The organism is Streptosporangium fragile, assembly GCF_039534445.1.
Taxonomy (GTDB): domain Bacteria; phylum Actinomycetota; class Actinomycetes; order Streptosporangiales; family Streptosporangiaceae; genus Streptosporangium; species Streptosporangium fragile.
This window is the reverse complement of sequence record NZ_BAAAVI010000010.1, coordinates 81,393-137,788: the sequence shown is the minus strand read 5'-3', so window position 1 is coordinate 137,788 and position 56,396 is coordinate 81,393. Positions and strand designations below refer to the sequence as shown.

Below are 56,396 nucleotides of genomic sequence, written 5' to 3'. Positions count from 1 at the left end.
GAACCTGCACATGCTCTTCTACCGCAACCTCCTCGACGCGGCCTTCAAGCTCACCCCCGACCAGACCATGCGCGCCGTGACCGACGTGGTCACCACCTTCCAGATGCCCGGCACCGGCATCGAGGGCTTCACCCGTAAGGCGATGATCATCGCCAACGCCGGGATCTACGACCTGCGCCTGCACATCGACGACGTCCTGCAGCCGGTCCTGCGCCAGTGGGACGTGTTCAACCTGACGGGGCTCGGCCCCGAGGGCGAGAAGGCCCGCGAGGAGCTCGCCGAGTTCATGGCCCGCCTGGAGACCACCGCCTCCCGCTTCGTCGAGCGCCGCGAAGCTCGCCGCGCCCGCGAGGCCGCCCGCTCCTGACCCACCCCCGGTCCCGGCCCGCCCGGCCCCGGCCCGCCCGGCCCCGGCCCACTCGGCCCCGGCCCACTCGGCCCACTCGGCCCCGACCTGCCCGGTCCCGGCCCGCCCGGAGGGGACGCCTCCGTACGAGGCCCCTCCCCGGTGGCGTCACGGCCGGACGTCATGGTGCGGGACCGCGTCGCGGCCGGAGTCCGTCGCGGAGCGCCCGGTGCCGCCGGAGTCCGGGTGCCACCCGGCGCCGGTGTGGACGGCCCGCAGCAGGGGCCAGGCGAGGACGGCGAGCACCGCGGCCAGGGCGGCCACGGCGGCCATCGCGCCGGACAGACCTGTCGCGTCGGCCCAGCGCCCGACGTAGACGGGGCCGGCGAGGAAACCCAGGTAGGCCACGGTCGACACGACGGACGTGGCCCGCCCGCGGGCGGTGTCGTCGACGTGGGCGGTGACGACGCCGACCAGCGTGGGGAAGAGCACCGCGGTCCCGGCGGCGGCCAGGGCCAGCCCGAGCAGCACCGCCGGGACGGCCGTCGCGACGGAGACCAGCGCGGTCCCGGCGGCGGCCGTGACGGAGCCCGCGACGAGCACGGCCGCGGCGTGCCGGGAACCGATCACCCCGGCGGCGAAGCGGGTGAGGGCGACGACGGCGGCGAAGACCGCCGGTCCGGCCGCGGCGAGCGCCGGCCCGGCGTCGGCCACGTCGGCCAGGTAGACGGCCCCCCAGCTCTGGTGGGCGTTCTCCACCGCGAAGGCGAGGGCGCCCAGACCTCCGATCACCAGCAGCGGGAGGAGCCGCACCCCGGGCCCGGTACGGGGGGAGCCGGGCCGATCCGCGCCCTGCCCGGCTCCCCCCGCACCGCGCCCGGCCCCCGCATCGGCCGCCACGGTCCCCGCCTCCTGATCAGCCTCCGTCGCGGCCCGGCCGTCGGCGAAGACTGCCAGAGCGACGCCCGCCGAGCCCGCCGCGACCAGGAGGAACGGCACGAGGAGCGGCAGCCCGAGGCCGGCCAGCAGCCCGGTGCCGAGACTGCCGACCACGACCGTGGCGGAGAAGACGCCGTGCGCCCGGGTGATCACCGGCCTGCCGGTCCCCCGCTCCGCCGAGCCCGCCGCCGCGTTGATCGCCACATCCGCCGCGCCGGAGGACGCGCCGAGCAGCGCCAGGCCCGCCGACAGGCTCCAGATGTCACGCCCGGCCGCGGCCACCAGCACGCCCGTGGCGCCCAACGTCCCCAGCAGCAGCGCGGCCACCCGGAGCCCCCAGCGGTCCACCGCCCTGCCGGTGGCGAGCATCGCGGGCAGCGCCCCGGCGCCCACGAACAGCAGCGCCGTACCCAGTTCCCCGTCGGTGAGCCCCGCCTGGACCCGGAGCGCGGGCACCGAAGCTCCCCAGACACCCCAGAAAGCACCAAAGGCAGCAAAGCTCGCGTAGGCCGTGCGCGGGCGGGCGGCCCCGGGTTCGATCGACATGCGTGTAACGATACACAGAATAGCTGTGTATCGTTACACAGCTATTCTCGGCCCATGAGCGGAAGGACGGCCCGGCGCCGGGTGACCATGGCCGAGGTCGCTCGCGCGGCCGGGGTGTCCGTGATGACCGTCTCGTACGCCTACGGTCAGCCCGGCCGGGTCTCCGACGAGGCGCGGGCCCGGGTCCGCGAGGCCGCCGAGCGCCTGGGCTACCCGGGCCCGCACCCGGGGGCGCGGTCGCTGCGCCGGGGCCGCACCGGCAACCTGGGCGTCGTCCTCGGCGAGCACCTGACGTACGCGTTCGACGACCCGCAGGCCAGCCGCTTCCTGGCCGGCGTCGCGCAGGTCTGCGCCGACCACGGCATGGCGCTGACGCTCGTCCCCGTCACCGGTGGCCCCTCCGACGTCGACCGGGTCACCGCGGCCGCCGTCGACGCCTTCGTGGTCTGGACGACCGCGGACGACGACCCGGTCATCGACGCCATCGCCGCGACCGGCCTCCCCGCGACCGTGCACGGCGGCCCGCGCCGCGACGACCTCGCCTTCGTGGCCGTCGACGACCGCGCGGCGGCCCGCGCCGCGGGCATCGAGGTCTTCGCCGGGGCCCGGCACCCGGCGGTGCTGAGCTTCCCCCTCGACCGGGCGCGGATCTCATCCGTTTCTTTCGGCGCTCCCTCGAACGCCGGCGTCACCGCGCACTCCGGCACCTCGAACGTCGGCGTCGCGCCCTCCGACACCGTGACCACCGAGGCCGGTCCCGCGCGGGCGACCGCCGGGATCGACCCCGAGGCCTCGACATTCCGGGTCACCCGGCAGCGGCTGCGGGGCTTCCGCGACGCCTGGGCGGAGGCCGGTGGCGACTGGTCACAGGTCCGGGTGGCCGTCTGCTCGACCAACAGCGCCCGCGAGGCCGAGGCGCTCGCGGCCGAGCTGCTCACCGGCCCGCACGCCTGCGACGCCGTCGCCGCGATGAGCGACGAGCTGGCCCTGGGCACCCTGCGCGCCGCCGCCCGCCTGGGCCTGTCCGTCCCCGGCGACCTCACCCTCAGCGGGTGGGACGACACCGACGCCGCCGCCCCCGCCGGGCTCACCACGATCGCCCAGTCCCTCCGCGACCAGGGCGCCCGCTGCGCGCGCACCGCCCTGGGCCACCCCGCCCCCGGCGACCGGGACACCGAGGTCGCCTGGCGCCTCGTCCGGCGCGTTTCCACCCGCCGCCCCTGAGATCACGCCCGCCGGCAGGCGCGGTCTCCGCCGGATCAGGACGAACCCCGCGGGAGCCCGGCTCGGCTCGGCCGGAGTGGACACTCGACCGCCGTGTCCCCCCGCGGCCGTCGTGTCAGGCGGGAGGCTGCCGGGCGGGCAGGCGCGGTCAGCCCCTGACGAGATCGGCGAGCGGGGCCGAGGGGTCGGCGAGCCGATCGGGGTCGACGGGGACTCCGGCGCGGATCAGCTCCTGGACCGGCGCGATGCCCTCGTCCCACCGGTTGACGTGCATCCCCGCCACGACACGGCCGCCGGCGAGCCAGAAGGCGTGGAAGTCGTGCGCCGGGAGCTCCCCGCGGACGACGACGGAGTCGTACCCGCCCTGCGGGAACCAGCCGGAGAACTCCATCCCGACGTCGTACTGGTCGCTGAAGAAGTAGGGCGGCCGGTCGTAGACGACCTCCTGGCCGAGCATGGACCGGGCCGCGGCCGGGCCGCCGTTGAGCGCGTTGGCCCAGTGCTCGACCCGGATGCGGGTGCCGTACAGCGGGTTGAACGCGTTGGCCGCGTCACCGGCGGCGTAGACGTCGGGGTCGTCGGTGCGCAGGGACGCGTCGACGAGGATCCCGTTCTCCACGGCCAGGCCCGCCCGCTCGGCCAGCTCGGTGTCGGGGCGCACGCCGACGCCGACGATCACCACGTCGGCCGTCACCTCGCCGCCGTCGTCGGTGGCCACCGCCTGGACGCGCCCGGTGCCGAGGAAGCCGGTCACCCCCCGGCCGAGCCGCACGTCGACGCCCCGCCGCCGGTGCACCTCGGCGAAGAAGGCGCCCATCTCCGGACCGAGCACGGCCTGGAGCGGCACCGCCTGCGGCTCGACGACGGTCACCTCGCAGCCGTACTCGCGGGCGGCGGCCGCGGTCTCCAGGCCGATCCAGCCGGCGCCCACGACGACCACCCTTCCTCCGCCGCGCAGGGCCTCGCGCAACCGCTCCGCGTCGCCGAGGGTGCGCAGGTAGTGCACGCCGTCCAGGTCCGCGCCGGGCACGTCGAGGCGGCGCGGGGACGCGCCGGGGGCCAGGAGCAGCTTGGCGTACCCGATTCGGCGGCCGTCGTCGAGCTCCACCTCGTGCGCGGCCCGGTCGAGGCCCGTCACCCGGTGCCCGCGCAGGAGTTCGACCGAGTTCTCCGCGTACCAGCCCTCGTCGTGGACGTAGACCTTGGCCCTGTCGTCCTTGCCGAGCAGGTAGCCCTTGGAGAGCGGGGGGCGCTCGTAGGGACGTTCGGCCTCGGCGCCGACGAGCACGATCCCGCCCGCGAAGCCTTCCTCCCGCAGTGACTGCGCGGCCTTCGCCCCGGCCAGGCCCGCTCCGACGATGACGAACGTCTGCTCGGTGGTCATAGAACCCTTCCTATCCGATTCCGCCGCCGGTTCCAACGAGGCCGGGAGAGCCGGTCCGAGCTTTCGCGACCGGCCGGGACCGGCGGCTCCGGCCCCCCGTCCACCGAAGATCACGAATCAGTAAATTTCATCACTTGTTGACTTCTTGGCCGTGCCCGCCATACCGTTGCGGACATGCACTAGTTGCAGGTACGCAAGGAGTTCTCCGGTGGACCACGAGGGCAGCGCGGAACGCGACCGGCTGGCCGGTGACATCGGCGATTTCCGCCGGGCCCTGATGCCCGGCCTCCTCCTCCAGCTGCTGCGGGGGTTCGAGGGCGAGGAGCCCTCGGTGATCCAGATCGCCGCCCTCTACGTCCTCGACGGCCCGGCCGCCCCGACCCTGCGCGAGCTCGCCGAGCGCATCGAGCGGTCGGTCTCGGCGACCAGCCGCCTGATCGACCGGCTCGTCCGGCGGGGCCTGGTCGACCGCCTGGCCGACCCCGGCGACCGGCGGGTGCGGCGGGTCGCCCTCACCCCCGCCGGCACCGGCTTCCTGCGCTCGTTCGAGCGCGCCAGGGCCGACGCCCAGCTCGGCGTCATGGCCCATCTGACCGCCGAGGAGCGCGAGCTCGTGATCCGGGCCATGGCACTCCTCGGCGAAGCCTCAAGGAGACGGATCCATGCCCACGCCCATCATCCTGACGTTCGATGAGATCGGGTCGGAGACGCTGCCCCTCGTCGGCGGCAAGGCCGCGAACCTGGGGGTGCTCACCGCCGCCGGGTTCCCCGTCCCTCCCGGCGTGTGCGTCACCACCGAGGCCTACCGCCGGGTCACCGAACGGGCCGGCGGGCTCGACGCCGTGCTCGACGCGCTGGCCGGGACACCCGCCGGGGACATCCGGACGCTGAACGAGCTGGCCGGCGCGGCCCGGAAGATCGTGCTCACCGCCCCCGTCCCGGACGACGTCGCCGAGGCCGTACGGCACGGCGCGCACGGCCCCGTCGCGGTCCGCTCCTCGGCGACGGCCGAGGACCTGCCGCACGCCAGCTTCGCCGGCCAGCAGGACACCTACCTCAACGTGGTCGGCGCCGACGCCGTGCTGGAGGCGGTACGGCACTGCTGGGCCTCGCTCTGGACCGACCGGGCCGTCGCCTACCGGGCGGCGAACGGCATCGATCACCGCGCGGTGCGCCTGGCGGTGGTCATCCAGGAGATGATCCGGGCGGAGGTCGCGGGGGTGCTGTTCACCGCGAACCCGGTCACCGGCCGGCGCCGCGAGGCGGTCATCGACGCCGCCCCCGGCCTCGGTGAGGCCGTGGTCTCCGGTGCGGTCAACCCCGACCATTTCGTGGTCGACACCGCCACCGGCCGGATCACCGAGCGCCGCCTGGGCGACAAGCGCCTGGTGGTACGGCCTCTGGCGGGCGGCGGGGTCGAGCACGTGGCGACCACGCGGGAAGGCACGGGCGACGCGGGAGGCCCGGTACGGGGCCCGGCCGGGAACACGGCGAACAGGACGGACGAGAGCGCGGCAGGAGGTGCGGCGGAGAGCGCGGCGGGAGGTGCGGCGGGGGGCGCCTGCCTCACCGACGCGCAGATCAGGGCGCTCGCCCAGCTCGGCGACCGGGTGGAGCGCCACTACGGGGCGCCCCAGGACACCGAGTGGGCGATCGACGCCGACGGGACCCTCTGGCTCACCCAGGCGCGCCCGATCACCACGCTCTACCCGATCCCCGGCCACGCCGGTGGTGCCGGCGCCGACGCGGGCGACACGCGGATCTACTTCTGCTTCAGCGTGGCCCAGGGCCTCTACCGGCCGATCACCCCCATGGGCGTGTCGGCCTTCCGGTTGCTGTCGTCGTCGGCGTCCCGGCTGCTGGGGGTGCCGGTGCCCGACCGGTACACCGGGGCCCCGATCGTCGCCGAGGCGGCCGGGCGGCTGTTCCTCGACGTCACCGGGATCATGCGCAGCCGGGTGGGGCGCGCGGCCTTCCCCAGGGTGCTCGACGTGATGGAGGCCAGGTCGGCGAAGGTGCTGCGCGGCCTGTTCGACGATCCCCGGTTCGGCGTCACCCGGCGCTCGCTCCGCCCGGCGCTGCGCCGGGCCGCCGGGGTCGCGCGCCGTTTCCGGATCCCGCAGCGCACGGTACGGGCCCTGCTCAGCCCCGCGACGGCGCGCCGGGAGGCGGAGCGGGTGGGCACCGACCTGCCGGCGCGGCTGGCCGCCCCGGAAGGGGCCACCCCGGTCGAGCGGCTCGACCACGCCGAGCGGGTGCTGAGCGGCCGGGTCATCCCGCTGGTGCCGACGGTCGCGCCGGGGGCGGGCGCGGGGTTCGCCATGCTGGGCCTGGCCGCCAAGGCGCTGGGCGGCCGGGCCCGGCCCGGCGAGCTGCCGACCGTCCTGCGCGGGCTGCCGCACAACGTGACCACCGAGATGGATCTGGCGCTGTGGCGGCTGGCCACCCGCATCCGCGAGGACCGCGAGGCCGTCGCGCTGCTGCTGACCACCCCGGCCGCCGAGCTGGCCGGGCGCTTCCACGCCGGAGCGCTGCCCGGCGTCGTGCAGCGGGGCCTGGCGGGCTTCCTCGACGTCTACGGCGTCAGGGCCGTGGCCGAGATCGACCTGGGGCTGCCACGCTGGTCGGAGGACCCGACCCACATCATCGGCGTGCTCGCCAACTACCTCCGGCTGGAGGACCCGGCCCTGGCCCCGGACGTCCTGTTCGCCCGGGGCGCCGCCGAGGCCACAATGATGATCAGAACCCTGAGCGCGCGTGCCGGCGGGCTCCGCGGCCGGTTCGTCCGCTTCGCCCTCGGCCGGACCCGGGAGCTGGCGGGGCTGCGGGAACTGCCGAAGTTCTACCTGGTGACCGCCCTCGGCGCCGTACGGGCCGAGTTGCGGATCGTCGGTGCCGAGCTGGCCGCCCGCGGCCTGCTGCCCGCGGCCGACGACGTCTTCTTCCTGACCTTCCGCGAGGTCAGGGCCGCCCTGACCGCCCCGGTCCGGGAAGGCCTGCCGCCCGCCCTGGCCGACCTCGTGGCGCGGCGGCGCGAGGAGGCCGAACGCGAACTGCGGCGCGGGCACGTTCCCCGGGTGATGCTGTCGGACGGCACCGAGCCGGAGGCCGTCGCGGCGAAGGTGCCGGTGGACGGCGCGCTGACCGGGACCCCGGCCTCGGCGGGCACCGTCACCGGCGCCGCCAGGGTCGTCCTCGACCCGGTCGGCGCGTACCTGGAGCCCGGCGAGATCCTCGTCTGCCCCTCCACCGACCCCGGCTGGACCCCGCTGTTCCTCACCGCGGGCGGGCTGGTGATGGAGATGGGCGGCGCCAACTCCCACGGCGCCGTGGTGGCCCGGGAGTACGGCATCCCGGCCGTCGTGGGCGTCACCGGGGCGACCGCGCGCATCGTCACCGGCCAGGAGATCACCGTGGACGGCACCTCCGGCACCGTCGCCGTCCCCTGAGCGGGTCCGGCGGGGTCGGCGCGGGCGGGGGCAACGCGGGCGGCGCTCAGGCTCGACGGACCGCCGGGGTCGGGAGCGGAGCTCAGCGCGGGTGATGCTCGGGCTCGGCGGGCCGCCTGGGCGGGGGCAGCTCTCCGGAGCCGCGCGGGATCAGGCGGGTCGGGACGACGACGGTCTGCGCCCTGGAACGCTCCCCGTCGAGGCGGGCCATCACCAGCTTGGCCGCGGCCTGGCCGATGGCGGCCGGGTCCTGGGCCACCACGGTCAGGGCCGGCCGCAGCACCTCGGCGAGGGGCAGGTCGTCGAAGCCGACCACGGCGACGTCCGTACGGCCCAGCCGGGCCAGGCCGAGGATGACGCCGGTGGCGGCGAAGTTGTTGGCGGCGAAGATCGCCGTGGCCGGGTCGCGCGCCCCGAGCAGCCGGGCGACGGCCGCCGCCGCGGCCTCGTGGTCGTGGCCGGTCTCCACCAGGGACCGGTCGAAGGCGATCCCGGCCTCGGCCAGCGCGTCGCGGTAGCCGAGCAGGCGCTCCTTGCGCGTGTAGAGCGCGGGCAGGTCGCCGACGAAGGCGATCCGCCGGTGGCCGTGGCCGATCAGGTGGGCGACGCCCGCGCGGGCCCCCTCCCGGTTGGAGCTGACGACGCAGTCGGCCCGCAGGCCCGCGGCCGGGCGGTCGAGGAAGATCAGGGGCAGTCCGGCGGCCCGTTCGTCCCGCAGGTGGCGGTGGTCGCTGTCGGCCGAGGGCACCACGATGAGCGCGGCGACCCTGCGGGCCAGGAAGGTCGAGATCAGGGAACGCTCGCGGTCGGCGGCCTCCTCCGAGGAGCCGACGATCAGGGTGAGCCCGCGGGCGCGCACCGCGCTCTCGAACCCGCCCGCGACCGTGCCGAAGAACGGGTTGCCCATGTCGGGGATGACCAGCCCGACCGTGGAGTCGCGGGCACCCACCCGCATGTTCCGCGCCATGAGGTTGGGCTGGAATCCCAGCTTGCGCATGGCCTGCAGGACACGCTCGCGGGTCTCCGCCGCCACCGGGCCGTCGTCGTTGACCACCCGCGAGACCGTCTTGGCGGTGACCCCGACCTCCCTGGCCACATCGGTCATGGTGGCGCGGCGAACCTTGGACATGGACCACCGTTCTTCTCATCGGATCCCGGGCGACGCGGCGTCACCACCAGGCTAAGGCCTGGTCAAGCCTTGGCCCACCGGGCGCCGCGTCGGCCAAGATGCGCCGATGATTCGGTCAGGAGAGACCGATGGCGTGGGCGGCTTCCTGGTCGGCGACGACCGCGCCCCGCTCGGTGTCCAGGCGCATCGCCCCGGTCATGATCGCGACGACCTCGGCCATGCTGAAGTCCCCCGGCTTGATCTGCGCGACCCGGCGGCCCAGCCGCTGGACGTGGATCCGGTCGGCGATCTCGAAGACGTGGGGCATGTTGTGGCTGATCAGGATCACCGGCAGCCCCTTGTCCCGCACCCGGCGGATCATGTCGAGGACCTGCCCGGACTCCTTGACGCCCAGCGCCGCGGTGGGCTCGTCCATGACCACCACGTGCCGGGCCCAGGCGACCGCCCTGGCCACGGCCACGCCCTGGCGCTGACCTCCGGAGAGGGACTCCACGGGCTGGGTCAGGGAACGCAGGCCGATCTTGAGGTCGGCCATGTGCCGGGACGACTCCTCGCGCATCCGCTTCTTGTCGAGCATCCGGAAGAACATGCCCAGCGGGCCGGGGCGGCGGACCTCGCGGCCCAGGAACATGTTGCTGGCGATGTCCATCGACGCGGCGACCGCGAGGTCCTGGTAGACGGTCTCGATGCCGTGCCTGCGCGCGTCGAGGGGGCCGCGGAAGCGGACCGGCTTCCCGTCGAGCAGGATCTCCCCCTCGTCCGGCTGGAGCGCGCCGGTCAGCGCCTTGATGAGGCTGGTCTTGCCCGCCCCGTTGTCACCGATCACGGCGAGCACCTCACCGGCCATCAGGTCGAAGTCGGCGCCGTCGAGGGCGGTCACGTGACCGTAGCGCTTGACCAGGCCGCGCGCCTGCAGGACCGGCGTGCCGGAGCCGAGGGTCTCGGCCTCCGGGACCCGGGCCGCGGGGACCTCGGCGACCGGGGTTCCGGGACGCGGGCCGCCGGCGCCCGGGGTGCCGAGACGCGGATTACCGGCGCCCGGAGCGCCGAGACCCGGAGCGCCGACGCCCCGGTCGGCGCCGCGCGGGTTACCGAAGCCCGGGTCGGCGTCGCGCGGGTCGCCGCTGCGCGGAACGTCGTTCATAGAATCCTCCTGCGGGAGAGCTGGTCGACGGTGACGGCCAGGATGACCAGCACGCCGGTGATCAGGGTCTGGTAGATGGACGCCACGCCCATCAGCTGCAGACCGTTGCGGAAGACGCCCACGATCAGGGCGCCGATGAGAGTGCCGATCACGGTGCCCCGGCCGCCGAACAGGCTGGTGCCGCCGAGGACGACCGCCGTGATGCTGTCGAGGTTGTCGGTCTGCCCCGCCTGCGGGTCGCCGACACCCGTACGGGAGACCAGCAGCAGCGCCGCGATGCCGTAGACCAGGCCGGCCAGCGTGTAGACGCCGATGGTGAGCCGGCTGGTGCGGATGCCGGTGAGGCGGGCGACCTCGGGACTGTTGCCCAGCGCGTAGACGTGCTTGCCCCAGGCGGTCTGGCTGAGGAGGTACGCGAACAGCAGGAACAGCGCGATGGTCACCACGGAGCCGTAGGTGACATTGGTGTCACCGATCCGGAAGGTCTCGCCGAGGAAGGTCATCTGGCCCGGCAGGCCGGTCACGGTCTGGTCCTGCGAGTAGATGTGCGTCAGGGCGAAGACGATGTTGAGCATGCCGAGCGTGACGATGAACGGCGGCAGCGGGACGGTCGTCACCAGCACCCCGTTGAGCGCGCCGAACCCGGCGCACACCAGCAGGCCCAGGAGCACGGCGACCAGCGGTGGCACGATGCCGTCGGCGGCCAGTTTGGCCATCAGGATGCCGCCGAAGGCCATGATCGCGCCGTTCGACAGGTCGATCCCGGCGGTGAGGATGATCAGCGTCTGGCCGATGGCCAGGGTGCCGACCACCATCACCTGCTGGATGATCAGCGAGAAGTTGCCGCCGGTCAGGAACTGGTCGCTGTTGAAGGAGAAGAAGGCGCAGGCCAGCAGGAGCGCCACCAGCGGGCCGACGGTCGGCGTGGTGAGCACCCTGCGCAGGGTCGACGGCTCAGCGGCGGGCGGCTTGGCGGGTGCGGGCGCTGTGGTCACGGTCATGACGATCAGCCCCAGCAGTTCTGCAGGCCGAAGGCGGTGTCCTTGGCCTGGACGCCGGTGACGGACTTGTCGGTGATCAGGGTGACCCCGGTGTCGGTGTAGCCGGAGGCCTTGGTCCCGCCCTTGGCGTAGGTGACGACGGCCTTGACGCCGTCCTCGGCCATCTTCAGCGGGTACTGCTGGGAGGTCGCGGCGATCTGCCCGCTCTGCACGGCCTTGACCCCGGTGCACCCGCCGTCGACCGAGACCACGAGCACGTCCTTGTCGCGGCCCTTGGCCTTCAGCGCGGTGTGGGCGCCGAGCGCGGCGGGTTCGTTGATCGTGTAGACCACGTTGATGTCGGGTGCCTTCTGCAGGCAGTTCTCCATGGCGGTCTGGCCCTTGGACTGGTCACCCTGGGTGTCCTGGGAGCAGACGATGGCCGGGTCTCCCTCGGCGATGCCGAAGCCCTTCAGGAACCCGTCGTGGCGGAGCTTGCCGACCGCGACGCCGGGCGCGAGGTCCAGGGTCGCGATCTTCGCGGGCTTGCCGGCCATCGCGGCCTTGGCGTACTGGCCGATGAGCTCACCGGCCTTGAAGTTGTCGGTCGCGAACAGCGCGTCCGTCGCGCTCTGCGGCTCGGTGGGACTGTCCAGGGCGATGACCATCACGCCCGCCGAACGGGCCTTCTCCAGGGCGGGCACGATCGCCTTGGAGTCGCTCGGCGTGATGAGGATCCCCTTGACCCCGGCCGCGACCATGTTCTCGACCGCGGTGATCTGGCCCGCGTTGTCCCCGTCGAACTTGCCGGCGGCGGTCATCAGCTCCGCGCCCTCGGCCTTGGCCGCGCTCGTGGCGCCCTCCTTCATCTTGACGAAGAAGGGATTGGTCTCGGTCTTGGTGATGAGACCGACCTTGACCTCCGACGTGCCACCGCCTCCGGTGCCGCCGCTCGACCCGGTGCCTCCCCCGCCGCAGGCCGTCAGGGTGACCGCGGCCACGGCGACACAGGTCGCCAATGCGCCGCCGGTGCGAATGCTACGAGACATGAGGTACTCCCTGTTCAGGTGGGGGGCCGATGATGTCAACGTTGACATATGTCAACGTTGACATCCGCTGCCATGGATGATGGACTCCGCGGGAGGAAACGTCAATGGCCTATATCTGTAACCAGCCGGAAACGTGGCCGGATCGTTTCCCGTGATGCCTTCGGAAAGGCGGGACAATGCCCTCTCCTCAGGTCGCCGTGCTCGGCGAGTGCGTCGCCGACGCCTTCGTGACCCCCGGCGCCCCGGCCGGCGAGCTCGCCCTGCGCGTCCTGCCCGGCGGCGGCCCCGCCAACACGGCGGTGGCGCTGGCCCGCCTCGGCACGCCCACCCGCTTCCTCGGACGTCTCTCGGACGACTCCTTCGGCGCCCTGTTCCGCGGCCACCTCGCCGCCTCGGGAGTCGACCTGACCGGCTGCGTCGCCGCCACCGAGCCGAGCACCCTGGCGGTGGCCACCCTGGACGAGTCGGGACAGGCCCGCTACTCCTTCCACGCCGAGGGTGCCGCCGACTGGGCGTGGAGCCCGGCCGAGCTGACCGCCGAGCGGGTCGGTGAGGTCTCCTGCCTGCACACCGGCTCCCTGGCCCTGGTCCGCCCGCCGGGAGCGGAGAACGTCGAGGACCTGCTCGCGGCGGTCGCGGGCCGCGTCACCGTCTCGGTCGACCCGAACGTGCGGGCCGGGCTCGTCCCCTTGGGCCTCTACCGGGAGCGGATGCCCCGGTGGTGCGCGCTGGCCGACATCGTCAAGCTGAGCGATGACGACCTGGAGCAGATCCACCCCGGCGAGCCCGCCGGGCAGGTCTGCGACGCCTGGCACGCGGCCGGCGCCCGCCTGATCGTGGTGACCCGCGGCCCGCTGGGCGCGCTCGTCTCCGTCGGCGGGGAGCGGACGACGGTGCCCGCGCCGCCCGTGGACGTCGTCGACACCGTGGGCGCCGGCGACTCCTTCACCGCGGGGCTGCTGCACCGGCTGGGAACCCGCGGCCTGCTCGGCGGGCGGTTGGACGCCCTCGACCTGGCCGAGGCCGCCGAGGCGGCCGCCTTCGCCGCCCGGGTCGCCGCGTTCACCTGTTCGGTGGCCGGGGCCAACCCGCCGTGGGCCCACGACCTGACCGGCGACACGGCCGGAGGGGTGTCTCGACCGAGCGCTTGACCAGAGAGCATGATGGCCTGATGTCGTACGCTGACGCCTTCACCCGCAGCATCACCGACCCCGAGGGCTTCTGGGCCCGGGCCGCCGAGGCGGTCACCTGGACCCGCGAGCCCCGCCAGGTGCTCGACGCGGGGGCACCGCCCTTCTACCGCTGGTTCCCCGGCGGGGAGCTGAACACCTGCTACAACGCGCTCGACCGGCACGTGGAGGCGGGGCACGGCGACCGGCCGGCGCTCGTCTACGACAGCCCCGTGACGGGCACCGGCAGGAGCTACACCTACGCCGAGCTGCGCGACGAGGTCGCCGCCTTCGCCGGGGTGCTGCGCTCGCTCGGCGTGGAGCAGGGCGACCGGGTGGTGATCTACCTGCCGATGGTCCCGGAGGCGGTGATCGCCATGCTGGCGTGCGCGCGGCTGGGGGCCGTGCACTCGGTGGTGTTCGGCGGGTTCGCGCCCAAGGAGCTGGCGGCCAGGATCGACGACGCGCAGCCCAAGCTCGTCGTCTCGGCCTCCTGCGGGATCGAGCCGTCCCGCGTGGTGCCGTACAAGCCGATGCTCGACGCCGCGCTGGAACTGGCCGGGCACCGGCCTGCGCACTGCGTGATCCTCCAGCGCGAGCAGGCCCGCGCCGAGCTCGTGCCCGGCCGGGACGTCGACTGGGCGAGCGCGCGGGCCGAGCCCGCCGAATGCGTGCCGGTGAAGGCGACCGACCCGCTCTACATCCTCTACACCAGCGGAACCACCGGCCGGCCCAAGGGCATCGTCCGCGACAACGGCGGGCACGCGGTGGCGCTGCTGTGGAGCATGGCGAACGTCTACGACATCGCGCCGGGCGAGGTGTTCTGGGCGGCCTCCGACGTCGGCTGGGTGGTCGGCCACTCCTACATCGTGTACGGCCCGCTGCTGCGCGGCGCCACCACCGTGCTGTACGAGGGCAAGCCGGTCGGTACCCCCGACGCGGGCGCGTTCTGGCGGGTGATCGCCGAGCACCGGGTGAACGCGCTGTTCACCGCGCCGACCGCGTTCCGGGCGATCAAGAAGGTGGATCCGGAGGCGGCCCTGCTCCACGACCACGACGTCTCGTCGCTGCGGACGCTGTTCCTCGCCGGCGAGCGTCTGGACCCCGACACCTACCACTGGGCCACCCAGAAGCTGGGCGTCCCGGTCGTCGACAACTGGTGGCAGACCGAGACCGGCTGGCCCATCGCCGCCAACCTGCGCGGCCTCGCGCCCATGCCGGTCAAGCCGGGCTCCCCCACCGTGCCCGTGCCCGGCTACGACGTGCGCGTGCTGCGCCCCACGGGCGAGGAGTGCGCCCCCGGCGAGGAGGGGGCGATCTGCGTACGGCTGCCGCTGCCGCCCGGCACGCTCCCCACGCTCTGGCGGGACGACGAGCGGTACGTGCGGTCCTACCTGTCGGCCTTCCCCGGCTACTACCTGACCGGTGACGGCGGTTACCTCGACGAGGACGGCTACCTCTTCGTGATGGGCCGCACCGACGACGTGATCAACGTGGCCGGGCACCGGCTGTCCACCGGCTCCATGGAGGCGGTGCTGGCCGCGCACCCGGCGGTGGCCGAGTGCGCGGTGATCGGGGTGACCGACGCGCTGAAGGGCCAGGTCCCGCGCGGTTTCGTGGTGCTGAAGAGCGGGGTGACCGCCGACCCCGACACGGTGCGGGCCGAGCTGGTCCAGGCCGTCCGCGACCAGGTGGGCGCCGTGGCGGCGTTCAAGCAGGTGGACGTGGTCCCGGCGCTGCCGAAGACCAGGTCCGGCAAGATCCTGCGCAAGACCATGCGCGGCCTCGCCGAGGGTCTCGACGAGGCCGTCCCGTCGACCATCGAGGACGCGACGGTGCTCGACGTCCTGCGCCCCATCATCGGCCGCCGCGCCCCCTCGGACGGCCGGTGAGCCGACCGGGTGCCGCCCGCTCCCGGTCGGTCGCGGCGCGGCCCGCGCGCCCACCACCCGGGAGCAGGCGGATGATCGCCTCCGAGCGGCTCGCGATCAGCGGGCCGAGCAGGGCGAGCCCGACGCCGCTGGCCAGCGTGATCGCGGCGCCGGAGGCGGCGTGACGGTCCTCGGACGCCGCCAGGGGGCGTCGACGAGTGCGAAAAAGGCCGGCAGGAGGGCGGCGACCGTGCCGGTGACCCTCCGCGTCAAACCCGCCCCTAACTGCCGACGTAATTTTTCACTGCTTTATCAGACTTTTCGGACAGCCTCTGGGGGGCCTGGTACGCCCACTGCCAGACGGCCTCGATCGGCCCACGCCGGAAGCGCCGCAGCCACAGCGTCGACAGCGCCATGAGGAGCGCGCAGATGCCCGCCCAGGCCGCGAGGACCCACCACGGGCGCAGACCGTCGAGCCTGGCGGCCAGCCCGAGCCCCCAGCCGTAGCAGAGCGCCGACGCGACCAGGTTCTGGAGGACGTAGCAGCTCAGCGCGGTACGGCCGACATTGGTCAGGCCCCGCCTGAGCGGGCCGGGGGCACCGGTCATCCGCTGGGTGACGGCCGCGACGAGGCCGAGCAGTCCCAGCGCCACCAGCGGCGGCAGCAGGTAGCGGTCGACCAGGAACCATCCGGGCCCGGCGAAGGAGGTGAGCAGGTTCAGCGGCAGGCCCACGGCGAGCCCGGCGACCATGAGCCTGCGGCGGAGCGCGGCGCCCCGCCCGGAGTCCTCGAAGACCCCGGCGCGCATCAGCCGCGAGCCCAGCAGGAACAGCACGATGCCCAGCGGGACGATGAGGACGGCCTCCAGCCGGTAGAGACCGGCGAGCTGGATCCGGGCGGCGACCTGCTCCGGGTAGGAGCCCTGACTGAAGAGGGTGGACGGCTCCGCGGGCCCGCCCGCGCCCGTCCCGCCGGCGAGCATGCCGGCGGTGAGCAGGGCGATCGCGGCGGCGAAGACCGACCCGACGGTGACCATCCAGATCCTGACGGCCCGGTCGCTGCGGCCGATCAGGTACGCCACGACGATCGAGGTGACGGCGTACCCCATGAGCACGTCGAACTCGAAGATCAACACGTAGTGGATCAGGCCCTCGACGAAGAGCAGCCCGGCCCGCCACAGGTACCAGCCGGGCCACGGCGCGCCCCGGCGCCCGGCCGAGCGGTACTGCAGCTCCAGCCCGACCCCGAACAGCAGGGTGAGCAGCGCGAGGAACTTGCCGTTGGTGAGGGAGCGGAGGAAGGTCTCCAGTGCCTCCGGCCGGCCCAGGGCGGACATGACGTCCGCGGGACCGCCCGGACTGGTGAAGATCCAGATGTTCGTGCCCAGGGTGCCGACGATGGCGACCCCCCGGAGCACGTCGAGCACGTTGATACGACGGCTTGTCACAGGTCAACGATCTCGCCCGGCGGACCGGGCGGCATCGTCACACGGGTCCATCCCGGGCGTACATCGATCGATGTACGGGCCGGAACTTCGGTAGCGGGCGGGGGCGGTTCCCCGTCATCCCAAAGATCCGGCGGCCCCGCCTTCCGGAGTGACCCCGGCCGCCTCCGGGGGCCGGCCGGGGTGCGGGGCGGGTGGGCTCAGTCGCCGGAGACGATCCGGGCGTGCAGCCGGGCGGCGGTCCCCGGATCCCACCCGAACGCCTCGCGGCCCGCCAGCCACGCCGCCGCACCGGCCCCGTCACCCGCCAGGGCCGTCGAGGCGCCCAGCCCCTCGCGTACGGCGGCGCAGACCGGTCCCCCGCTGGTCAGCACGCTCCCGGCCAGCACCACCGGGGTGGTCTCGCCCGCCGGGCGCACCTCGGCCACCGTCCGGCAGAGCAGGCGGGCGGCGGTGGAGACGATCTCCAGGGCGGCCGGGTCGCCCTCCTCCGCGGCCCGGCCGACGAGCGGGGCGAGCCGGGCCAGTTCCAGCGGGGGACGCGACTGCGCCCGGACCACCAGGCGGATCGCCAGCGCCCGCGTCTCCCCGGCCGCGCCCGGACTCCCGCCGCCGAGCTCGGACACGGGCGGGACGGGTGGGAGCGGGTCGCCCTCCAGCAGGGCCTCCGCGACCAGGCGGGTGAGCGTCCCGGTGACCCGGCCGCGGCCGAGGGCGTGGGCGGCGGCGCGGGCCGCCTCCCTGCCCAGCCAGAAACCCGACCCCTCATCGCCCAGGAGCCAGCCGAGCCCGTCGGCGATCATCGTGGGCTCGCCGTCCTCGATCCTGGCGGCGATGGCCCCGGTGCCGGCGATGAGCACGGTGCCGCGAGGCTCGGCCGTGCCGGCGGCGAAGGCGATGCCCAGGTCACTCGTGAGCCGGGGCACGGCGCGCAGCCCGGCGGAGGCCCACATCGGGTCGAACACCGACCGGTCCAGGGCCCCGCGCCCGGCCATCCCGACGACCGCCCCGGCCACCAGGGCGGGGTCCACGCCGCGGAGGGCGAGCTCCAGTGCCCTGCCGACGTTGGCCACGGCCACCTCGTTGCCGTGGGCCGCGGGGTTGCCGCCCCCGGCCTTCCCGTATCCGGCCCGCCGCCCCGAGGGGTCGAGCAGGAGCGCGCGTGAGGACGTGCCTCCGACGTCCAGTCCCAGAACGTACACGGCGCTCAGAGGTGCTCGCCGAAGAACGCCGCGACGGCCTCGACCGCCCGGGTGACGTGCGGCTCGGTGTCGTAGAGGTCGATGTGGAGCCGGGCGTCCAGCCAGACGAGCCGCTTGGGCTCGTCCATCCGCCGGTAGGCCTTCTCCGCGTCCTCGGGCGAGCAGAAGCGGTCGACGATGCCGTGCACGATCAGGCCGGGCTTGGGCGACAGGAAGTCGGCGCCCGTCATGTTGTCCATGGTGACCAGCTCGCGGAGCGAGGCGCGGGTCACCTCGTTGCGCCAGTGCGCCGAGGCGCCCCGGGAGGTGCCGTAGTAGGCGAACGGTTCGTCGCCCGGCATGGCCGCCTCCCCCTCCTCGGCCACCGCGGGCAGGTATTCGACCGGGCCGCCCAGGTCCTGGCGCTCCAGTGCCCCGGTGAAGGAGGCGAGCATGCCCTGGTACCCGGCGGGGGACATCCCCGCGCGCATGTCGTAGGGGTTGTTGTAGGCTCCCGCGACGCCCGCGAACGCCTTGACCCGGGGGTCGAACGCGGCGAACTTGAGCGCGTAGCCCCCGCCGAGGCAGATCCCGACCGCGCCGACCCGGTCGCCGTCCACCTCGGGACGCGAGCGCAGCAGCGAGACGGCGGCCCGCAGGTCGTGCAGCTTGCCCTGCGGATCCTCGTGGTTGCGCGGCTCACCGCCCGACTCGCCCCAGTTGCGGTGGTCGAACGCCAGCGTCACGTATCCCGACTCGGCCAGGCGGGCGGCGTACCGGCCGGTGACCTGGTCCCGGGTGCCGGTGAACGGCCCGGTGAGGACGAGCGCGGGGTGCGGTCCCGGCCGTGCCGGGACCCGCAGGTCGCCGACGAGCGTGATCCCGTCGACGGTGAACTTCACCTTTTCGGACATGACCCCAAGTCTGTACGGGCGGCGCGGCGGAAGGCCAGACGCGATCCCTCCCGCCCCCGTGGGACACGGCCGGTGCCCGGGGCCGGGGCACCCGGTTCCCCGGCGGCGGGAACACGACCGCCACCCGGCCCCCCACCCGGCCCCCGCCCGGACGGCGGGGGCCGGGCGCCGCCTAGGAGTCGAACCCGAGGCCCATCTTGTCCAGGGTGCGCAACCAGAGGTTGCGGCGGCCCTCGTGAAGATCGGCCTGGGCGATCGACCAGCGCGTCATCTGGATCCCGGCCGAACGGACCGGCTCGGGCGGGAAGGGCAGCGGCTTCTCCTTGACCATCCGGAGCTCGGTCCGCTCGGTCCGCTCCCCGGCGAGCAGATCGAGCATGACGTTGGCCCCGAACCGGGTCGCGCCGACGCCCATGCCGGTGTAGCCGGCGGCGTAGGCGACGCGTCCGCCGTGGGAGTGGCCGAAGAAGGCGCTGAACCGGCTGCAGGTGTCGATGACCCCGCCCCACCGGTGGGTGAAGCGCAGCCCGGAGAGCTGGGGAAACGTCGCCGCGAAGTGTTCCGCCAGCTTGACGAAGGTCTCGTCGCGCTGCTCGTACTCGGGCTTGATCCTGCCGCCGTTGTAGTAGACCGCGTCGTAGCCGCCCCAGAGGATGCGGTTGTCGCCGGTCAGCCGGTAGTAGTGGAACTGGTTGGCCGAGTCGCCGACGCCCTGGCGGTTGCGCCAGCCCACGGAGGCCAGCTGCTCGGCGGAGAGCGGCTCGGTCATCAGCGCGTAGTCGTAGACCGGCACCAGGAAGTGCTTCAGCCGCCGCAGCAGCGGCTGGAAGACCCCGGTGCCGAGTGCGACCCGGCGCGCTCTGACGGTGCCGTGCGGGGTGAGCAGGTCGAGGCTCGCCCCGGTGTCCTTCATCGTGCGGACCGGCGTGCGCTCGTAGACGCGCACGCCCAGGGAGAGGCAGGCCTGCCGGAGCCCCCAGGCGAGTCGGGCGGGGTCGAGCATGGCACAGCCGTCGCGATCCCAGTGGCCTCCGATGTAGGTGGGCGAGTTCACCTCCGCCCGGACCTGGTCGCGGTCGAGGACGTCGATGCGGACGCCCAGCTCGCGGGCGATCTCCAGGCTCTCGTTCATCTCCGCCAGCTGCCACGGCTCGGTGGCCACGTTCAGCTCGCCGGTGCGTTCGTATCCGCAGTCGATGTCGTACCTGGCGACGGTCTCGCCGATCTCGTCGAGGTTCTCGACGCCGAGGCGTTCGAGGGTGGCGATCTCGTCCGGCCAGCGCTCCAACCCGTTGGCGATGCCGTGGGTGAGCGTGGCCATCGCGAAGCCGCCGTTGCGGCCGGACGCGGCCCAGCCGATCCGCCGCCCCTCCAGCAGGACGACGTCGAGGGACGGGTCGCGTTCCTTGGCCATCAGGGCCGTCCAGAGCCCCGTGAAGCCGCCGCCGACGACCGCGAGATCGGCGGTGGTGGTGCCGAAGAGCCGCGCGAGCGGCTCGGGTTTCGCCGGACTGTCGAGCCAGTACGGCTTGCGCTCCGCGTCAGCAAGAGCCTTCAGCGGATCCACAAATCTCACTTCCCTACGGTGAGTCAGGTGTTCTGTTTTTTGGTGTGTATCGCGTGCTCGTGGAGATCACGCGCGGGTTCCCCCCGCCTGGATCCGATCTCGCCTCCCTGTTCTCTGCCGAGGATCCGGGTACACCGAAGCCCCGTGCCGCCCGATGACGGCACGGGGCTTGACGGCAGCTTAGGTGCGGCGGCGCGAACGCGAGCTGACGGTGTTGACCACCGCGATCACGACGCCTACCGCGAATATAAGCGTTCCGAGGATGTTGACCTGCGGCGGCACCCCGATTCGGGTCGCACCCCAGATCCACAGCGGGAACGTCTGGGTGGCCCCGCTGGTGAACTGGGTGATCACGAAGTCGTCGACGGACAGCGCGAAGGCCAGCAGCGCGCCGGAGACGACACCGGGCAGGATCATCGGGAAGGTGACCCGCCAGAACGTCACCCAGGTGGACGCGCCGAGGTCGCGTGCGGCCTCCTCGACCGAGGGGTCCAGGCCGACCACCCGGGCCCGCACGGTGATCGCCACGAAGGACAGCGAGAACAGCACGTGCGCGATGACCACGGTCGCGAAGCCGGTCTTCACGCCGACGCTGATGAACAGCGAGAGCAGCGAGGCGCCCATCACCAGCTCGGGCGAGGCGATCGCGGCGAACAGCACCAGGTTGGTGGCGCCCTGCCCGCGGAACCGGTAGCGGCCCAGGGCCAGGCCCATGAGCGTGCCGATCACCGTCACGATCAGCGTGGAGAGCACGGCGATCCAGAGGGAGTTGGTCACCGCCTCCATCAGCTGGGGGTACTCGTCCAGCCGGCCCCACCACTTGAGGGTGAAGCCCTGCCAGGTCACGTTCGACTTGCTCTGGGTGTCGTTGAAGCCGAACACGATCATGACGGCGATCGGCAGGAACAGCCAGGCGATGATCAGCCAGGTGTAGGCCCGGAGCAGCCGGTCGCCGAGCCGCCGCCGGCCCGCGACCTTCACCGCTTTCTTCACCGTCTTCTTCGGCGCGGCGACGGATGGAGCGCTCATCGGGCCGCCGCCTCCAGCACGTTCTCGGTGCCGAGCGCCTTGGCGTAGGCGAAGATGCCGATCAGCATCGCGGCCATCAACGTGAACGACAGCGCGGCGGCGGTCGGGTAGTCGTTGTTGACCAGGTACTCGGTCTGGATGATGTTGCCGATCATCGTGTTCTCCGGGCCGCCGAGGATGCCGGCGTTGACGTAGTCGGCGGTCATCGGGACGAAGGTCATCAGCACCCCGGCGAACACGCCCGGCAGCGAGAGCGGCAGCACGACCTTGGTGAACGCCTCACGCCTGGACGCGTACAGGTCCTGGGCGGCCTCGATCACGCGGGGGTCGACCCGCTCCAGCGCCACGTAGATCGGCAGGATCATGAACGGCAGGTAGTTGTAGACCAGGCCGCCGATCACCGCCACCGTCGTCTGCAGCACGTGGAAGTCCTCGGGCAGCAGGCCGGCCGACTTCAGCGGCGCGAGCAGCATGCCGTTGTCGGCCAGCAGGAACTTCCACGACACGGTGCGCAGCACGAACGACACGAAGAACGGGAGCAGCACCAGCAGCAGGTAGGTGGACTTGCGGTCGCCGCCCTTGAACGCGATCCAGTAGGCCATCGGATAGGCCAGCGCGACGGAGATGATCGTGGCGACCAGGCCGTACCCGGCCGAGCGCAGGAACTGCGTCTGGTACTGCACCAGCGCGTCGCCGTACATCGAGAAGTTGAACGTCTGGACGAACCCGTTGACCACGTCGCCCTCCTGGGTGGAGACCGAGGCCATGAAGACCATCGGCACCACCAGGAAGATCGCCAGCCACAGGCCGCCGGGCAGGATGAGCAGGTAGGGGGCGAGACGTTTCACCGGCCGCTCGCCCCTTCCCGCCCGATTCGCTCGGTCATCGGCTAACCCTGGGTGATCGGTTGGAAGATGTCCTCGAAGACCTTCTCCTCCGCCGGGGTCAGCGCCTTGTACGACCGCAGCTTGGCCATGTCGGACTCGGAGGGGTAGATCATCGGGCTGTTGGCGATCTGCTCCAGGGCCGCCTTGTCGTCACCGCTGGCCTTGGCGGCGTCGGCGAGGACCAGGTCCTTGGTGGCGGGCACCGGGGTGATGTAGTTGATGTACTCCACCAGCATGGTGGCGATCTTCGGCTGGTAGACGTAGTCCATCAGCGTCAGGGCGTCGACCGGGTTCTGCGCGGTCTTGGGGATGCACATGTTGTCGGTCCAGATCGTGCCGCCCTCCTCGGGCACCACGAACTTCAGGTCCTTGCCCTCGGCGACCTGCTGGAAGATGTCGCCGGACCAGGCCATGGTGATCCACACGTCGCCCCGGGCGAGCGCGTCGACGTAGTCGTTCTCGTAGTACTTGCGCACGAGCCCGGCGTCACGCTGCTCCTGGAGCTTCGCCCCGGCCTTCTTCCAGTCGGCCTCGGTGGACTTGTCGGGGTCGATGCCCAGGGAGAACATGCCGAAGTTGGCGATCTCCTGGGCGTCGGCCATCATGCCGACCTTGCCCTTGTACTTGGGGTTCCAGAGGTCCTGGATGCTCTTGACCTCGTCGACGTACTTGGGGTTGTAGGCGATGCCGGTCAGGCCGACCGTCCACGGGAGCGTGTAGGTGTTGTTCGGGTCCCAGGTGGGGTTCTTGACCTTCGGCGCGGCGTTGGCGGCGAAGTTCGGCAGCTTGGAGTGGTCCAGCGGGACGAGGTAGCCCAGCGCGATGGCCTTGCCGAGGTGGAGGCCGTTGGTCATGACCATCAGGTCGTAGCCGATGTCGTTGTTGGCGGCGAGCAGCGGCTGGACCTTGCCGAAGAACGAACCGTTGTCCTGGATGGCCTCCTGGTAGGTCACCTGGATGCCGGTGTCGGCGGTGAACATCTCCAGCGACGGGTACTTCTTGCCGTCCTTGTCGATGTACAGCGGCCAGTTGGCGAAGCGCAGCGTGCCGTTCTTCTTCTTGCTGGCCCAGTACTCGGCCACGGCGTCCTTCTTCGGCGCCTCGGCCTTCTGCCCCTGCACGCCGCAGGCGGACAGGGCGAGGCCTGCGGCCGACAGCCCCGCCAGACGCAGGGCGTCACGACGGGTGACGGAGCGGCTCTGCGTCATGCCACGCAGAAAGGCGGGGTTCGTGCGGTAGTGCATAGCAGGATTCAACTTCCGATCGCGTACGAGTGCTGCGGCTGCCACGACAACCACACGGCGTCGCCACGCTCCGCCGTGCTGGTGCTGTCGAGCGCGTTCTGCTGGAAGACGGTCACCTCGGCGCCGTTGGCCAGGCGGACCGCGTAGCTGTTGTAGAGGCCCAGGTAGACCACCTCGGAGACGGTGCCGCGCACGACGCTGACATCTCCGGTAGGCTCCTCCGTGGAGATCCTGATCTTCTCGGGGCGCACCGTGATCGCGATCGGGTCGCCGGCCCGGTAGTCACCCTCGACGAGCACGTGGTCGCCCTCGCCCAGCTTGAGCATCGCGAAGCCCGAGGTGATGCCGTCGACGGTGCCGCTGATCAGGTTGGACGTACCGATGAAACCGGCCACGAAGGCGGTGGCCGGGCGCTCGTAGATCTCGCGGGGCGAGGCGAGTTGCTCGACCAGGCCGTCGTGCATGACGGCGATGCGGTCGCTCATGGTGAGCGCCTCGCTCTGGTCGTGGGTGACGTAGACGAAGGTGATGCCGACCTCACGCTGGATGCGCTTGAGCTCGATCTGCATGGCCTGGCGGAGCTTGAGGTCGAGGGCGCCGAGCGGCTCGTCGAGCAGGAGCGCCCGGGGCCGGTTGACCAGGGCGCGGGCCAGGGCCACGCGCTGCTGCTGGCCGCCGGACATCTCGCGGGGCCGGCGCTTCTCGCGCCCGACGAGGTCGACGATCTCCAGCATCTCGCCGACGCGGTGCTTGATCTCGGAGTCGGGGACCTTCTTGCGCCGCAGGCCGAAGGCGACGTTCTCCCAGACGCTCATGTGGGGGAAGAGCGCGTAGGACTGGAACACCATGTTCACGTCGCGCTTGTTCGGGGGGACGTGGGTGACGTCCCGGCCGTGCAGGGAGACCCTGCCCCGCGACGGATCCTCGAACCCGGCGATCATTCGCATGGTCGTGGTCTTGCCGCACCCGGAGGGGCCGAGGAGGGAGAAGAACTCCCCCTCGGCGATCGTCAGGGTTACTCCCTTGACCGCCTGGACGACCTCGCCGTGGGAGAGGTACTCCTTGACGACCCCGTCAAGTTCGATCGCGGGCACGGTGGGCGAGCCGGAGACGGCGGGTGCCGTCCCCATACTCACCTTGATCTTGGTCATCCCAGGCTTATCCCTCTGTTCGCGGCTATTCGCCGATGTAGTGCATGACGTGCTTGACGCGGAGGTAGTCGTGCAGTCCGAAGACGGACAGGTCCTTGCCGTAACCGGAGTGCTTGAAGCCGCCGTGCGGCATCTCCGAGACGAACGGGATGTGGGTGTTCACCCACACCACGCCGAAGTCGAGGCGGTTGGACACCCGCATCGCCCGGCCGTGGTCAGAGGTCCACACCGATCCGGACAAACCGTACTTGACGCCGTTGGCCTTGGCCACCGCGTCGGCCTCGTCGGAGAAGGTCTGGACGGTGATGACCGGGCCGAAGATCTCGTTCTGCACCATCTCGTCGTCCTGCTGGAGGCCGTCGACGACGGTGGGGGCGAAGAAGTAGCCCTTGTCGCCGACCCGCCGGCCGCCGGTCAGGACCTTGGCGTGACCCGGGACGCGCTCGAAGAAGCTCTGGACGCGGGCCAGCTGGCCGGCGTTGTTGAGCGGGCCGTACAGGGCGTCCTCGGTGTCGAGGTCGCCGGTGACGGTACCGGCCGCGGCCTCGGTGAGCGCGGCCACGAACTCGTCGTGGACGTCCTCGTGGACCAGCACGCGGCAGGCGGCGGTGCAGTCCTGGCCGGCGTTGTACAGGCCCGCGGTGGCGATGGACGCGGCGGCGGCCTTGAGGTCCTTGACGTCGTCGAAAACGATGACGGGGGCCTTGCCGCCGAGCTCCAGGTGGACCCGCTTGAGGTCGTCGGCGGCGCTCCTGGCCACGGCCATGCCCGCGCCGACCGAACCGGTGATGGCGACCATCTGCGCGGTCGGGTGGCCGACGACCAGGGCGCCGGTGTCACGGTCGCCGACGACGACGTTGAAGACGCCCTTCGGCAGGACCGCACCGATGATCTCGGCCAGCTTGACCGTGGAGACCGGGGTGGTGTCCGAGGGCTTGAGCACCACGGTGTTGCCCGCGGCGAGCGCCGGAGCGATCTTCCAGACCGCCATCATCATCGGGTAGTTCCACGGGGTGACCTGACCGACGACGCCAATCGGCTCGTGCCGGATGACGGAGGTGTGGTCGGCCAGGAACTCACCCGACGTGGGCCCCTCCAGCGTGCGCGCGGCGCCCGCGAAGAAGCGGAAGTGGTCGGCGGCGACCGGCGTCTCGTCCTCGGCCATGCGGGCGCGCGGCTTGCCGGTGTTGCGGCACTCGGCCTCGTTCAGCTCGTCGGCCCTGGCCTCGATCGCGTCGGCGACCTTCAAGAGCAGGTTGGCGCGCTCGCCCGGCGTGGTCTGGCTCCACGACTCGAAGGCGGCGGCCGCGGCGGCGTAGGCCGCGTCGACGTCCTCCTGGCCGGAGATGGGAGCCTTGAGGTAGGCCTCTCCGGTGCAGGGGTCGATGACGTCCGAGAACCGATCACTCTTGGCGTCAACGAGCTCGCCGTTGACGTAGTTTCGCAGATGAGTGAGTTCAGGGTTCTCAACCGGGATGGTCACCGTCGACCTCCTATGGATCGGGGTTGAGTTGCTGGCGACTCTTACAGAGTAAACGCCCCGCGACAAGGGATTTCGTTGTTAAGATACCAAATTGCTACGAAATCGCTTGACAGAAGGCCGATTGCTGACAGCATGTCGCATCGGAGCCGCAACATGGCGGCAACAGCCCCGAAACCTGACGCCAGGGAGCGCGGATGACGACGCCGCCCAAGGTACGCCGTGAGAACGACGCGAGGCCAGGCCCCGTCGTGCTCGACGAGATCTCCAAGCAGATCATCGAGCAGCTGCAGACGGACGGGCGCAAACCGTACGCCGCCATCGGCAAGGCGGTGGGCCTGTCGGAGGCGGCCGTCCGCCAGCGGGTGCAGCGCCTGCTGGACGCGGGAGTCATGCAGATCGTCGCGGTGACCGACCCGCTGACCCTGGGCTTCCCCCGTCAGGCCATGATCGGCATCAAGTGCGAGGGCGACCTGGAGACGGTGGCCGACGAGCTGTCGGCCATCGCGGAGATCGACTATGTGGTGCTGACCGCCGGATCCCTCGACATCATGGTCGAGGTCGTCTGCGAGAGCGACCTCCACCTGCTGGAGATCCTCGGCAAGATCCGGGCCATCCCCACCGTGCGCGCCACCGAGACGTTCGTCTACCTGAAGCTGCACAAGCAGACCTACTCCTGGGGCACCCGCTGACCTGCCCCGGCCCCGCCGACGGCGCGCGCCCGCACGGACCCGCCGGCCGGCGCGGGCCCGCGCCGGCCGAGGCGGGTCTCACCGGCCAAGGTGGGTCTCCAGGACACCCGCGAGGTCGGCGAGCAGGTCGTCGACCTCGCCGACCGCGTAACCCGGCTTCAGCAGCACGGTGGTGAACCTCACCCGGCGCACGTCGGCCGCGGTGAGGGGGTCGTCGGTGGTACCGCGCAGGGTGGCCACGACACGGTCGAGGAACGCGTCGACCTCGTCCTCGTTGTAGCCCATGCCCAGCCTGCCCGGCCGGAAGGCGGCCCGCTCGACCCGGACGGCGTGCTCCTCCAGTTCGGCCGTACCGGCCACCCCGCCCACCTCGCCGTACGGAGGCGGCGCGGGCGGCACGTCTCCGTACGGAACCCCACCGTACGGCACCGCCCCGGACGGCACCTGACCGTATGACACCTCGTCGGGCGGGATCGTCTCATGCGCCGCCCCACCGTGCGGCGGCGCTTCGTGCGGCACGTCGGCGTACGGCGGCCCGGCGTACGGCACATCCGCGTACGGCGGCCCGGCGTACGGCGGATCCGGTTCCGCCCGGTCGGCGTACGGCGCCGTGGGATGCGGCGGCTCGGGGAGAACCTCGGACGGGGGCGGCGGGGAGTCCGCGGGAACTCCGGGGCGCAGGGGAGACACCGGCGGATGCGCCTCGGCGGAGCGGGCCTCGATCGCCACGATGAAGGCCTCCAGCGCGAAGTCGACGGCGATCTCGTGGTAGCCGCCGAGCTTCGTGCGGAAGCGGGCCTCGCGGATCTCGTCCGCGGTGATCGGCTCCCCGTCCGGGGAGCCCCGGCCGAGGGTCCCCTCGATCCGGCGGATCAGGCTGTCCACCTGATCCGGGTCGTATCCCGTACGCACCCCGAGAACCCGTGGAAAGCGGTCCAAACCCGCGTCCTTTCGCTTCTCAACCGATGATCTCCCTTTTTAAAGGACATATCTTCCAAAAGCGAGGGTCACGGTAGGGTTACCCCCCTATGCGACTTCGTGCCGTGTCGTTCAGATACTCCCGCCGGGGACCCTGGATTCTGCGAGACGTCGACCTCATCCTCGCGCCCGGCTCGGTCGTCGAGGTCACCGGGCGCAACGGCGCGGGCAAGTCGACGCTGCTGCGCCTGCTGGCGGGCATCGTCCCGCCGTCCCGCGGCACGGTCGCCGACCGCCCGTCCACCGTGAGCTACGCCCCCGACGTCTTCCCCATCGACCAGCCGTTCACCGTCACCGCCTACCTGACCCACATGGCCAGGGTCCGCGGCGCCGCCCCGGGCGCCGCCGGGGAACTGGCCGCGCGGCTGGGCGCGACCCACCTGCTCGACCAGCCGCTGGGCGACCTGTCCAAGGGCAGCGCGCAGAAGATCGGGCTCATCCAGGCGCTGCTCACCCCGCCGGGGCTGCTGATCCTGGACGAGCCCTTCGCCGGGCTCGACGAGCAGACCCGCACCACGCTCCCCCTCATCATCGACGAGATCGCCGCGGCCGGCGGCACGGTCGTGGTCAGCGACCACCAGAACCAGCTCCGGGACCTCCCCGGCGCCGACCACTGGCTCGTCGCCGACGGCACGGTCACCCCCGGAGCCCGCGAGGCGTCGCCCCGGCCGGCCCCCTCACCCGGCGGGACGCCGCGGCAGGCGATCATCGAGGTGATCGTGGACGCCGACGACGCCGACGAGGTGGAACAGAAACTCCGCGCCGACGGCTACCTCACCAGGCGGTCCTCGTGACCCATCTCGCACGGTTCAAGCTCGCCGCCTACGCCCGGTCGCACCGGCTGTTCCAGCCGGTGATCGCGCTCTTCGCGATGCTGTTGATCTTCTACTCGACGCTCGTCCCGCCCGGCAAGGAGCTGTCCTCCTACGCCGACTCGGCCGGGCTGCTGATCCTCGTCTTCGCCTGGGCCGCCCGCGGGACGCTCGACACCGAGCCGCCGACGCAGCGGCTGATCTCGATGACGGCCGCCGGGCGGCCGGGCCGGGAGATCGGCGCCGGGCTGCTCGCCGCGCTGACCGTCAACCTCGGCCTGGCGGCGATCGCCGTCGCCATGCCGCTGCTGCACGGCTTCGCCGCCACCCCCGCCCCCGGCGACCTGGTACGCGGCATCGCGCTGCACGCGCTCGGCCTGAGCGTCGGGACCGCGCTCGGCGCGCTCACCAGCAGGCCGATCCTGGGCTCGCCCGCCGCCGCGATGCTGGCCCTGTTCGGCGGCTACGTGGCCATGCTCCTGGTCAGCCTCACCCCCGCGGGCCCCTTCGCAGTGCCGATCATGCCCTGGATGCGCGCGGCCAACGCGGGCGCGCTCGACGCGTCCCTGCCCGCCCTGGCCGCGGCGGCGCTGTTCTGGTCCGCCGCGGGCATCACCCTGTACGCACGACTCCGCCGCACCCGCCCGTAACCTGTTCGACCGGTCCCCGGGTGATTGGCTACGATCGTCAGAACGCGTCGACGGAGACGAGTAGGCCGGGGACCACGCGGGTCAGAGAGCCGCCGGTAGCTGCGAAGGCGGTCTCGCGCCCCCGGGCCGAAGACCCTCCCGAGTGCGGGGAGGAACGGCCAGGTCGGGTTCGACCGGTCCAATGCCCCGCCGGCCGGCCCCCGTCACCGGGCCAGAACGAGGCCGCCGCCTCCACGGACCCCGTCCGCAGCGGCGGCGAAAGTGCGGTGGCACCGCGAGTTCCCTTCTCGCCCGCACTCCCAAGGGATCAGTTCATGCTCCTGAAGGAATGTGATGATCCACAGAATCCTCGCCGCCGACCTGCCACGGCACGTCGGTCAACAGGCCCGCCTCGCCGGTTGGCTGCACCGCCGCCGCGAGCTGAAGTCCGTCTCCTTCCTCGTCGTCCGTGACCGCTCCGGACTCGCCCAGTCGGTGCTCCGCGAGCCGGTCGCGATCCCCGAGGAGACCGTCGTCGAGCTCACCGGCACGGTGGTCGCGAACCCGCAGGCGCCGGGCGGCGCCGAGCTGGTCTCCCCCACCGTCCGGGTGCTCGCCGAGGCGGTGGAACCGCCGCCGTTCGACCTGTACCGGCCCGCCGTCCCGGCCACGCTGCCGACCGTCCTCGACCACGCTCCGGTGGCGTTGCGCCACCCGCGGTTGCGGGCGCCGTTCGAGATCGCCGCCGCCGGGGTCGCCGGGTTCCGCGCGGCGCTGGACGGGCTTGGCTTCACCGAGGCGCACACCCCGAAGATCGTGGGCACCGCGACCGAGTCCGGCGCGAACGTCTTCGGCATCGACTACTTCGGCCGTCCCGCCTTCCTCGCGCAGTCACCGCAGTTCTTCAAGCAGGCCCTGGTCGGGGTCTTCGAACGGGTCTACGAGGTCGGGCCGGTCTTCCGGGCCGAACCGCACGACACCGCGCGGCACCTGGCCCAGTACACGAGCCTGGACGCCGAGATGGGCTTCGTCGACGACCACCGCGATGTGATGGCCGTGCTCACCCGCGCGCTGGCCGGGATGCACGCCACCGCGGCCGAGCGGGCCGGGGACGCGCTGGCCCTGCTGGAGATCGAGCTGCCCCGGGTACCCGAGGAGATCCCGGCGATCCACTTCGCCGACGCGCAGGAACTGCTGGCCCGGCTGACCGGGGAGGACCCCCGCGGCGAACCCGACCTCTCCCCCGCCCACGAGCGGTGGCTGGGCGAGTGGGCGCTGCGCGAGCACGGCTCGGAGTTCCTGTTCGTCACCGGCTATCCGATGGTCAAACGTCCCTTCTACACCCACCCCGACCCCGGGCGGCCGGAGTTCTCCCGGAGCTTCGACCTGCTCTTCCGGGGGCTGGAGCTGGTCACCGGGGGGCAGCGGCTGCACCGGCACGCCGACTACCTCGCGGCGCTCGCCGCGCGGGGCGAGAACCCGGAGGCGTACGCCGGATACCTGGCCGCCTTCGCCCACGGCATGCCGCCGCACGGCGGTTTCGCCATCGGCCTGGAGCGCTGGACCTCGCGGCTGACGGGCGCCGCCAACATCCGGCAGACCACCCTGTTCCCCAGGGACCTGCACCGCCTCACCCCGTAGCCCGGCTCGCAGCCCTTCCTGCCGGGCCCGTGGCACGGGCCCGGCGGGACGGCTCGCACCGCTCCCGGGAAGCCCGACGCCGCCCGGCCGCCCGGGAAGCCCGACGCCGCCCGGCCGCCCGGGCCCTGGCCCACGCGCCGGTCTCCCGGCGCCCCGACCCGGCTACTCCGCGGCGGCGAGCTGGCCGCAGGCGCCGTCGATCTCACGGCCCCGCGTGTCGCGGACCGTCACCGGCACACCGTGGAACTCCAGGCGCCGGACGAAGGCCCGCTCGTCCTCCGGGCGGGAGGCCGTCCACTTCGAGCCCGGGGTCGGGTTGAGCGGGATCAGGTTGACGTGCACGAGCTTGTTCCTGACCAGCTTGCCGAGCAGGTCGGCCCGCCACTCCTGGTCGTTGATGTCCTTGATCAGCGCGTACTCGATGGAGACACGGCGCTTGGTCCGGGCCGCGTAGTCCCACGCCGCGTCGAGGACCTCGGCGACCTTCCACCGGGTGTTGATCGGCACCAGGGTGTCGCGGAGCTCGTCGTCCGGGGCGTGCAGCGACAGCGCCAGCGTCACCGGCAGACCCTCCCCGGCGAGCTTGCCGATCGCGGGGACCAGGCCGACCGTGGAGACGGTGATCCCGCGCGCGGAGATGCCCAGGCCGTTCGGGGACGGCTCGACCAGCCGGCGCACCGCGCCGACCACGGCCTTGTAGTTGGCCAGCGGCTCGCCCATGCCCATGAAGACCACGTTGCTCACCCGCCCGGGGCCGCCCGGCACCTCGCCCGCCGCCAGCGCCCGCGCCCCCGCGACGACCTGCTCGACGATCTCGGCGGTGCTCATGTTGCGCGTCAGGCCGGCCTGGCCGGTGGCGCAGAACGGGCAGTTCATCCCGCAGCCCGCCTGGGACGACACGCACATGGTGGTGCGGTCGGTATAACGCATGAGGACCGACTCGACCAGCGCGCCGTCGAACAGCCGCCACAGTGTCTTGCGGGTGGTCCCGCCGTCCGTCGTCAGCTCCCGGACCGAGGTCAGCAGCGTGGGGAAGAGCGTCGTGGCGAACTTCTCCCGGGCCGCGGCTGGCAGGTCCGTCATGAGCGCCGGGTCGCCGTTGAGCTTCTCGAAGTAGTGCCGGGAAAGCTGGTCGGCGCGGAACGGCTTCTCGCCGAGCTCCGCGACCGCCGCCCGGCGCTCGGCCATGGTCAGGTCGGCCAGGTGGCGGGCGGGCTTGGCCCGGCGCGGCGCCACGAAAGTGAGCTGGCCGGGTGCGGGAGCCCCGGACGGGCTGGCAGTCGACAAGTCCAACGCCTTCTCTCGACGGTTACTCGAAGCGGTGCTCGACCCTGATTTAGAGTCCGGAAGTATGGCGACAATCCGCCCCACCGGAGAGCGGGGAGACGGCGTCGAGGTGGTGCTCACCGACGTCAACCCCTACGGGAGCCGCACCCTGGTGGTCGAACGCGACGAAACCTCCTCGGTAGCTTACCTGTGCGGGCCCGGAGGCACGGTGCACGGAGCCGCCTGGCTGGCCAACCACGGTCCGGCCCCGGACGTGATCGACCCGGAGCGCCTGAACTCCCAGCTGCCCCCGGTGGCCCTCAGGGAGCACACCCGGCACCCCGGCGGCAGGGCACATCTGGGCACCCTGCGACCGCTCTGGTTCGAGGAGGGCGACGGCGTCGCCCTGTACGAGAACGACGAGCTGCTCGCCGTCATTCCTGGCTGGGCCGACCTGGGACGCGGCATGCCCGGCTACTCCCGCGACGCGCTGGGCGAGACCCCGTTCGCCTGGTCCCTGCGGGAGGCCCACGACGGGCTGGCCCCCCGGCTGGCCAAGGCGCAGGCGTACTGGGAATGGCGCGGCACGGACGGCTCGTGGGCGTCGTTCCAGCAGTTCGTGATGGGCCACCTGGACCGCAAGGTCGGCCCTGCGGGCAGGTTCTGGGACGCCGGGGGCGACCGGCTGCCCACGGTCGGCATCACCGAGCGCCCACCGTCGCACGGCAGGGATCACACGATCCTGTCCACGGTCGGGATGAGCTGTCAGCGGATGCCCACCGTGGAGCAGTACATCGACCGGCCCGACGCCTACGCGCGGGTGGAGCTCGCCGTCGCCACCTCGGGCGACGCCCGCGAGGCCGCCCGGTTGTTCCTGTGGTTGGGGCAGTACCCCTGGCACTCGGTCACCTGGCTGGGCCACGGCCACACCGCCAAGTGGTACCACCGGCCGGAGACCTTCCCGCTCGGCTCCGGCTACGGCGGCGTGGTGATGCTGGCCGGGCTGCCGGGCCTGCCCGACCTGTCGGGCTTCTCCCTCGGTGGCGACTCCGTGCAGTGGCTCTGGCTCGTCCCGATCACCCCGGAGGAACTGCGCCTGGTCTCGGCCGAGGGCTACCGGGCGCTGCTACCGCGGCTCTCCGCCGACCGGCTCACCCGGGCCGGATGAGGCGCGACCGCGGTCCGCGCCGACGAGGCCTGCACGGACAGGACCGGTGTTGGCTATGCCTCAGCAATCATGACAAAACGACTCAAACCAGGAGAGTGAGCAGGATCCAGACCGGGATCACCGCTGCCACCAGGGAGTCCAGACGGTCCATCATCCCGCCGTGGCCGGGCAGCACACTGCTCATGTCCTTGACGCCGAGATCGCGCTTGATCACCGACTCGACCAGGTCACCGAGCGTCGCGAAGACCACCACGACCGCGCCGATCACCACGCCCTTCCAGACCGCCGCCTCCAGCAGCCACGCCACCAGCCAGCCGCCCACCGCCATGCAGGCCAGCGCCGACCCGGCGAAGCCCTCCCACGTCTTCTTCGGGCTGATCAGCGGGGACATCTTGTGCTTGCCGAAGAGGATCCCGGCGAAGTATCCGCCGATGTCACTCGCGGCCGTGGTGGCGATGAAGACGACAACCTGGTCCGCGCCCTCCCCCGGATGGGAGAGCAGCAGCGCCACGAACCCGACGAGCATCGACGGGTAAACGGTGACCAGGATGGTCGCGGCGACGTCGCGGACATACCCTTCGGTGCCCTGAAACATCCGCCACATCAGCAGCACGAGCACGGTCATCGCGAAAACGCCGACCAGCCAAGCGGTGCCGCCCCAGTAGGCGCCGGTGACCATGGCGGCCATACCCACCAGAACCGGAACGAAAGGGACCTTGATCTCCCGTTCGGCGAACGATCGGACGAGTTCCGCCACCCCGAGCCCCACCGCGGCGATGACGACCGCGAGGAAGAGCTCCTTTACGAAGTAGAGGGAGGCGATGATGACCACGGCCAGGCCGACGCCCACCGCCACCGCGACGGGGAGATTCCGGCCGGTACGGCTACTGCCCGCCACGGGTTCCACAGGGGGTCCTACTTTCATGCATACGCAAAATCCTTGCCCCGCACAGACGGCCCGCACGGGACAAGGATCATGGCTCAAACCTCAAGCAGCTCGGATTCCTTGTGCTTGAGCAGCTCGTCGATCTTGGCGACGTGCCTCTGGGTGAGATCGTCGAGCTCTTTCTCCGCCCGGCGCACCTCGTCCTCCCCGGCCTCGCCGTCCTTGACCATCTTGTCAAGGGTCTCCTTGGCGTGGCGGCGAATGTTACGGATGGAGACCCTGGACTGCTCAGCCTTGTTCCGCGCGACCTTGATGTACTCCTTGCGGCGCTCCTCCGACAACTCGGGGAAGGCCACGCGGATAACCTGGCCGTCGTTTCCGGGGTTCACGCCGAGATCCGAGTTGCGGATCGCCTTCTCGATCGCGGCCATCGAGCTCTTGTCGAACGGCTGGATGACGACCATGCGCGCCTCGGGAACATGGAACGAGGCAAGCTGCTGAATAGGGGTGGGCGTCCCGTAGTACTCGGCGGTGATCTTGTTGAACATCGATGGGGTGACGCGGCCCGTGCGGATGCCGGCGAAGTCCTCCTTCGCCACCGACACGGCCTTCTCCATCTTTTCCTCGGCTTCGAGGAGGGTTTCGTCGATCACAGCGGCTCCCTGTCTCCTGGTCGCTCACCGCTCCTCGCTCACGTCGCGGCACGCTCCTACCTCGCGTACCACTCCGCTCGCTACGTCGGGCTCGCTCCCTGTCTTTTCGGTCGCTCACCACTCCTCACTCGCTTCGCGGGACGCTCCTACCTCGCGTACCACTCCGCTCGCTACGTCGGGCTCGCTCCCTGTCTTTTCGGTCGCTCACCACTCCTCACTCGCTTCGCGGGACGCTCCTACCTCGCGTACCACTCCGCTCGCTACGTCGGGCTCGCTCCCTGTCTTCTCGGTCACTCACCATCCTCACGCACTGCGCGGTACGCCACCGCCCGGAGGCCCATCCCGGACCGCCACGATCGCGTACCGTTCAGCACGCCATGTCAGGTTCGCACCCTAGTCTTCCGGTCGCTCACCGCTCCTCGCTCACGGCGCGGCACGCTCCTGGCGTCGCGTACCACTCCGCTCGCTACGTCGGGCTCGCTCCCTGTCATCCTGCCGGACTGACCAGCGTGCCGATCTTCTCACCACGCACGGCCCGCAGAATGTTGCCCTCGCCCATGAGGTCGAAGACCACGATGGGCAGGTTGTTGTCCATGCACAGGCTGATGGCGGTGGCGTCCATGACTCCGAGGCCGCGGGTCAGGACCTCACCGTATTCGAGGTGGTCGAACCGGACGGCGTCGGGGTTCTTGCGGGGGTCGGCGTCATAGACGCCGTCCACCTGGGTGCCCTTGAGCAGTGCCTGGGCGCCGATCTCCAGGGCGCGCTGTGCGGCACAGGTGTCGGTGGAGAAGAACGGCGAGCCGAGACCCGCCCCGAAGATGACCACGCGCCCCTTCTCCAGGTGGCGGATGGCGCGACGGGGCAGGAACGGCTCGGCGACCTGCTGCATGGTGATGGCCGTCTGGACGCGGGTGTCGATGCCGCGCTTCTCCAGGAAGTCCTGGAGGGCAAGGCAGTTGATGACCGTGCCGAGCATGCCCATGTAGTCCGCCCGGGCACGGTCCAAGCCACTCGCGGCGAGAGCCGCGCCGCGGAACATGTTGCCCCCGCCGACGACGACAGAGACCTGCACGCCCCCGCGGACGGCCTCGGCGATCGAGTCGGCCAGGTGGCCGACCACCGCCGGGTCGATGCCCATCGGGTCACCACCGGCGAACGCCTCGCCGGACAGCTTCAACATCACCCGCTTCCAGCGGAGCGGGTCCGTAGACGACGAAACCGCCGACGTAGCGGGTCCTGAGTTCTCCTGCACGGCGGCGGCCTCCTCGTTTGGTGCTCTGCTCGAAGAGCTGGGATCAAGAATTAAGCCTGGCCGACCTTGAAGCGGACGAAGGCCTGGACCTTGACGCCGTTCTCGTCAGCGAACTTGGCGACGGACTTCTTGTTGTCCTTGACGAAAGCCTGCTCAAGCAGGGTGAAGTCGCGGTACCAGCCGTTGATGCGGCCGTCGACGATCTTGCCGATGGCGGCCTCGGGCTTGCCCTCCTCGCGGGTCATCTCCTCGAAGAGCGCGCGCTCCTTCTCGACGACGTCAGCGGGGACCTCGGCCGGGCTGAGGTACTTGGGAGCCATCGCGGCGGCGTGCTGCGCGATGTCCTTGGCGACCTCGGCGTTGGCGGTGTCGAGCTGCACGAGCACGCCGACCGCCGGGGGCAGCTGGGGGTCGGTCTTGTGCATGTAGGCGCCGATGAAGCCGCCTTCGAGCACGGCGAAGCGACGGATCTCGATCTTCTCACCGAGCGCGGCGTTGGCCTCGTCGAGGTGCGTCTTGACGCTCTTGCCGTCGAGCTCGGACTCCAGCAGCGAAGGCACGTCGGCGGGACGGATGGCCAGGATGTGCGCGACGACCTGGGCCGCGAGCTCCTGGAAGCGCTCACCCTTGGCGACGAAGTCGGTCTCGCAGTTGAGCTCCAGCAGCGCGGCGGCGGAGTCGCCGTCCTGCTTCAGGGCGACCAGACCGTTGGAGGCGGTGCGGGCCTCACGCTTGCCGACGTCCTTGGCGCCCTTGAGGCGGAGGATCTCGACGGCGCGGTCGAAGTCGCCCTCAGCCTCCTCCAGCGCCTTCTTGCAGTCCATCATGCCGGCGGCGGTCAGCTCACGAAGCCGCTTGACGTCGGCCATGTTCACGGAAGCCATTGTCTTTTTCCTCGTGGGAATCGTCGTGGATCGGGTGGGTGTACCCCGTAGGGGCGCACCCACCCGTGAAAGGTCGTGCGAGTCGTACGGCCAGGCCGTACGAGAAGGACCTAGGCCTGCTTCTCGGCGTCGGCCTCGGCAGCGGGGGCCTCGGCGGCGGGGGCCTCGGCGGTCTCGGCCTCGGCAGCGGGGGCCTCGGCGGCCGGGGCGGCCTCGGCGGTCTCGGCCTCGGCGGCCGGGGCGGCCTCGGCGCCGCGGAGAAGCTCCTGCTCCCACTCGGCCAGCGGCTCGGCGCCGCCGGCGACGGCCGGCTTGTCGTCGCCGCGGTTGGCACCCGCGCGGGCCATGAGGCCGGCGGCGACGGCGTCGGCGACGACGCGGGTCAGCAGGCCGACGGCGCGGATGGCGTCGTCGTTACCCGGGATCGGGTAGTCGACCTCGTCCGGGTCGCAGTTGGTGTCGAGGATGGCGACGACCGGGATGTTGAGCTTGCGGGCCTCGCTGATCCCGATGTGCTCCTTCTTGGTGTCGACGACCCACACCGCGCTGGGGATCCGGGACATGTCACGGATGCCGCCGAGGGTGCGCTCCAGCTTCTCCTTCTCGCGGCGGCGCATGAGGAGCTCCTTCTTCGTGAGGCCGGAGCCGGCCACGTTGTCGAAGTCGAGCTCCTCCAGCTCCTTCAGGCGCTGGAGCCGCTTGTGCACGGTGGAGAAGTTGGTGAGCATGCCACCCAGCCAGCGCTGGTTGACGTACGGCATGCCGACGCGGGCCGCCTGCTCGGCGATGGCCTCCTGCGCCTGCTTCTTGGTGCCGATGAACATGATCGTGCCACCGTGCGCGACGGTCTCCTTGACGAAGTCGTAAGCACGGTCGATGTACGACAGCGACTTCTGGAGGTCGATGATGTAGATGCCGTTGCGCTCGGTGAAGATGAAGCGCTTCATCTTCGGGTTCCAGCGACGGGTCTGGTGGCCGAAGTGAACGCCGCTCTCGAGCAGCTGTCGCATGGTGACGACGGGGGTGGACATGTGATTGTCCTCCAGGTCGGGGCGCCCATCACTGGGCGCGGCTCTCGGTTCTGCGCGGCAGCCCGCGGCTGCCGCCCTGATGCCCCGGACCTGGTCCAGCCGGGCTCTCACCCGGACCGAGAGGCCGAGGTCCTTGACGGGGCATGCGAAGTCGGCCCGTGTCTCACAGGCCATCGAAAAGTGTACCCGTAACCACGCCTCCACTTGACCTTCGCGCGTCAAACCACCATCAACTAACTATCACGTGGCAGACCGTGCGGCCGGCGCTCGACGCGGGGGAAGAGGTTGATCTGCGCCTCGGAGATCCGCGCCCCGCTCGGGGCCTCCGCCCGGCTCCTGACGGTGGTCAGGTACGGGGCGAGAAGCTCGTCGATGCGCTCGCTCAGCCGCTTGAGCTCCTCGGCGTCGACCAGCAGGACCGCCCGCTGGAACACCGCGGCCTCCCGCCACTCGCGAGACTCGCGGTCATGGTTGGCGAGCGCCCGGCCCATCTCGTCGACGGCCTGGTCGCGCATCACCTTGATCAGCAGGTCCTTGGCCGCCCGGACCTCGGGCGTGTCCTCGGGCTCGGGGGCGACGGCGATGCTCCCGGGGCCGACCCGCCACAGGCGCTCCCTGCCGTCGCCGCGCGGGGGCGCGTCCTCGACGAAGCCGTACTTGGCGAGCATCCGCAGGTGGTAGCTGGCCGCGCTCGGGGTGACGCCGACGACTTCGGCGACCTCGGTCGCCGTGGCGGACCCCTCACTGTTGAGCCGGTTCAGGATCGCCAGCCGCGCTGGGTGCGCCAGCGCCCGCATCGCCCTGGGATCGCTGAGCGACTTCGTGTCGGTCATGGCCAAACCGTACCCAACCCAGGTCTGAAGTATTGCCTTCACATCTATGAAGGATTAGCTTCATAGATGTGAAGCGTTCCCTTCAGAAGTTTCGGTGAGCCCCGTGTTGCAGCCAGTCCCCTTGCGTAAGCAGCGCGATTACCGGTTGCTGTTCTCCGCCCGCGTCGTCTCCGACACCGGCACGGAGGTCTCCCGGCTGGCGGTGCCGATGACGGCCGCCGCGCTGCTCGGCGCCTCCGCCGCCCAGATGGGCCTGCTCACCGCCGCGGCGTCGCTGCCGTACCTGCTGATCGGACTCCAGGCGGGCGCCGTCGCCGACCGGCTGCGCCGGCGCCGGCCGGTCATGATCGCCTGCGAGGTGGCCGCCGCCACCGCCGTGGGCACGATCCCCCTTGCCTGGATCGCCGGGCTGCTGACCGTGCCGTGGCTGATCGCGGTGGAGTTCGTGGTGAGCGCCTGCGCGATGCTGTTCCGGACGCTGAGCTTCCCGCACATCACCGCGGTCGTCCACGAGAGCCAGCGAACCGAGGCGCTCGCCGGGCTCCAGTCGGCCTACGCGCTGTCCAGCGTCGGTGGTCCGGGCCTGGCGGGACTGCTCGTCCAGACGGTCACGGCCCCGCTCGCGATGGCCGTCGACGCGCTGTCGTTCCTGGTGTCGGCGTTCCTGCTCAGGGCGATCGACGCGCCCGAGGACCACACGCCCGCCCCCGCGCGCGGCATGTGGGCCGAGGTCCGCGAGGGCCTGTCCACCGTGCTGGGGCACCCGACGCTCCGCGCGGTCAGCGGCGCCGCCATCACGGTCAACTTCTTCGCCGCCGTCTACATGGCGCTCTTCATCCTCTACGCGCTCGGCACGCTCGGCCTGCCGGGTGGCCTGGTCGGAGCGCTCACCGCTCTCTTCGGCGCGGGCGGCCTGATCGGGGCGGTCCTCACCCCTCGCCTGGTCAGGCGGTTCGGCGAGGACCGGATACTCGTTCACGCGGCGCTGGCCTTCCCGCTCAACTACCTGGCCGTCGCGCTCGCCGCCGGGCCGCTCTGGGCCGAGTTCCTGCTTCTGGCGGGCAGCACCCTGGTCACCGGGGTGGCCATCGTGACCTTCGCCACCTGCTTCGGCGCGATCGTCCTCCGCGAGGCCCCGGAGAACCTGCGCGGCCGGGTCAGCGCCACCACGTCGTTCGCCATGCAGGGCGTCATGACGCTGGGAGGCCTGGCCGGCGGTCTCCTCGGCGAACTGCTCGGCCTGCGCCCGGTGTTCTGGATCTGCGCCGCGGGGATGATCGTCATTCCCCCGCTGCTGCTCTCCCCGCTGCGCCGCACCGCCGGACCGGCGGCCCCGTGACCCGGTGAACGGCCCGGCCGGGATCCCGGGGATCGGGACCTGAAGATTCCACGGAGATCAGGAGACCCGGCGAACGGCGGCCCGCGGACGATCGGGCCCCGAACCGGGAGCGTACGCCGCGGGCGGGTCCGTTCTCCCCTGTCAGTTCCCCGCCCGGGGCCGCCCTCGGCGGCTCACACCGCCGAGACACCGCAGGACGGCCCCGGGGACCGGGTCTCCTCCGAGGCCGTGCGGGGTCGCGCGGATCGCCTCACCACCAGGCGGGCGGGTGTTCCCCCGGCCGGGGCGGCGGGCTCGACCAGCGCGGCGGGACACCGCCGACCGAACCGGGCGGCCGGACATAGGTGAGCCTGCCGAAAGCACTGTCCATCTCGCCGAGCAGGTCGGCGGCCTCGGGTTCCGGCGTGCCGGCGCCGTCGACCCGGCCCAGGCCGTCCAGCCACAGCGCGGTACGGGCCAGGGAGAGCCGCACCCGCCACGACCCCCCCTCCGCGGATCGCCGCAGCAGCGCGGCCATGGCTCCGAAGGCCGCCAGGTAGCCGGTGGCGTGGTCGAGAACCTGCGCGGGCAGCGGGCACGGCCGGGAACCGTCGCCCCCCTCGTGAGCGATGCCGCACGCCATCTGCACCAGGCTGTCGAACCCCCGCCGGCCCGCCCACGGTCCCCGTGTCCCGTACGCCGAGATGTCCACGCACACGATTCCCGGCCTGACCGCGGCCAGCTCGCGGTGTCCGAAACCCAGCGCGTCGAGGGCGCCGGGCCGGTACGACTGCACGAACACGTCCGCCTCCGCGACCAGGTCGCGCAACGCGTCCCTGCCCTCCGGGGTCCGCAGGTCGAGGTGGCAGGACCGCTTGCCGAACGCCGTGCCGACCACCAGCCCCGGCACCTCGGGCAGGTGCGCGGCGCCCACCCTGAGCACCTGCGCCCCGTACGCGGCCAGGGCCCGCGTCGCCACCGGCCCCGCGACCACCCTGGTCAGGTCCAGCACCCGCACCCCGTCCAGTGGCCGCTCCCTGTCCGGCGCATGAGCCCTTTCCAGCGCGTACACACCGCTGTCCGGTACCGAGGCCCCGCCCGAGCACTCGTCGCCGGAACCGCCGATCCGGGCCAGATCGACGAGGGGTGCGGCGGCGACCGCCGAGGCGTGCGGGTGACGGAACCACTCGGCACGGCTCCGCATGGCCGCGGCGCATCCCCCGGCCGCCGTCACAGCCTCCTCGATCCCGACCGCGGTGAGGCCCGCGCACGCCCGGACGACGTCCTCCCTGCCCGATCCGGCGGGCAGGCCCAGCACCGCGAGCGCCGCGTCGCGATGGTGGTCGAAGTTGCAGTGCAGGCGCACCCAGCCGTCCGCGGTCCGGTAGTCACCGGAGAGCGGCGCCCACGGATCCTCGGCGGCTCCACCGATCCTGAAGTAGCGCTCGTCGCGGAAGGCGACTGCCGCCGCCCGCACGTCGACCTCACCCTCCGGCGCCCCCACCGGGGCCTCCCGTGATTCCCCACCACCTTCCGGCACCCCCATCGGGGCCTCCCGCGCACCCTCCGGCACCCTCACCGGGGCCTCCCGCGCACCCTCCGCGGCACTCTCCGGAAGAACAACACCCCTGGCAAAAGCGGCGGCCGCCGCGGTGGCGGCCCCGACGGCGACGGCGGCGGCGGTGCCGACCCGGAAAACGGAGGGCAGCACCGGGTCGTCCCCCGTCACCCGGACCCGGGGCAGCTCGACCCCGACCTCAGCCCTCAGCTCGCGGATGCGGTCTTCGATCACGCGTCTCTCACCCATGCGTCTCCCCAGATCTTCACCAGCCTCCCACGGGGCTTCACGGCAGGTGCGCCCGAGCCTGCGACATCGCCGGGAACACCGGCCCGTCCGGACAGGGATCCTCCGCCGCCGTGCCTGGACGCCCATTCACCGCGCCCCGACCCGGCTCTGTCCACAGAACCACGTTCGGCGCGGGCCGGGCCTGCCAGGGGCGCCATGCTCACAGGTGTGAACTCCCTCCACACCTTTGCGGCGCGAGCCCTGCTCCCCGCTCTGCTCCTGGCCACCCCACCGGGCGGCGCTCCCGACCCGCCCGGCCGCACCGCCGCTCCCCAGGAGACGAGCGGCGTAACGGGTGCGGGCGGTACTCCGTCATCATCGCCTTCCCCACGGTGGGAGTGGCCCATCACCGGGCGGCCACGGGTGCTCCGGGGTTTCGCACCCCCGGCGCAACCGTGGCTGGCCGGTCACCGAGGCATCGATCTCGACGCGCGGCCCGGCACCGGGGTCCGGGCCGCCGGGGCGGGGACGGTCGGTTACGCCGGGCCCCTGGCGGGACGAGGTGTGGTGACCGTGCTCCACCCCGGCGGCCTCCGGACGACCTACCTGCCCGTGCGGCCCACCGTACGGCGCGGTCAGGCCGTGGTCGCCGGAGAGGTGATCGGTGTTCTCCAGGACGCTCCCGGCCACTGCCCTGTCCCGTGCCTGCACTGGGGCCTGCTCCGCGACCGCATGTATCTCGATCCCCTGCTCCTCCTCGGCCACGGCCAGGTCAGGCTGCTCCCCCTGTGGCCCCTCCGCCCCCCTCAACCGGGCGGATGACGGCATCGATCGGAAGGGCGCGGTCCTTCCCCCGAACCGCGCCTCTCCGGCCTGGCGACCCGGACGTCGCCTCGATCCGCTCCGGCGTGCGGGTCCCGGCGAGGAGACGTCCGACGGCGGGGAGACACCCGGAGGCGAGGGGGCTCAGTCACCGGGAGGGCGGTGTGCGCGCAGGCGCCAGCCCCGGGAGACGCGTTCGACGTAGCCTGCGGCGGCCAGGACGCCCAGGCAGGAGAGCACGGTGTCCAGGTCGACGCCCGCGGCCACCGCTATCGTCGCCGGGCCCGCCCCCGCTCGGGCGGGCACCGCTTCCAGGACGCGCCGGGTCTCCGGGTCGAGCAGGTCGCGGGGAAGAACCGGACCGCGCGGCTCGGGGGCCAGGTCTTCGCCCATCGCCCCAACGAGATCGATCATCTCCTCCGGAGTGGTGACGCACGTGGCTCGGCCCTCGCGGATCAGCCGGTGGCACCCGGCTGAGGTCTCCGAGGTCACCGGCCCCGGTACCGCGGCCAGGTGGCGGTTGAGCGCGACCGCGTGCCCGGCGGTGTTGAGCGCCCCGCTGCGCAGCGCCGCCTCGATGACCACAGTGCCTCTGGACAGGGCCGCGATGAGCCGGTTGCGCACCAGGAACCGCGGCCGGGTCGGGTGGGCGCCCATCGGGCACTCGCTCACCAGCACGCCCTGCGAGCGCACCGCCGCGAACAACTGCTGGTGCGCGCCGGGATAGGCGATGTCGGCGCCGCAGGCGAGCACGACGACGGTCGGGGCCTCGCAGGCGAGGGCGCCGCGGTGCGCCGCCCCGTCGATCCCGTACGCGCCGCCCGAGACGACGCCCCACCCCCTCTCGCCCAGCCCGGTCCCGAACTCCGTGGCCATGTGCGTGCCGTACGGGGTGGCGGCCCGGGAGCCGACCACGGCGACGGAACGGAGGCAGGAGAACCGGAGGTCGGCGTCGCCGTGGAGCCAGAGGGCGTAGGGCCGGGCATCGCCCAGGTCGTCCAGCTGGGTCGGCCACTCGGGGTCGCCGGGGATCACGAGCCTGGCCCCTACCCGCTCGCCGTCGGCCAGGTCACGCCCGGCGTCGGCCGTCTCCAACCTGGCCGCCCAGGAGGCGATCATCCGGTCGAGCCTGGCCGCGAGCCGTGCGTCACGTTCACCGGGCAGGGACGATCCCCCGTCGCCCGGCCTCCACCCGTCGGCGACGGGTTCCGGTGCCCCGGCAGGGAACCCTCGCGCCCCGGCCCGCGCCCCGGGGCGGCCGTCGACGGGCCCGGACGGCCCGTCCCGGAAGCCTTCCGTTCCGGTCTCCGGCGCAGATCTCCCGTCCGATGGCCCGGAGGGGACGCCGGGCGGGTGGGAGGCGCCAGGCGGAGGTCCCGGCCGGGGCCGGTCGGAAGCGGCGGGGCGGCGGTGAGTGGTGACGAACCAGCGGGCCAGTTCGGGGTCGACGATCCTGTCACGGACCTGCGCGACGGCGGCGCGCGGACCGCGGAGGGCGACGAGCCTGCCCATGACGGTGTCGCCCGGCTCTGCCAGACGCATCAGGGTGACCCGTGCGAGCCTGTCGCTCACCGCTCCTCCCCCAGCCACAGACCGAGCGCCGAGGTGGTCTCGCGGAGCTCGGGCCGGTCCTTGCCGCCGAGGTCGGCCACCGTCCAGGCCAGGCGGAGCACGCGGTCGAGACCTCGGGCGCTCAACCGGCCGCTGTCGAGGTGCTGGAGCAACGGCGACATCGCCGACGGCGCCGGCCGGTATTCGCCGTGGAGCGCGCCGGTGGGCATCTCCGCGTTGCACCGCCACGGCGTGTGCGCGAACCGCTTCGCGGCGCGCTCGCGCGCGAGCAGCACCCGCTCGGCCACCACCCGGCTCGGCTCGATGAACCGGCGGTCGGCAAGGAGCTCGCGCCGGGTCGACCGGTACAGGGTGACCTTGACGTCGACGCGGTCGAGCAGCGGGCCGGAGAGCCTGGAGAGATAGCGGCGGCGGGCAGCCGGGGTGCAGCCGCACGGGTCGCCGGGGGTGGACGGCCGTGCGCACGGGCACCTGTTGGCGGCGAGCACCAGCATGAACCTGGCGGGGAAGGTGACCGAGCCCAGCGCCCTGGAGATCGTCACCTGCCCCGATTCGAGCGGTTGCCTGAGCGCGTCGAGCACGGTCATCGGAAATTCCGGGGCCTCGTCCAGGAAGAGCACACCGCGATGGGCGAGGGAGACCGCGCCCGGGCGGACCGCCCCGCTGCCGCCGCCGATGACGGACGCGACGGTCGCGGTGTGGTGGGGCGCCACGAACGGCGGGCGGGACAGCAGGGGCCGGTCACCGGGCAGCGTGCCGGCGACCGAGTGGATGGCGGTGACCTCCAGTGCCTGGTCCGGCACCAGATCGGGCAGGAGCGTGGGCAGACGCTCGGCCAGCATGGTCTTGCCCGTGCCGGGCGGGCCCAGCATCCACAGGTTGTGCCCGCCCGCGGCGCAGACCTCCAGGGCGCGGCGGGCGAGGGGCTGACCGGCGACGTCGCCCAGGTCGGGGACGGCCGCACCCGAGCCGCCCGGCGGAAGAGAGCGGGTCGCGCCGGGGCCGCGTCCCCCGGCGGGGATCGGGAGCCCGCCCGCCGGGTCGCCGTCGCGCAACCAGCCCACCAGGTGGCTCAAGCTGGTGGCGGGGATCACCGTCACGTCCGGCACGAGGCCGGCCTCGGCGGCGTTGCCCACGGGGACCACCACGGTGCGGGCACCGGCGGCGACGGCCGCCAGCACGGCGGGGAGAACGCCCCGCACCGGCCTGACCGTGCCGTCGAGGCCGAGTTCGCCCAGGAAGAACGGCTCGGCGACCTTGGCGGCGGGCACGAACCCCGCGGCCGCGAGCAACGCCAGGGCGATCGCGACATCGAACATGCTTCCCCGCTTGGGCAGGCTGGCGGGGAACAGGCTGACGGTGATCCGCGCGTCGGGCCAGGCGCAGCGACTGTTGACCAGGGCGGAGCGGACCCGGTCTCGGGCCTCGCTCAGCGCGGTGTCGAGCATGCCGATGAGGTGGAGACCGGCGACGCCGCTGCCGATGTCGGCCTCGACCTCCACGAGATGGCCGGTCACGCCGACCAGGGCGACGCAGCGGGTGCGGGCGACGGTCACTTGCACCACCCCCGCGGACGGCGGACGATCCAGGACAGCCCGGGAGGCATCTCTAGACCACCCCCCGCTCGTGGCGGATGGCGAAGTCTCCGGCGAACCGCTCCAGGGCGATGACGTCGACGCGGACGGCGTCGAACCGCTCACCTCTCCCGCGGAGCCACCTGGCGGTGATCCGCCGCAGGCGGGCGACTTTCTCCTCGGTGACCGCCTCGAAGGCGGTGCCGTGAGAACGGCCGGACCGGGTTTTCACCTCCACCGCGACGAGCGTGCGCCCCTCGCGGGCGAGGATGTCGATCTCCCCGTCCGGACACCGCCAGTTACGATCCAGAATCTGCAGGTCGTGCGCGACCAGATAGTCGACGGCGACCTGCTCTCCGTGTTTGCCGAGTTCGTCTTTCGCGGCCATGGAACCACCTCCGGCTCCAGACCTTGGCTCACCGGACCGGTGAGCCGAGGAGCCGAATCCGGCTCTGTGGATGACCGGCCGGTCGCGTACCACCGCTGTGGACAACGCCCTGCCCACGCCGGGGACGTCGGCCCCGCACACCGCCGCGCTCTCGGGCGCCGCCGCTCAGGGCACCGCTGCCGCGCACAGCCGCGCGCTCATGCGCCACCGCTCGGAGATCGTACGGGGACCGCTCGCGGAGCCGGCCCCGGGTGCCGCGTCGCGGCTCAGCCGGAGAAGCCCTCCTTGGGCATCTCCAGGTCGGCCTTGGCGAGCTCCTCGACGTTCACGTCCTTGAAGGTGACCACCCGGACGTTCTTGACGAACCTCGCCGGGCGGTACATGTCCCAGACCCAGGCGTCCTGCATCTTCACGTCGAAGAACACGTCGCCGTTCTCGGCCGTGCGGACGTCGAGATCGACGGAGTTGGTGAGATAGAAGCGCCGCTCGGTCTCGACGACGTAGGTGAACAGGCCGACGACGTCGCGGTACTCGCGGTAAAGCTGCAGTTCCATCTCGGTCTCGTATTTCTCGAGATCCTCTGCGCTCATACCGGTCCTCCTGTCAAACGACCACCCCGGTCCACCCGATCAGGCGACACCGGCCCCCCATTCATTCTCGCCCATCGCCTCGTCCGTCCCCGACCGTGCCACCGTCGAGAACGAGAAGCGGTGGTCGGGACACGGCCCGTAGGCCCTGAGCGCCCTGCGGTGATCGGCCGTGCCGTACCCCTTGTGCACGGCGAATCCGTACCGGGGATGGCGTTCGTCCAGCGCGACCATCATCCTGTCCCGCGTCACCTTGGCGACGATCGAGGCCGCGGCGACGCAGGCGGCCACCCGGTCGCCCTTCCAGACGCCGAGTGACGGTACCGGCAGGCCCGGGACGGGGAACCCGTCGGTGAGCACGTAGCCGGGATCAAAGGGTAACCGCGCAACGGCCCTGCGCATTCCGTCGACGTTGGACCGGTGCAGGCCCCGGTCGTCGATCTCGCCCGGCGGGATCACCACCACGCTCACCGCCCCGGCGGTCACGGTGATCCGTTCGTACAGCGCCTCACGCCGGGAGACCGTCAGCAGTTTGGAGTCGCCCAGCCCCTCGATCGGGCCGCCGAGCACCACCGCGGCGACCACCAGCGGCCCCGCGCAGGCGCCCCGCCCGGCCTCGTCGACCCCCGCGACCGGGCCCAGCCCGCGGCGGGTGAGGGCCCGTTCGTAGCCGTACAGCCCCGAATCCCTCCGGACCACGCTGGGCCGGGGGCGAAACGCGACCGTCATGGCACCACCGGTGACACAGCGACCATGAGCAGAGAGTACGCCCCATCCGGGGTATTCGGTACCGCTATCTGACCTTGAGGAAGGTCTCCGGCCGCGAAAGGACGGTCGCCCGGGAGAACGGCCAGTAGATCGCGAAGGCCCGGCCGATGACGTCGTCCTCGGAGATCGTCCCGTCGCCCTCCTGCTCCTCGTGGGTGCGCGAGTCGGCGGAGGCGCTGCGGTGGTCGCCCATGACCCAGAGCCGCCCCTTGGGCACGACCTTCTCGAAGTCCTCGCCCGAGGGGAAGTCGTCGGGGTGCAGGTAGGCCTTCTCGTCGAGCGGCACGCCGTTGACCGTGACGCGTCCCTTGGCGTCGCAGCACTTCACGGTGTCACCGCCGACCGCGATGACCCGTTTGATGGTGTCTCTACCGTCCCAACCCTTGAAGACCACGATGTCGCCGCGCTCGGTATCGCCGTGCAGCTTGTTGACGGCCACCCGGTCGCCCTCCAGGAGGGTTCTCTCCATCGACTCGGACGGGATCCAGAACGACTGGAAGACGAAGACCTGCAGGAGCACGGCCACCACGACGCCGCACACCAGCAGGAACACCGACTCACGCAGGCTACCCTTACCCGACTTACCCTTTTTGTCGGATTTATCGCTCTTATCGGATTCGTCGTTCTTGTTGACCTCGGGTTCAACGGTCATGAGGTTCGGCTACCGCCTTGAGAGCCGGCGACGACGCCACAGCACCAGCGGGACGGCCCCCGCGAACCCGGCCAGGAGCGGGACGGCTCCGGTCGCGGCGGCATTGAGGGCCGGTTGGCTGAAGGTGTCGGGGATGGAAAGGGTCGTTGCCCGGGAGAACGGCCAGACGATCACGAAGGCCCGGCCGACCACCTTGTCCACCGGGATCGTCCCACCACCGGGATCTCCCATGTGGGAACGGGAGTCGAGGGAGACCGTCCGGTGGTCGCCCATCACCCACAGGCGGCCCTCGGGGACCTTCACCTCGAAGAACTTCTGGGAGGGCACGTCACCCGGATAGAGGTAGTCCTCGTCGAGCGGCGCCCCGTTGACCGTGACGCGCCCCTTGGCGTCGCAGCACTTCACCGTGTCGCCGCCGACGCCGATGACCCGCTTGATGTAGTCCTTCTCACCGGGCACCACGCCGAAGGCGGTGCCCACCCAGCGGAAGAACCCGGCGACCGCGTTGGAGGGCTCCTCCAGCTCCACCTCGGGATCCCAGGAGTCGACGCCGGAGAAGACCACCACGTCACCGCGCTCGATGTCACGGACGCGGTAGACGAGCTTGTTGACCAGGACCCGATCGTTCGTCAGGAGAGTGTTCTCCATCGACTCGGACGGGATGTAGAAGGCCTGGATGACGAAGGTCTTGATCACGAGCGCGAGAACCAGCGCCACGACGACCAGAACGGGCAACTCCTTCCAGAAGGAGCCCTTCTTCTTTTCCTTCTCGTCCTTGGCGGTCTTCTGAGTGTCTTCGGCGACCACGTCCACCTCGTCCTCGACAGGCCGACGCGAGACTGCGCCGCACTCCGGGTCTTCGCTAGTCATCGCTGACGAGCCTAGATGATGGGCGACGCCAAGTGGTCGCGCGGCGGGCTACCGCATCGCCATGCATGTTGCCGCAGGAGGTCAAACCTCCCTATATACGACCGGCCCGCTCCCCTGGCGCAGGGGACGCGGGCCGTCGCCGGCGACCACCGGACGCTAGCGCGCTTCGCGCTTCTCGCGGATACGGGCGGCCTTGCCGCGCAGGTCGCGCATGTAGTAGAGCTTGGCGCGGCGGACATCACCACGGGTCACGAGGCTGATCTTCTCGATGACCGGGCTGTGCACCGGGAAGGTGCGCTCGACGCCGACGCTGTAGCTGACCTTGCGGACGGTGAAGGTCTCACGGGCGCCGCTGCCCTGACGGCGCAGGACGAAGCCCTTGAAGACCTGGACGCGGGACCGGTTGCCCTCGATGACGCGGACGTGGACTTCGAGCGTGTCACCAGGCCGGAAGTCCGGGATGTCGGTGCGGAGCGCGGACTTCTCAAGCTCGCTGATCAGCGTGTGCATGGCAGTGAAACCTCGTTTACGCGTGCACGCGGAGGTCCATCCGGCCGCGACGGGGCGGCAGCGTGATGGACACACGTGCTGAAGTGGACTGTGTCTCGGAGCCGGAACTGTCTTACCCGGCGACGCACGCCGACCCGCGAGCAGGCAGCGGCAACGCTTCAGTTTGCCATACTTCCTCGACCGACCGGAAATCAACCGGTCAGAACGGTCGGCTCCGGCGGACGGCAGCGGGCTGCCCGGCCGGGGAGGCCGGGCGCGGCGAACGGGGCTCAGCCGGGGAGGCCGAGCTCCGACAGGACCTGCCGGTCGTGTTTGTCCAGGGTCTCGGGGGCAAGTGCGGCGAGCAGTTCGGGACGGTTCTTCGCGGTGCGGCGGAGTGCCTGGTCACGCCGCCACCGGGCGATTTTGCCGTGGTGGCCGGAGAGCAGGATCTCGGGAACCTCGTGTCCCCGCCACTCCGGCGGTTTCGTGTAAACGGGACCTTCCAGGAGGTTCTCCATCACACCCGGCGCGAACGAGTCGTCCACGGCCGAGTGGGCGTTGCCGAGCACACCCGGCAGCAGCCGCCCGACGGCCTCGATCATGACCAGCACGGCCACCTCTCCCCCGGCGAGGACGTAGTCGCCGATGCTGACCTCGTCGACGCGCAGGCGGGCACCGTACTCGGCCATCACCCTGGAGTCGATGCCCTCATAGCGGGCGGGGGTGAACAGCAGCCAGGGCTCGGCGGCGTACTCCAGCGCCAGCTTCTGCGTGAAGGGCACCCCGCTGGGGGTCGGCACGATCATCCTGGGCCGCGCGGCGGGATCGGCGGCGAGAACCGCGTCGATGGCCTCGCCCCACGGGCCCGGCTTCATGACCATGCCGGGGCCGCCCCCGTACGGGGTGTCGTCGACGGTGCGGTGCACGTCGTGCGCGCAGTCACGCAGCTGGTGCAGGCGGACGTCGAGGATGCCGCGCTCGCGGGCCTTGCCGATGAGGGAGACGTCGAGCGGGGCGAAGTACTCAGGGAAGATCGAGATGATGTCGACGCGCATGTCAGACGCTCTCGTCCGGGTCGAGCAGGCCGGGCGGGGCGTCCACGGTGAGGAGGCCCCGTTCGAGGTCGACCACCGGGACCAGCGCCTTGACGAACGGCACCAGGACCTCCTGCCGGCCGCGCCGCACGACGAGCAGGTCCTGCCCGTGGTGGAGCACGTCGGCGACCTCACCGACCCGCTCGCCGTCGGGCTTGACGACGACCAGGCCGATGAGCTGGTGGTCGTAGAACTCGTCGGGGTCGTCGGACGGCGGGATGTCGGCCGAGTCGATGACGAGCGTGGTGCCGCGCAGTTCCTCCGCGCGGTTGCGGTCGGCCACTCCCTCGAACCTGACGAGCAGGACGCCGGAGTGCCAGCGGCGCGACGCGACGACCAGCGGGCCGGCGGACGCGGGGTCGGTGGCCAGGGTGGCCCCGGGGGCGAAGCGCCTGTCCGGATCGTCGGTGCGCACCTCGACGGACACGTCTCCGCGGAGTCCGTGCGGGCGGCCGATCCGCCCTACGACGAGCTGCACGCCCGCCTCCTTTGGTCTCACAGTGGTGGCCTGCCGCGTACGGCAGGGGGAAAGCAGACGGGCCACCCACTCTGGGCGGGTGGCCCGTTCGCTCGATGCGTGCCCGGCTCGGCTAGCGGACCTCGTTCAGGTCGATCAGGTCGACCCGGATGTACTTGCCGTCGCCGAGGGCGTTCACGACCGTGCGGAGCGCCTTGGCCGTACGGCCGCCGCGGCCGATGACCTTGCCGAGGTCCTCAGGGTGGACCCGGACCTCAAGCACACGCCCGCTGCGGATGCGGCGAGCGTGCACCTGGACGTCGTCGGGATGCTCGACGATGCCCTTCACCAGGTGCTCGAGGGCCTCCTCGAGCACCTCAGGCCTCGCCTTCCGACTTCTCCTCGGCGGCCGCGGTGGGCTCAGCCGGGGTCTCGGCGGTGGCCTCGTCAGCCTTGGGGGCCTTACGAGCCGACTTCTTCGGCGTGGTGGCGGAGTCGAGGGACAGCGACTCCTTGGCCGCGGCCTCGTAGGCGGCGTGCCGGTCGGCCTTGGGCTCGGCGACCTGGAGCGGAGCCGGGGCGGGCTCGCCCTTGAACTTCTGCCAGTCACCGGTCAGCTTGAGGAGCTTCAGGACCGGCTCGGTCGGCTGCGCGCCGACACCCAGCCAGTACGCCGCCCGCTCGGCGTCGATCTCGATGCGCGAGGGGTGCTCCTTCGGGTGGTACAGGCCGATCTCCTCGATCGCACGACCGTCGCGCTTGGTGCGGCTGTCGGCGATGACGATGCGGTACTGCGGGTTGCGGATCATACCGAGCCGCTTGAGCTTGATCTTGACTGCCACTGGTGTGGTCTCTCCTGCATTAGAGCGTGGGTGAGCGGTGTCTCATCGAGTGGGGCACGAGGAGAGGTCCGTTCGAGGGACAGGCGCGGCACGCGGGAGTGAGAGGGCAACCACGTGTCACGATGTTCCAACATGTCATTGTGCCAGACGCTCGGCGGTGCCCGGCCAATCCCGGCCATCCGGTACGGCGAGCGAACGGCAAATCTCGGTAATCCCCGTGTGTCCTCCGCGCGGGACGAGCGGACCGGCTGCGCTAAATGACCGCCGTGGCAACCACCCTCAGACCCCTCCTGCTGACGGCGACCGGCTCCATCGCCGTGCTGGGCGCGGCGCTCGCCATCAGAGCGGCCCCCGAAGTCCTCGCCCACGTGCTCCCCGCCTGTGCTTCCCGCACCGGCGCGGGCTGCGCCCCCTCGCCCCTGTCTCCGACCGCCGTACCGGATCCGGTACGGACGCCTAGGCCCTGACCGTCCTCGGCAGCACGTCGACGCGCCTCGCCGGGGCTGCGAAGACGACGGTTCCCATCCGGTGAGGACGCTCCGGAGACGGAGGCGCTGTTCGTCTCGCCGGGAGCGACGGACCCGCGGTCACGAACGCCGCGGGGCCGGTCGCCCGGGGTGCGCCTACTTGGGGCGTACGCCGAGAAGCTCCAGCGCTGCCACGGCGATGAAACCCACGATGATGATCACCCAGATCCAGCGGGCGCGGGAGAAGAACCTGTCGTCATCGCTCATTTCTGCCCTGGCAGCTTGAACTTGGAGGGGTCGAAGCCCGGCGGCAGCTCAAGCCCGGGCGGGAGCTGGCCCGCGCCCAGCTTGCCGAGGAGACCGCCGCCCGCCGGCGCGCCGTCGGGCGCGTCCTGCTTGCCGGAGGCGCCGGCCTTGCCGAGTGCGGCCTTGCGGGGGTCACCGCTGACCCGGCGCCCCTTGGCCGCCTTCTTCTGCGCGGCCTTGCCGGCCTTGCGGCTCCCGGGCAGGCCGGGGATGCCCATGCCGCCGGCCATCCGCTTCATCATCTTCTGCGCGTCGAAGAAGCGGGTGACCAGGCCGCTCACCTCGGTCACCGTCACGCCGGACCCCCGGGCGATGCGGGCCCGGCGGGAGCCGTCGATCATCTTGGGGTTCTGGCGCTCCGCGGGGGTCATCGAGCGGATGATCGCGGCGATGCGGTCGAGGTCGCGGTCGTCGACCTGGTTGAGCTGTTCACGCATCTGCCCCATGCCGGGCATCATGCCGAGCAGGTTCTTGATGGGGCCCATCCGCCGGACCATCATCATCTGCTCGAGGAAGTCTTCCAGGGTGAAGCCCTCGCCCGAGGTGAGCTTGCCCGCCATCTTGGCGGCCTCGGCCTCGTCGAAGGTCTTCTGGGCCTGCTCGATCAGGGTGAGGATGTCGCCCATGTCGAGGATGCGGGAGGCCATCCGGTCCGGGTGGAAGGCGTCGAAGTCTTCGAGCTTCTCACCGGTGGAGGCGAACATGATCGGCTTGCCGGTGATGTGACGGACCGAGAGCGCGGCACCGCCTCGGGCGTCGCCGTCGAGCTTGGTGAGCACGACGCCGTCGAAGCCGACGCCCTCCATGAAGGCCTGGGCCGTGGAGACGGCGTCCTGGCCGATCATGGCGTCGACCACGAACAGGACCTCGTCGGGCGAGACCGCGTCGCGGATGTCGGCGGCCTGCTTCATCAGCTCCTGGTCGATGCCCAGGCGGCCGGCGGTGTCGATGATGACGATGTCGTGCTGCTGCCGCCTGGCGTGGTCGATCGACTGCCGGGCGACGGCGATGGGGTCGCCGACGCCGTTGCCGGGCTCGGGCGCGTAGACCGCGACGCCCGCGCGCTCGGCCATGACCGCCAGCTGCTGGACGGCGTTGGGTCGCTGCAGGTCGGCGGCGACCAGGAGCGGCGCGTGGTTCTGCTCGCGCAGCCAGTGGGCGAGCTTGCCCGCCAGGGTCGTCTTGCCCGCGCCCTGGAGGCCGGCGAGCATGATGACGGTCGGCGGGTTCTTCGCGTAGCGGAGCCGCCGGGTCTCACCGCCCAGGATCTCGATGAGCTCGTCATTGACGATCTTGACGACCTGCTGCGCCGGGTTCAGCGCCTGGGAGACCTCGGCACCGCGGGCGCGCTCCTTGACCTGGGCGACGAACGCCTTGACGACGGGCAGCGCGACGTCGGCCTCAAGCAACGCGATGCGGATCTCGCGGCATGTGGCGTCGATGTCGGCGTCGGACAGCCGACCCTTGGAACGGAGGGAGGAGAAGACCGATGTGAGCCGGTCGGAAAGCGTCTCGAACACGTGATTGGCCAGCCTCTGCGCTACAGGTCTGCGACTCGACCCCCCAGCCTATCCGCTGGACGGCCCGGCTGAGGCCCGCCGCAGCCGGGCCCCGCCCCGCGCAGCCCGGCGGCATCGCGGGATCGACCAGGTGGCGGGCCGGAACACGGGGAAGAAAGCCCGTGACATGCCATGGGCGAGACGGCCTCCGGGCCGGGGCCACCGCGGGCGCGAGGACTCGCGGCGCGGTTCACGGGGTGAAGAGCGCATGGCGGGACACCGCCCGGACGGCCGCTGCGGGCGGTGGAGCCATCCGGGACGGGAACCTAGCGCCCGCCCCAGCCGGGGACGGCCATCCGCATGGTGAGCGCGTGCTCCACCAGGGTGATGAGGGTGGCCTTCACCGCGTCACGCGAGCGGGCGTCGGTGCGGGAGATCGGAATGTGCGGCGCCAGGGTCAGCGCCTCCCGCACCTCCTCCTCGCTGTGCAGGTAGGTCCCGTCCCAGCCGTTGACCGCGACGACGAAGGGGAGCTTGGCCTCCTCGAAGTAGTCGATCGCCGGGAAACTGTCGGCCAGCCGCCGCGTGTCGACCAGCACGATGGCGCCGATGGCGCCGCGCACCAGGTCGTCCCACATGAACCAGAAGCGGTGCTGGCCGGGGGTGCCGAACAGGTACAGGATCAGGTCACGGTCCAGGGAGACACGGCCGAAGTCCATCGCGACGGTGGTGGTGGTCTTGTTCGGGGTCAGGCCCAGGTCGTCGATGCCGGCGCTGGCGTCGGTCATCACGGCCTCGGTGGTCAGCGGCAGGATCTCCGACACCGCTCCCACGAACGTGGTCTTCCCCACGCCGAATCCTCCGGCGACGACGATTTTCGTCGATGTCAGACCGCCGCCGCGACTAGAGCCTGCGAAGTCCACTGAGCACCCTTTCCAGGAGGTTGAGATCCGGCTTGCCCGCGTCCAGCTGCGGCTGGTGCAGCTGGATCAGCCCCTCGGCCGCCATGTCGGCGACGAGGATGCGGGTCACACCGAGCGGGATGCGGAGCATCGCGGAGATCTCAGCGACCGAACGCACTTGCCGGCACAGAGCACTGATCGCCTGGTACTCCGGGGTGCGAGTGGACAGATCGTGATGGATGGACGTCGCCGAGGAGACGAGGGCCTCCAGGGCGAGCTGGGTCCGAGGGGCGGTGCGCCCTCCGGTCACGGCATACGGCCGTACGAGGGAGCTCTGCTCCGTCGGCGCCGGTTGCTGCATCAGGTGAGAAGGACCTCCCTGTTGACGGTGGGGATCGTCCATCGATTGGTAAGGTAACCCGCCCAGCGGGTCGCCCTCACCGGTCCAACCGCGGCTTGCCACGCCAGCCTCCTCGCGTCATGGCTCTCACCGGGAGTGGGAAGACTGCAGTTCCGCGCGGACGGCCGGGGTGAGAACCTGGCCGGCCCGCTCGACGAGCATCGTCATCTGGTACGCCACGAGTCCCATGTCGCAGTCCGCGGCGGCGAGCACGGCGAGACAGGAACCGTCGCTGATCGACATGATCAGCAGCAGTCCGCGCTGCATCTCCACGACGGTCTGGGTGACCGCCCCGCCCTCGAAAACCCGCGACGCACCCTGGGTCAGGCTGATCAGGCCGGCCGCGACCGCAGCCAGCTGGTCCGCCCTGTCCCGGGGGAACCCGTCCGAATACGCCAACGGCAGACCGTCAGCCGACACCACGACCGTGTGCGCCACGCCTGGGACGTTGTTCACAAAGTCGGTGATCAGCCAATTGACCCCCCGAGCGGCCTGGCTCATTTCGCGCACGTGTCATCCTCCTTGGCGACCTTGATGAGCTCGCTCACCGGTCCTCCTTGTTTCCTTCAACGTCCCGGCGGAAGTCGGGATACGGCCGCCCGTCCCCGGCTTCGCCCCTGGCGGCCGCGCGACCCTGCCGTACGCCCTGCTGGAAGCTCGCCAGGCGGCTGCGCACCGCCTCGGGAGAGACGGTCGGCCGGAGAGTGGGGGTCTGCGGGGACGCACCCGTTTCGGGCGCGGCCG

At 71.7% G+C, this 56,396-nt stretch carries 55 protein-coding genes (2 of these 55 cut by a window edge); 14 read left to right on the top strand and 41 right to left on the bottom strand.

Annotated features, from left to right (window positions below; all coding sequences use genetic code 11):
* Positions 1 to 367: the 3' portion of an acyl-ACP desaturase gene (locus tag ABD841_RS09440; RefSeq protein ID WP_344969815.1), read on the top strand. The gene continues 566 nt to the left of window position 1, outside the view; 367 of the gene's 933 nt are visible here — the last part of the coding sequence; the start codon falls outside the window, past its left edge; the stop codon is at positions 365 to 367.
* Positions 368 to 514: 147 nt separating this feature from the next.
* Here the strand turns inward: ABD841_RS09440 and ABD841_RS09435 are convergent, their stop codons facing one another.
* Entirely contained in the window at positions 515 to 1,831 is a 1,317-nt protein-coding gene (locus tag ABD841_RS09435) for an MFS transporter (protein WP_344969813.1), read from the bottom strand.
* Positions 1,832 to 1,885: 54 nt separating this feature from the next.
* Here ABD841_RS09435 and ABD841_RS09430 point away from each other — a divergent pair, with 54 nt between their 5' ends.
* Complete coding sequence (locus ABD841_RS09430; protein WP_344969811.1) at positions 1,886 to 3,055, top strand: substrate-binding domain-containing protein; 1,170 nt, start codon at positions 1,886 to 1,888, stop codon at positions 3,053 to 3,055.
* A gap of 148 nt (positions 3,056 to 3,203) precedes the next feature.
* Here ABD841_RS09430 and ABD841_RS09425 read toward each other — a convergent pair whose 3' ends face one another.
* Positions 3,204 to 4,439 carry an NAD(P)/FAD-dependent oxidoreductase gene (locus tag ABD841_RS09425; RefSeq protein WP_344969810.1) on the bottom strand — a complete coding sequence of 412 codons (1,236 nt, stop codon included), beginning with the start codon at positions 4,437 to 4,439 and terminating at the stop codon, positions 3,204 to 3,206.
* Between the two features lie 208 nt (positions 4,440 to 4,647).
* Here ABD841_RS09425 and ABD841_RS09420 point away from each other — a divergent pair, with 208 nt between their 5' ends.
* Both ABD841_RS09420 and ABD841_RS09415 read left to right on the top strand, forming a co-directional pair.
* Entirely contained in the window at positions 4,648 to 5,133 is a 486-nt protein-coding gene (locus ABD841_RS09420) for a MarR family winged helix-turn-helix transcriptional regulator (RefSeq protein ID WP_344969808.1), read from the top strand.
* Positions 5,102 to 7,888: a PEP/pyruvate-binding domain-containing protein gene (locus tag ABD841_RS09415; RefSeq protein WP_344969806.1), complete on the top strand. Its 2,787-nt coding sequence runs from the start codon at positions 5,102 to 5,104 to the stop codon at positions 7,886 to 7,888. Before ABD841_RS09420 ends, ABD841_RS09415 begins: the two co-directional genes overlap by 32 nt.
* Before the next feature lie 82 nt (positions 7,889 to 7,970).
* On the opposite strand, the gene ABD841_RS09410 is transcribed toward ABD841_RS09415, so the two are convergent.
* The 4 genes from ABD841_RS09410 to ABD841_RS09395 all read right to left on the bottom strand — a co-directional run bounded on the left by ABD841_RS09410 (position 7,971) and on the right by ABD841_RS09395 (position 12,190).
* A complete protein-coding gene (locus ABD841_RS09410; protein WP_344969805.1) occupies positions 7,971 to 9,017 on the bottom strand; it encodes a LacI family DNA-binding transcriptional regulator in 1,047 nt (348 codons plus the stop codon).
* 115 nt (positions 9,018 to 9,132) lie between these two features.
* Positions 9,133 to 10,161 carry an ATP-binding cassette domain-containing protein gene (locus tag ABD841_RS09405; protein ID WP_425581964.1) on the bottom strand — a complete coding sequence of 343 codons (1,029 nt, stop codon included), beginning with the start codon at positions 10,159 to 10,161 and terminating at the stop codon, positions 9,133 to 9,135.
* Positions 10,158 to 11,162 (bottom strand): ABC transporter permease, encoded by a 1,005-nt coding sequence (locus tag ABD841_RS09400; RefSeq protein WP_344969803.1) that lies wholly within the window; start codon positions 11,160 to 11,162, stop codon positions 10,158 to 10,160. Before ABD841_RS09400 ends, ABD841_RS09405 begins: the two co-directional genes overlap by 4 nt.
* Before the next feature lie 5 nt (positions 11,163 to 11,167).
* Positions 11,168 to 12,190 carry a sugar ABC transporter substrate-binding protein gene (locus tag ABD841_RS09395; RefSeq protein ID WP_344969801.1) on the bottom strand — a complete coding sequence of 341 codons (1,023 nt, stop codon included), beginning with the start codon at positions 12,188 to 12,190 and terminating at the stop codon, positions 11,168 to 11,170.
* A 176-nt stretch (positions 12,191 to 12,366) separates the two neighbouring features.
* Between ABD841_RS09395 and ABD841_RS09390 the strand changes: the two genes are divergently transcribed.
* Positions 12,367 to 13,341: a carbohydrate kinase family protein gene (locus ABD841_RS09390; RefSeq protein ID WP_344969800.1), complete on the top strand. Its 975-nt coding sequence runs from the start codon at positions 12,367 to 12,369 to the stop codon at positions 13,339 to 13,341.
* A 20-nt stretch (positions 13,342 to 13,361) separates the two neighbouring features.
* A complete protein-coding gene (locus ABD841_RS09385; protein WP_344969798.1) occupies positions 13,362 to 15,251 on the top strand; it encodes a propionyl-CoA synthetase in 1,890 nt (629 codons plus the stop codon).
* 260 nt (positions 15,252 to 15,511) lie between these two features.
* On the opposite strand, the gene ABD841_RS09380 is transcribed toward ABD841_RS09385, so the two are convergent.
* From ABD841_RS09380 to ABD841_RS09340, 9 genes are all read right to left on the bottom strand, one after another.
* Entirely contained in the window at positions 15,512 to 16,678 is a 1,167-nt protein-coding gene (locus tag ABD841_RS09380; protein WP_344969796.1) for a DUF418 domain-containing protein, read from the bottom strand.
* Positions 16,679 to 16,875: 197 nt separating this feature from the next.
* Positions 16,876 to 17,877: an N-acetylglucosamine kinase gene (locus tag ABD841_RS09375; RefSeq protein WP_344969795.1), complete on the bottom strand. Its 1,002-nt coding sequence runs from the start codon at positions 17,875 to 17,877 to the stop codon at positions 16,876 to 16,878.
* A gap of 5 nt (positions 17,878 to 17,882) precedes the next feature.
* Positions 17,883 to 18,770 carry an alpha/beta hydrolase gene (locus ABD841_RS09370; protein WP_344969793.1) on the bottom strand — a complete coding sequence of 296 codons (888 nt, stop codon included), beginning with the start codon at positions 18,768 to 18,770 and terminating at the stop codon, positions 17,883 to 17,885.
* 172 nt (positions 18,771 to 18,942) lie between these two features.
* On the bottom strand, positions 18,943 to 20,337 hold the full coding sequence (locus tag ABD841_RS09365) for an NAD(P)/FAD-dependent oxidoreductase (RefSeq protein ID WP_344969857.1): 1,395 nt from the start codon (positions 20,335 to 20,337) through the stop codon (positions 18,943 to 18,945).
* Positions 20,338 to 20,517: 180 nt separating this feature from the next.
* Positions 20,518 to 21,366 (bottom strand): ABC transporter permease, encoded by an 849-nt coding sequence (locus ABD841_RS09360; RefSeq protein WP_344969791.1) that lies wholly within the window; start codon positions 21,364 to 21,366, stop codon positions 20,518 to 20,520.
* A complete protein-coding gene (locus ABD841_RS09355) occupies positions 21,363 to 22,214 on the bottom strand; it encodes an ABC transporter permease (protein WP_344969790.1) in 852 nt (283 codons plus the stop codon). The genes ABD841_RS09360 and ABD841_RS09355 overlap by 4 nt, the downstream gene beginning before the upstream one ends.
* 41 nt (positions 22,215 to 22,255) lie before the next feature.
* Positions 22,256 to 23,497: an ABC transporter substrate-binding protein gene (locus tag ABD841_RS09350; RefSeq protein ID WP_344969788.1), complete on the bottom strand. Its 1,242-nt coding sequence runs from the start codon at positions 23,495 to 23,497 to the stop codon at positions 22,256 to 22,258.
* 8 nt (positions 23,498 to 23,505) lie between these two features.
* The gene (locus tag ABD841_RS09345; RefSeq protein WP_344969786.1) at positions 23,506 to 24,648 is read right to left on the bottom strand and encodes an ABC transporter ATP-binding protein; all 1,143 of its coding nucleotides are present in this window, start codon (positions 24,646 to 24,648) and stop codon (positions 23,506 to 23,508) included.
* A gap of 25 nt (positions 24,649 to 24,673) precedes the next feature.
* Positions 24,674 to 26,131: a gamma-aminobutyraldehyde dehydrogenase gene (locus tag ABD841_RS09340; protein ID WP_344969785.1), complete on the bottom strand. Its 1,458-nt coding sequence runs from the start codon at positions 26,129 to 26,131 to the stop codon at positions 24,674 to 24,676.
* A 194-nt stretch (positions 26,132 to 26,325) separates the two neighbouring features.
* On the opposite strand from ABD841_RS09340, the gene ABD841_RS09335 reads away from it, so the two are divergent.
* Complete coding sequence (locus ABD841_RS09335; protein ID WP_344969783.1) at positions 26,326 to 26,820, top strand: Lrp/AsnC family transcriptional regulator; 495 nt, start codon at positions 26,326 to 26,328, stop codon at positions 26,818 to 26,820.
* A gap of 78 nt (positions 26,821 to 26,898) precedes the next feature.
* On the opposite strand, the gene ABD841_RS09330 is transcribed toward ABD841_RS09335, so the two are convergent.
* Complete coding sequence (locus tag ABD841_RS09330; protein WP_344969781.1) at positions 26,899 to 27,759, bottom strand: DivIVA domain-containing protein; 861 nt, start codon at positions 27,757 to 27,759, stop codon at positions 26,899 to 26,901.
* Positions 27,760 to 27,848: 89 nt separating this feature from the next.
* Between ABD841_RS09330 and ABD841_RS09325 the strand changes: the two genes are divergently transcribed.
* The 3 genes from ABD841_RS09325 (at position 27,849) to aspS (ending at position 30,880) form a co-directional block, all read left to right on the top strand.
* Positions 27,849 to 28,592, top strand: coding sequence for an ABC transporter ATP-binding protein (locus tag ABD841_RS09325; protein WP_344969779.1), 744 nt, complete (start codon positions 27,849 to 27,851; stop codon positions 28,590 to 28,592).
* A complete protein-coding gene (locus tag ABD841_RS09320; RefSeq protein WP_344969778.1) occupies positions 28,589 to 29,260 on the top strand; it encodes a hypothetical protein in 672 nt (223 codons plus the stop codon). Before ABD841_RS09325 ends, ABD841_RS09320 begins: the two co-directional genes overlap by 4 nt.
* Before the next feature lie 333 nt (positions 29,261 to 29,593).
* On the top strand, positions 29,594 to 30,880 hold the full coding sequence (aspS, locus tag ABD841_RS09315) for an aspartate--tRNA(Asn) ligase (protein ID WP_344969776.1): 1,287 nt from the start codon (positions 29,594 to 29,596) through the stop codon (positions 30,878 to 30,880).
* Positions 30,881 to 31,042: 162 nt separating this feature from the next.
* Here aspS and rlmN read toward each other — a convergent pair whose 3' ends face one another.
* Positions 31,043 to 32,167, bottom strand: coding sequence for a dual-specificity RNA methyltransferase RlmN (rlmN, locus tag ABD841_RS09310; protein ID WP_344969774.1), 1,125 nt, complete (start codon positions 32,165 to 32,167; stop codon positions 31,043 to 31,045).
* Positions 32,168 to 32,231: 64 nt separating this feature from the next.
* On the opposite strand from rlmN, the gene ABD841_RS09305 reads away from it, so the two are divergent.
* Positions 32,232 to 33,314, top strand: coding sequence for a suppressor of fused domain protein (locus ABD841_RS09305; RefSeq protein WP_344969773.1), 1,083 nt, complete (start codon positions 32,232 to 32,234; stop codon positions 33,312 to 33,314).
* Between the two features lie 82 nt (positions 33,315 to 33,396).
* Here ABD841_RS09305 and ABD841_RS09300 read toward each other — a convergent pair whose 3' ends face one another.
* The 6 genes from ABD841_RS09300 to ABD841_RS09275 form a co-directional block, all read right to left on the bottom strand.
* Positions 33,397 to 34,239, bottom strand: a complete 843-nt coding sequence (locus tag ABD841_RS09300) for a phosphatidate cytidylyltransferase (protein ID WP_344969771.1) — start codon at positions 34,237 to 34,239, stop codon at positions 33,397 to 33,399.
* Between the two features lie 56 nt (positions 34,240 to 34,295).
* On the bottom strand, positions 34,296 to 34,853 hold the full coding sequence (frr, locus tag ABD841_RS09295) for a ribosome recycling factor (protein WP_344969769.1): 558 nt from the start codon (positions 34,851 to 34,853) through the stop codon (positions 34,296 to 34,298).
* A gap of 487 nt (positions 34,854 to 35,340) precedes the next feature.
* Positions 35,341 to 36,036: a UMP kinase gene (pyrH, locus tag ABD841_RS09290; RefSeq protein ID WP_344969768.1), complete on the bottom strand. Its 696-nt coding sequence runs from the start codon at positions 36,034 to 36,036 to the stop codon at positions 35,341 to 35,343.
* Between the two features lie 122 nt (positions 36,037 to 36,158).
* Complete coding sequence (gene tsf / locus ABD841_RS09285) at positions 36,159 to 36,992, bottom strand: translation elongation factor Ts (protein ID WP_344969766.1); 834 nt, start codon at positions 36,990 to 36,992, stop codon at positions 36,159 to 36,161.
* 110 nt (positions 36,993 to 37,102) lie between these two features.
* A complete protein-coding gene (rpsB, locus tag ABD841_RS09280) occupies positions 37,103 to 38,023 on the bottom strand; it encodes a 30S ribosomal protein S2 (RefSeq protein ID WP_344969764.1) in 921 nt (306 codons plus the stop codon).
* A 233-nt stretch (positions 38,024 to 38,256) separates the two neighbouring features.
* The gene (locus tag ABD841_RS09275) at positions 38,257 to 38,856 is read right to left on the bottom strand and encodes an ArsR/SmtB family transcription factor (protein ID WP_344969763.1); all 600 of its coding nucleotides are present in this window, start codon (positions 38,854 to 38,856) and stop codon (positions 38,257 to 38,259) included.
* A gap of 121 nt (positions 38,857 to 38,977) precedes the next feature.
* Here ABD841_RS09275 and ABD841_RS09270 point away from each other — a divergent pair, with 121 nt between their 5' ends.
* A complete protein-coding gene (locus ABD841_RS09270) occupies positions 38,978 to 40,195 on the top strand; it encodes an MFS transporter (protein ID WP_344969761.1) in 1,218 nt (405 codons plus the stop codon).
* Between the two features lie 250 nt (positions 40,196 to 40,445).
* Here ABD841_RS09270 and ABD841_RS09265 read toward each other — a convergent pair whose 3' ends face one another.
* A complete protein-coding gene (locus tag ABD841_RS09265) occupies positions 40,446 to 41,981 on the bottom strand; it encodes a CoA transferase (RefSeq protein ID WP_344969759.1) in 1,536 nt (511 codons plus the stop codon).
* Positions 41,982 to 42,176: 195 nt separating this feature from the next.
* Here ABD841_RS09265 and ABD841_RS09260 point away from each other — a divergent pair, with 195 nt between their 5' ends.
* Complete coding sequence (locus ABD841_RS09260) at positions 42,177 to 42,782, top strand: murein hydrolase activator EnvC family protein (protein WP_344969757.1); 606 nt, start codon at positions 42,177 to 42,179, stop codon at positions 42,780 to 42,782.
* A gap of 144 nt (positions 42,783 to 42,926) precedes the next feature.
* Here the strand turns inward: ABD841_RS09260 and dprA are convergent, their stop codons facing one another.
* From dprA to rpsP, 12 genes are all read right to left on the bottom strand, one after another.
* The gene (dprA, locus tag ABD841_RS09255; protein WP_344969756.1) at positions 42,927 to 44,354 is read right to left on the bottom strand and encodes a DNA-processing protein DprA; all 1,428 of its coding nucleotides are present in this window, start codon (positions 44,352 to 44,354) and stop codon (positions 42,927 to 42,929) included.
* Positions 44,351 to 45,910 (bottom strand): YifB family Mg chelatase-like AAA ATPase, encoded by a 1,560-nt coding sequence (locus tag ABD841_RS09250; protein WP_344969754.1) that lies wholly within the window; start codon positions 45,908 to 45,910, stop codon positions 44,351 to 44,353. Before ABD841_RS09250 ends, dprA begins: the two co-directional genes overlap by 4 nt.
* 52 nt (positions 45,911 to 45,962) lie before the next feature.
* Positions 45,963 to 46,316, bottom strand: coding sequence for a YraN family protein (locus ABD841_RS09245; RefSeq protein ID WP_344969753.1), 354 nt, complete (start codon positions 46,314 to 46,316; stop codon positions 45,963 to 45,965).
* A 266-nt stretch (positions 46,317 to 46,582) separates the two neighbouring features.
* Positions 46,583 to 46,906: a DUF2469 domain-containing protein gene (locus ABD841_RS09240; protein WP_026215037.1), complete on the bottom strand. Its 324-nt coding sequence runs from the start codon at positions 46,904 to 46,906 to the stop codon at positions 46,583 to 46,585.
* 39 nt (positions 46,907 to 46,945) lie between these two features.
* The gene (locus tag ABD841_RS09235; protein ID WP_344969751.1) at positions 46,946 to 47,632 is read right to left on the bottom strand and encodes a ribonuclease HII; all 687 of its coding nucleotides are present in this window, start codon (positions 47,630 to 47,632) and stop codon (positions 46,946 to 46,948) included.
* Between the two features lie 64 nt (positions 47,633 to 47,696).
* Positions 47,697 to 48,323 (bottom strand): signal peptidase I, encoded by a 627-nt coding sequence (gene lepB, locus ABD841_RS09230; RefSeq protein ID WP_344969749.1) that lies wholly within the window; start codon positions 48,321 to 48,323, stop codon positions 47,697 to 47,699.
* Between the two features lie 9 nt (positions 48,324 to 48,332).
* Positions 48,333 to 49,193, bottom strand: coding sequence for a signal peptidase I (gene lepB, locus ABD841_RS09225; RefSeq protein ID WP_344969748.1), 861 nt, complete (start codon positions 49,191 to 49,193; stop codon positions 48,333 to 48,335).
* Positions 49,194 to 49,349: 156 nt separating this feature from the next.
* On the bottom strand, positions 49,350 to 49,703 hold the full coding sequence (rplS, locus tag ABD841_RS09220) for a 50S ribosomal protein L19 (protein ID WP_344969746.1): 354 nt from the start codon (positions 49,701 to 49,703) through the stop codon (positions 49,350 to 49,352).
* A gap of 269 nt (positions 49,704 to 49,972) precedes the next feature.
* On the bottom strand, positions 49,973 to 50,740 hold the full coding sequence (gene trmD, locus ABD841_RS09215) for a tRNA (guanosine(37)-N1)-methyltransferase TrmD (protein WP_344969745.1): 768 nt from the start codon (positions 50,738 to 50,740) through the stop codon (positions 49,973 to 49,975).
* A gap of 1 nt (position 50,741) precedes the next feature.
* Positions 50,742 to 51,257, bottom strand: a complete 516-nt coding sequence (gene rimM / locus ABD841_RS09210; protein WP_344969743.1) for a ribosome maturation factor RimM — start codon at positions 51,255 to 51,257, stop codon at positions 50,742 to 50,744.
* A gap of 112 nt (positions 51,258 to 51,369) precedes the next feature.
* A complete protein-coding gene (locus ABD841_RS09205; protein ID WP_344969742.1) occupies positions 51,370 to 51,612 on the bottom strand; it encodes an RNA-binding protein in 243 nt (80 codons plus the stop codon).
* Position 51,613: 1 nt separating this feature from the next.
* A complete protein-coding gene (gene rpsP / locus ABD841_RS09200) occupies positions 51,614 to 52,078 on the bottom strand; it encodes a 30S ribosomal protein S16 (RefSeq protein WP_344969740.1) in 465 nt (154 codons plus the stop codon).
* A 266-nt stretch (positions 52,079 to 52,344) separates the two neighbouring features.
* Between rpsP and ABD841_RS09195 the strand changes: the two genes are divergently transcribed.
* A complete protein-coding gene (locus tag ABD841_RS09195; RefSeq protein WP_344969739.1) occupies positions 52,345 to 52,545 on the top strand; it encodes a hypothetical protein in 201 nt (66 codons plus the stop codon).
* Between the two features lie 263 nt (positions 52,546 to 52,808).
* Here ABD841_RS09195 and ffh read toward each other — a convergent pair whose 3' ends face one another.
* From ffh to ABD841_RS09170, 5 genes are all read right to left on the bottom strand, one after another.
* A complete protein-coding gene (ffh, locus tag ABD841_RS09190) occupies positions 52,809 to 54,371 on the bottom strand; it encodes a signal recognition particle protein (RefSeq protein WP_344969737.1) in 1,563 nt (520 codons plus the stop codon).
* Between the two features lie 305 nt (positions 54,372 to 54,676).
* Positions 54,677 to 55,240: a GTP-binding protein gene (locus ABD841_RS09185; RefSeq protein ID WP_344969855.1), complete on the bottom strand. Its 564-nt coding sequence runs from the start codon at positions 55,238 to 55,240 to the stop codon at positions 54,677 to 54,679.
* A gap of 13 nt (positions 55,241 to 55,253) precedes the next feature.
* A complete protein-coding gene (locus ABD841_RS09180) occupies positions 55,254 to 55,613 on the bottom strand; it encodes a DUF742 domain-containing protein (RefSeq protein ID WP_344969735.1) in 360 nt (119 codons plus the stop codon).
* A 126-nt stretch (positions 55,614 to 55,739) separates the two neighbouring features.
* Positions 55,740 to 56,153 carry a roadblock/LC7 domain-containing protein gene (locus ABD841_RS09175; protein WP_326646986.1) on the bottom strand — a complete coding sequence of 138 codons (414 nt, stop codon included), beginning with the start codon at positions 56,151 to 56,153 and terminating at the stop codon, positions 55,740 to 55,742.
* A gap of 43 nt (positions 56,154 to 56,196) precedes the next feature.
* Positions 56,197 to 56,396 carry the final stretch of a nitrate- and nitrite sensing domain-containing protein gene (locus ABD841_RS09170; protein ID WP_344969734.1) on the bottom strand. Its footprint extends 3,049 nt past the window's final position, so only the last 200 of its 3,249 coding nucleotides appear in the window; its start codon lies beyond the right edge, outside the window; its stop codon occupies positions 56,197 to 56,199.

Coding starts and splice junctions, on each gene's coding strand:
- ABD841_RS09435 (WP_344969813.1), bottom strand. CDS start 1,831: ATGTCGATCGAACCCGGGGCCGCCCGCCCGCGCACGGCCTACGCGAGC.
- ABD841_RS09430 (WP_344969811.1), top strand. CDS start 1,886: ATGAGCGGAAGGACGGCCCGGCGCCGGGTGACCATGGCCGAGGTCGCT.
- ABD841_RS09425 (WP_344969810.1), bottom strand. CDS start 4,439: ATGACCACCGAGCAGACGTTCGTCATCGTCGGAGCGGGCCTGGCCGGG.
- ABD841_RS09415 (WP_344969806.1), top strand. CDS start 5,102: ATGCCCACGCCCATCATCCTGACGTTCGATGAGATCGGGTCGGAGACG.
- ABD841_RS09410 (WP_344969805.1), bottom strand. CDS start 9,017: ATGTCCAAGGTTCGCCGCGCCACCATGACCGATGTGGCCAGGGAGGTC.
- ABD841_RS09405 (WP_425581964.1), bottom strand. CDS start 10,161: ATGAACGACGTTCCGCGCAGCGGCGACCCGCGCGACGCCGACCCGGGC.
- ABD841_RS09400 (WP_344969803.1), bottom strand. CDS start 11,162: ATGACCGTGACCACAGCGCCCGCACCCGCCAAGCCGCCCGCCGCTGAG.
- ABD841_RS09395 (WP_344969801.1), bottom strand. CDS start 12,190: ATGTCTCGTAGCATTCGCACCGGCGGCGCATTGGCGACCTGTGTCGCC.
- ABD841_RS09390 (WP_344969800.1), top strand. CDS start 12,367: ATGCCCTCTCCTCAGGTCGCCGTGCTCGGCGAGTGCGTCGCCGACGCC.
- ABD841_RS09385 (WP_344969798.1), top strand. CDS start 13,362: ATGTCGTACGCTGACGCCTTCACCCGCAGCATCACCGACCCCGAGGGC.
- ABD841_RS09370 (WP_344969793.1), bottom strand. CDS start 18,770: ATGTCCGAAAAGGTGAAGTTCACCGTCGACGGGATCACGCTCGTCGGC.
- ABD841_RS09360 (WP_344969791.1), bottom strand. CDS start 21,366: ATGAGCGCTCCATCCGTCGCCGCGCCGAAGAAGACGGTGAAGAAAGCG.
- ABD841_RS09350 (WP_344969788.1), bottom strand. CDS start 23,497: ATGCACTACCGCACGAACCCCGCCTTTCTGCGTGGCATGACGCAGAGC.
- ABD841_RS09345 (WP_344969786.1), bottom strand. CDS start 24,648: ATGACCAAGATCAAGGTGAGTATGGGGACGGCACCCGCCGTCTCCGGC.
- ABD841_RS09335 (WP_344969783.1), top strand. CDS start 26,326: ATGACGACGCCGCCCAAGGTACGCCGTGAGAACGACGCGAGGCCAGGC.
- ABD841_RS09325 (WP_344969779.1), top strand. CDS start 27,849: ATGCGACTTCGTGCCGTGTCGTTCAGATACTCCCGCCGGGGACCCTGG.
- aspS (WP_344969776.1), top strand. CDS start 29,594: ATGATCCACAGAATCCTCGCCGCCGACCTGCCACGGCACGTCGGTCAA.
- ABD841_RS09305 (WP_344969773.1), top strand. CDS start 32,232: ATGGCGACAATCCGCCCCACCGGAGAGCGGGGAGACGGCGTCGAGGTG.
- ABD841_RS09300 (WP_344969771.1), bottom strand. CDS start 34,239: ATGAAAGTAGGACCCCCTGTGGAACCCGTGGCGGGCAGTAGCCGTACC.
- pyrH (WP_344969768.1), bottom strand. CDS start 36,036: ATGTTGAAGCTGTCCGGCGAGGCGTTCGCCGGTGGTGACCCGATGGGC.
- tsf (WP_344969766.1), bottom strand. CDS start 36,992: ATGGCTTCCGTGAACATGGCCGACGTCAAGCGGCTTCGTGAGCTGACC.
- rpsB (WP_344969764.1), bottom strand. CDS start 38,023: ATGTCCACCCCCGTCGTCACCATGCGACAGCTGCTCGAGAGCGGCGTT.
- ABD841_RS09275 (WP_344969763.1), bottom strand. CDS start 38,856: ATGACCGACACGAAGTCGCTCAGCGATCCCAGGGCGATGCGGGCGCTG.
- ABD841_RS09265 (WP_344969759.1), bottom strand. CDS start 41,981: ATGGGTGAGAGACGCGTGATCGAAGACCGCATCCGCGAGCTGAGGGCT.
- ABD841_RS09260 (WP_344969757.1), top strand. CDS start 42,177: ATGCTCACAGGTGTGAACTCCCTCCACACCTTTGCGGCGCGAGCCCTG.
- ABD841_RS09245 (WP_344969753.1), bottom strand. CDS start 46,316: ATGGCCGCGAAAGACGAACTCGGCAAACACGGAGAGCAGGTCGCCGTC.
- ABD841_RS09240 (WP_026215037.1), bottom strand. CDS start 46,906: ATGAGCGCAGAGGATCTCGAGAAATACGAGACCGAGATGGAACTGCAG.
- ABD841_RS09235 (WP_344969751.1), bottom strand. CDS start 47,632: ATGACGGTCGCGTTTCGCCCCCGGCCCAGCGTGGTCCGGAGGGATTCG.
- lepB (WP_344969749.1), bottom strand. CDS start 48,323: ATGACCGTTGAACCCGAGGTCAACAAGAACGACGAATCCGATAAGAGC.
- lepB (WP_344969748.1), bottom strand. CDS start 49,193: ATGACTAGCGAAGACCCGGAGTGCGGCGCAGTCTCGCGTCGGCCTGTC.
- rplS (WP_344969746.1), bottom strand. CDS start 49,703: ATGCACACGCTGATCAGCGAGCTTGAGAAGTCCGCGCTCCGCACCGAC.
- trmD (WP_344969745.1), bottom strand. CDS start 50,740: ATGCGCGTCGACATCATCTCGATCTTCCCTGAGTACTTCGCCCCGCTC.
- ABD841_RS09180 (WP_344969735.1), bottom strand. CDS start 55,613: ATGCAGCAACCGGCGCCGACGGAGCAGAGCTCCCTCGTACGGCCGTAT.
- ABD841_RS09175 (WP_326646986.1), bottom strand. CDS start 56,153: ATGAGCCAGGCCGCTCGGGGGGTCAATTGGCTGATCACCGACTTTGTG.